Annotated in this window: 55 protein-coding genes (2 of these 55 only partly in view); 19 read left to right on the top strand and 36 right to left on the bottom strand. The window is 71.2% G+C overall.

Translation table 11 applies throughout. The features are described 5' to 3' along the window. A protein-coding gene (gene guaB / locus B118_RS0100625; protein ID WP_018810165.1) for an IMP dehydrogenase crosses the window boundary here: on the bottom strand, positions 1-157 show its 5' end (the start). Its footprint begins 1,406 nt before the window's first position; 157 of the gene's 1,563 nt are visible here — the first part of the coding sequence; its start codon is at positions 155-157; the stop codon falls past the left edge of the window. Between the two features lie 206 nt (positions 158-363). Here guaB and B118_RS0100620 point away from each other — a divergent pair, with 206 nt between their 5' ends. Next, positions 364-771, top strand: a complete 408-nt coding sequence (locus B118_RS0100620) for a DUF5319 domain-containing protein (protein ID WP_018222652.1) — start codon at positions 364-366, stop codon at positions 769-771. Positions 772-889: 118 nt separating this feature from the next. On the opposite strand, the gene B118_RS0100615 is transcribed toward B118_RS0100620, so the two are convergent. The 4 genes from B118_RS0100615 to groES form a co-directional block, all read right to left on the bottom strand. Then, on the bottom strand, positions 890-1,699 hold the full coding sequence (locus tag B118_RS0100615; protein WP_026185699.1) for a response regulator transcription factor: 810 nt from the start codon (positions 1,697-1,699) through the stop codon (positions 890-892). Positions 1,700-2,531: 832 nt separating this feature from the next. Next, positions 2,532-4,127 (bottom strand): molybdopterin-dependent oxidoreductase, encoded by a 1,596-nt coding sequence (locus B118_RS0100610; protein WP_028192258.1) that lies wholly within the window; start codon positions 4,125-4,127, stop codon positions 2,532-2,534. A gap of 127 nt (positions 4,128-4,254) precedes the next feature. Further along, positions 4,255-5,886, bottom strand: a complete 1,632-nt coding sequence (gene groL / locus B118_RS0100605) for a chaperonin GroEL (RefSeq protein WP_018810167.1) — start codon at positions 5,884-5,886, stop codon at positions 4,255-4,257. Between the two features lie 70 nt (positions 5,887-5,956). Continuing rightward, on the bottom strand, positions 5,957-6,271 hold the full coding sequence (gene groES, locus B118_RS0100600; RefSeq protein WP_018222648.1) for a co-chaperone GroES: 315 nt from the start codon (positions 6,269-6,271) through the stop codon (positions 5,957-5,959). 307 nt (positions 6,272-6,578) lie between these two features. Here groES and B118_RS0100595 point away from each other — a divergent pair, with 307 nt between their 5' ends. Both B118_RS0100595 and ybaK read left to right on the top strand, forming a co-directional pair. After that, entirely contained in the window at positions 6,579-7,808 is a 1,230-nt protein-coding gene (locus B118_RS0100595) for a THUMP-like domain-containing protein (RefSeq protein WP_028192257.1), read from the top strand. A 9-nt stretch (positions 7,809-7,817) separates the two neighbouring features. Further along, complete coding sequence (gene ybaK, locus B118_RS0100590; protein WP_018810169.1) at positions 7,818-8,300, top strand: Cys-tRNA(Pro) deacylase; 483 nt, start codon at positions 7,818-7,820, stop codon at positions 8,298-8,300. 147 nt (positions 8,301-8,447) lie between these two features. Here ybaK and B118_RS0100585 read toward each other — a convergent pair whose 3' ends face one another. Next, on the bottom strand, positions 8,448-9,185 hold the full coding sequence (locus B118_RS0100585; protein ID WP_028192256.1) for an ABC transporter permease: 738 nt from the start codon (positions 9,183-9,185) through the stop codon (positions 8,448-8,450). Further along, entirely contained in the window at positions 9,166-10,077 is a 912-nt protein-coding gene (locus B118_RS0100580; RefSeq protein WP_028192255.1) for an ABC transporter ATP-binding protein, read from the bottom strand. Before B118_RS0100580 ends, B118_RS0100585 begins: the two co-directional genes overlap by 20 nt. An 84-nt stretch (positions 10,078-10,161) precedes the next feature. On the opposite strand from B118_RS0100580, the gene B118_RS0100575 reads away from it, so the two are divergent. From B118_RS0100575 to B118_RS0100555, 5 genes are all read left to right on the top strand, one after another. After that, complete coding sequence (locus tag B118_RS0100575; protein WP_028192254.1) at positions 10,162-10,752, top strand: TetR/AcrR family transcriptional regulator; 591 nt, start codon at positions 10,162-10,164, stop codon at positions 10,750-10,752. Between the two features lie 199 nt (positions 10,753-10,951). Further along, entirely contained in the window at positions 10,952-12,040 is a 1,089-nt protein-coding gene (locus B118_RS0100570) for a sugar ABC transporter substrate-binding protein (protein ID WP_018810172.1), read from the top strand. Between the two features lie 104 nt (positions 12,041-12,144). Then, positions 12,145-12,960 (top strand): ATP-binding cassette domain-containing protein, encoded by an 816-nt coding sequence (locus tag B118_RS0100565; RefSeq protein ID WP_028192253.1) that lies wholly within the window; start codon positions 12,145-12,147, stop codon positions 12,958-12,960. Then, on the top strand, positions 12,957-14,219 hold the full coding sequence (locus tag B118_RS0100560) for a sugar ABC transporter permease (RefSeq protein WP_018222640.1): 1,263 nt from the start codon (positions 12,957-12,959) through the stop codon (positions 14,217-14,219). Before B118_RS0100565 ends, B118_RS0100560 begins: the two co-directional genes overlap by 4 nt. Before the next feature lie 63 nt (positions 14,220-14,282). Next, positions 14,283-15,464 carry an ROK family protein gene (locus B118_RS0100555; RefSeq protein ID WP_018222639.1) on the top strand — a complete coding sequence of 394 codons (1,182 nt, stop codon included), beginning with the start codon at positions 14,283-14,285 and terminating at the stop codon, positions 15,462-15,464. A gap of 34 nt (positions 15,465-15,498) precedes the next feature. Here the strand turns inward: B118_RS0100555 and B118_RS0100550 are convergent, their stop codons facing one another. The 11 genes from B118_RS0100550 to glmS all read right to left on the bottom strand — a co-directional run bounded on the left by B118_RS0100550 (position 15,499) and on the right by glmS (position 25,575). Continuing rightward, positions 15,499-15,753, bottom strand: coding sequence for a hypothetical protein (locus B118_RS0100550; protein WP_018222638.1), 255 nt, complete (start codon positions 15,751-15,753; stop codon positions 15,499-15,501). Continuing rightward, positions 15,750-16,814 carry a tRNA (adenosine(37)-N6)-threonylcarbamoyltransferase complex transferase subunit TsaD gene (gene tsaD, locus B118_RS0100545; protein ID WP_028192252.1) on the bottom strand — a complete coding sequence of 355 codons (1,065 nt, stop codon included), beginning with the start codon at positions 16,812-16,814 and terminating at the stop codon, positions 15,750-15,752. Before tsaD ends, B118_RS0100550 begins: the two co-directional genes overlap by 4 nt. After that, the gene (rimI, locus tag B118_RS0100540; RefSeq protein WP_028192251.1) at positions 16,807-17,310 is read right to left on the bottom strand and encodes a ribosomal protein S18-alanine N-acetyltransferase; all 504 of its coding nucleotides are present in this window, start codon (positions 17,308-17,310) and stop codon (positions 16,807-16,809) included. Before rimI ends, tsaD begins: the two co-directional genes overlap by 8 nt. After that, on the bottom strand, positions 17,307-17,984 hold the full coding sequence (gene tsaB, locus B118_RS0100535; RefSeq protein ID WP_026273984.1) for a tRNA (adenosine(37)-N6)-threonylcarbamoyltransferase complex dimerization subunit type 1 TsaB: 678 nt from the start codon (positions 17,982-17,984) through the stop codon (positions 17,307-17,309). Before tsaB ends, rimI begins: the two co-directional genes overlap by 4 nt. A gap of 55 nt (positions 17,985-18,039) precedes the next feature. After that, the gene (locus B118_RS0100530) at positions 18,040-18,741 is read right to left on the bottom strand and encodes a uracil-DNA glycosylase (RefSeq protein WP_028192250.1); all 702 of its coding nucleotides are present in this window, start codon (positions 18,739-18,741) and stop codon (positions 18,040-18,042) included. Positions 18,742-18,883: 142 nt separating this feature from the next. Further along, positions 18,884-19,393 carry a tRNA (adenosine(37)-N6)-threonylcarbamoyltransferase complex ATPase subunit type 1 TsaE gene (tsaE, locus tag B118_RS0100525; RefSeq protein WP_018222633.1) on the bottom strand — a complete coding sequence of 170 codons (510 nt, stop codon included), beginning with the start codon at positions 19,391-19,393 and terminating at the stop codon, positions 18,884-18,886. After that, on the bottom strand, positions 19,390-20,484 hold the full coding sequence (locus B118_RS0100520) for an alpha/beta fold hydrolase (RefSeq protein ID WP_018222632.1): 1,095 nt from the start codon (positions 20,482-20,484) through the stop codon (positions 19,390-19,392). The genes tsaE and B118_RS0100520 overlap by 4 nt, the downstream gene beginning before the upstream one ends. After that, positions 20,481-21,599: an alanine racemase gene (alr, locus tag B118_RS0100515; RefSeq protein ID WP_018810177.1), complete on the bottom strand. Its 1,119-nt coding sequence runs from the start codon at positions 21,597-21,599 to the stop codon at positions 20,481-20,483. The genes B118_RS0100520 and alr overlap by 4 nt, the downstream gene beginning before the upstream one ends. A 21-nt stretch (positions 21,600-21,620) precedes the next feature. Further along, a complete protein-coding gene (locus B118_RS0100510) occupies positions 21,621-23,126 on the bottom strand; it encodes an NAD(P)H-hydrate dehydratase (protein WP_028192249.1) in 1,506 nt (501 codons plus the stop codon). A 43-nt stretch (positions 23,127-23,169) separates the two neighbouring features. Then, positions 23,170-23,538, bottom strand: coding sequence for a holo-ACP synthase (locus tag B118_RS0100505; RefSeq protein WP_018222629.1), 369 nt, complete (start codon positions 23,536-23,538; stop codon positions 23,170-23,172). Between the two features lie 123 nt (positions 23,539-23,661). After that, on the bottom strand, positions 23,662-25,575 hold the full coding sequence (glmS, locus tag B118_RS0100500; protein WP_018810179.1) for a glutamine--fructose-6-phosphate transaminase (isomerizing): 1,914 nt from the start codon (positions 25,573-25,575) through the stop codon (positions 23,662-23,664). A gap of 163 nt (positions 25,576-25,738) precedes the next feature. On the opposite strand from glmS, the gene B118_RS0100495 reads away from it, so the two are divergent. Beyond that, positions 25,739-26,926, top strand: a complete 1,188-nt coding sequence (locus B118_RS0100495; protein ID WP_018222627.1) for a pyridoxal phosphate-dependent aminotransferase — start codon at positions 25,739-25,741, stop codon at positions 26,924-26,926. 42 nt (positions 26,927-26,968) lie between these two features. Here B118_RS0100495 and glmM read toward each other — a convergent pair whose 3' ends face one another. From glmM to B118_RS0100465, 6 genes are all read right to left on the bottom strand, one after another. Beyond that, positions 26,969-28,324, bottom strand: coding sequence for a phosphoglucosamine mutase (gene glmM / locus B118_RS0100490; RefSeq protein ID WP_026270432.1), 1,356 nt, complete (start codon positions 28,322-28,324; stop codon positions 26,969-26,971). Positions 28,325-28,438: 114 nt separating this feature from the next. Further along, the gene (gene rpsI, locus B118_RS0100485; protein ID WP_018222625.1) at positions 28,439-28,903 is read right to left on the bottom strand and encodes a 30S ribosomal protein S9; all 465 of its coding nucleotides are present in this window, start codon (positions 28,901-28,903) and stop codon (positions 28,439-28,441) included. A gap of 20 nt (positions 28,904-28,923) precedes the next feature. Next, a complete protein-coding gene (rplM, locus tag B118_RS0100480) occupies positions 28,924-29,367 on the bottom strand; it encodes a 50S ribosomal protein L13 (RefSeq protein WP_018217015.1) in 444 nt (147 codons plus the stop codon). Positions 29,368-29,609: 242 nt separating this feature from the next. Then, positions 29,610-30,977: a NarK family nitrate/nitrite MFS transporter gene (locus tag B118_RS0100475; RefSeq protein ID WP_018222624.1), complete on the bottom strand. Its 1,368-nt coding sequence runs from the start codon at positions 30,975-30,977 to the stop codon at positions 29,610-29,612. A 195-nt stretch (positions 30,978-31,172) separates the two neighbouring features. Next, positions 31,173-31,478: a type II toxin-antitoxin system PemK/MazF family toxin gene (locus B118_RS0100470; RefSeq protein ID WP_018222623.1), complete on the bottom strand. Its 306-nt coding sequence runs from the start codon at positions 31,476-31,478 to the stop codon at positions 31,173-31,175. Beyond that, on the bottom strand, positions 31,456-31,713 hold the full coding sequence (locus B118_RS0100465; protein WP_018222622.1) for a DUF6364 family protein: 258 nt from the start codon (positions 31,711-31,713) through the stop codon (positions 31,456-31,458). Before B118_RS0100465 ends, B118_RS0100470 begins: the two co-directional genes overlap by 23 nt. A gap of 121 nt (positions 31,714-31,834) precedes the next feature. Between B118_RS0100465 and B118_RS0100460 the strand changes: the two genes are divergently transcribed. Genes B118_RS0100460 through B118_RS0100440 form a run of 5 tightly spaced genes read left to right on the top strand, consistent with a single transcriptional unit; the run spans position 31,835 to position 39,355 of the window. After that, entirely contained in the window at positions 31,835-33,982 is a 2,148-nt protein-coding gene (locus B118_RS0100460; protein ID WP_050592768.1) for a molybdopterin oxidoreductase family protein, read from the top strand. Next, positions 33,979-35,415, top strand: coding sequence for an FAD-dependent oxidoreductase (locus B118_RS0100455; protein ID WP_028187539.1), 1,437 nt, complete (start codon positions 33,979-33,981; stop codon positions 35,413-35,415). Before B118_RS0100460 ends, B118_RS0100455 begins: the two co-directional genes overlap by 4 nt. Further along, complete coding sequence (gene nirB / locus B118_RS0100450; RefSeq protein ID WP_028187538.1) at positions 35,412-37,925, top strand: nitrite reductase large subunit NirB; 2,514 nt, start codon at positions 35,412-35,414, stop codon at positions 37,923-37,925. The genes B118_RS0100455 and nirB overlap by 4 nt, the downstream gene beginning before the upstream one ends. Next, a complete protein-coding gene (gene nirD, locus B118_RS0100445) occupies positions 37,922-38,266 on the top strand; it encodes a nitrite reductase small subunit NirD (protein ID WP_027657382.1) in 345 nt (114 codons plus the stop codon). Before nirB ends, nirD begins: the two co-directional genes overlap by 4 nt. Next, a complete protein-coding gene (locus B118_RS0100440; protein WP_018222617.1) occupies positions 38,267-39,355 on the top strand; it encodes a uroporphyrinogen-III synthase in 1,089 nt (362 codons plus the stop codon). A gap of 89 nt (positions 39,356-39,444) precedes the next feature. Here B118_RS0100440 and B118_RS0100435 read toward each other — a convergent pair whose 3' ends face one another. The 4 genes from B118_RS0100435 to B118_RS0100420 all read right to left on the bottom strand — a co-directional run bounded on the left by B118_RS0100435 (position 39,445) and on the right by B118_RS0100420 (position 44,123). Further along, positions 39,445-40,062, bottom strand: coding sequence for a GTP-binding protein (locus tag B118_RS0100435; protein ID WP_018222616.1), 618 nt, complete (start codon positions 40,060-40,062; stop codon positions 39,445-39,447). After that, positions 40,043-40,408, bottom strand: a complete 366-nt coding sequence (locus B118_RS0100430) for a DUF742 domain-containing protein (RefSeq protein ID WP_018222615.1) — start codon at positions 40,406-40,408, stop codon at positions 40,043-40,045. The genes B118_RS0100435 and B118_RS0100430 overlap by 20 nt, the downstream gene beginning before the upstream one ends. Before the next feature lie 86 nt (positions 40,409-40,494). Beyond that, positions 40,495-40,902: a roadblock/LC7 domain-containing protein gene (locus tag B118_RS0100425; protein WP_012015079.1), complete on the bottom strand. Its 408-nt coding sequence runs from the start codon at positions 40,900-40,902 to the stop codon at positions 40,495-40,497. Then, positions 40,902-44,123 (bottom strand): sensor histidine kinase, encoded by a 3,222-nt coding sequence (locus B118_RS0100420; protein WP_028192247.1) that lies wholly within the window; start codon positions 44,121-44,123, stop codon positions 40,902-40,904. The genes B118_RS0100425 and B118_RS0100420 overlap by 1 nt, the downstream gene beginning before the upstream one ends. A 432-nt stretch (positions 44,124-44,555) precedes the next feature. Here B118_RS0100420 and B118_RS0100415 point away from each other — a divergent pair, with 432 nt between their 5' ends. Further along, the gene (locus B118_RS0100415; RefSeq protein WP_028192246.1) at positions 44,556-45,734 is read left to right on the top strand and encodes an ABC transporter substrate-binding protein; all 1,179 of its coding nucleotides are present in this window, start codon (positions 44,556-44,558) and stop codon (positions 45,732-45,734) included. Positions 45,735-45,797: 63 nt separating this feature from the next. Here B118_RS0100415 and B118_RS0100410 read toward each other — a convergent pair whose 3' ends face one another. Together B118_RS0100410 and B118_RS0100405 are read right to left on the bottom strand one after the other, a co-directional pair. Beyond that, entirely contained in the window at positions 45,798-46,643 is an 846-nt protein-coding gene (locus tag B118_RS0100410) for an ABC transporter permease (protein ID WP_026270433.1), read from the bottom strand. Positions 46,644-46,728: 85 nt separating this feature from the next. Beyond that, positions 46,729-47,748 carry an ABC transporter substrate-binding protein gene (locus B118_RS0100405; RefSeq protein WP_026185693.1) on the bottom strand — a complete coding sequence of 340 codons (1,020 nt, stop codon included), beginning with the start codon at positions 47,746-47,748 and terminating at the stop codon, positions 46,729-46,731. Positions 47,749-48,008: 260 nt separating this feature from the next. Here B118_RS0100405 and B118_RS0100400 point away from each other — a divergent pair, with 260 nt between their 5' ends. From B118_RS0100400 to B118_RS0100385, 4 genes are all read left to right on the top strand, one after another. Beyond that, the gene (locus tag B118_RS0100400) at positions 48,009-48,785 is read left to right on the top strand and encodes an ABC transporter ATP-binding protein (protein WP_028192245.1); all 777 of its coding nucleotides are present in this window, start codon (positions 48,009-48,011) and stop codon (positions 48,783-48,785) included. Continuing rightward, positions 48,785-49,735: an LLM class F420-dependent oxidoreductase gene (locus B118_RS0100395; RefSeq protein ID WP_028192244.1), complete on the top strand. Its 951-nt coding sequence runs from the start codon at positions 48,785-48,787 to the stop codon at positions 49,733-49,735. The genes B118_RS0100400 and B118_RS0100395 overlap by 1 nt, the downstream gene beginning before the upstream one ends. Then, positions 49,732-50,034, top strand: coding sequence for a cupin domain-containing protein (locus B118_RS0100390; RefSeq protein ID WP_018222607.1), 303 nt, complete (start codon positions 49,732-49,734; stop codon positions 50,032-50,034). Before B118_RS0100395 ends, B118_RS0100390 begins: the two co-directional genes overlap by 4 nt. Before the next feature lie 80 nt (positions 50,035-50,114). Next, entirely contained in the window at positions 50,115-51,440 is a 1,326-nt protein-coding gene (locus tag B118_RS0100385; protein ID WP_026270434.1) for a hypothetical protein, read from the top strand. 95 nt (positions 51,441-51,535) lie between these two features. Here B118_RS0100385 and thiC read toward each other — a convergent pair whose 3' ends face one another. The 6 genes in view from thiC to thiO are tightly spaced (at most 17 nt apart) and all read right to left on the bottom strand, a layout consistent with a single transcriptional unit that may run on beyond the window. Next, the gene (gene thiC, locus B118_RS0100380; protein WP_018222606.1) at positions 51,536-53,128 is read right to left on the bottom strand and encodes a phosphomethylpyrimidine synthase ThiC; all 1,593 of its coding nucleotides are present in this window, start codon (positions 53,126-53,128) and stop codon (positions 51,536-51,538) included. A 17-nt stretch (positions 53,129-53,145) separates the two neighbouring features. Further along, complete coding sequence (thiD, locus tag B118_RS0100375) at positions 53,146-53,934, bottom strand: bifunctional hydroxymethylpyrimidine kinase/phosphomethylpyrimidine kinase (protein WP_028192243.1); 789 nt, start codon at positions 53,932-53,934, stop codon at positions 53,146-53,148. Further along, positions 53,931-54,539 carry a thiamine phosphate synthase gene (locus B118_RS0100370; protein WP_028192242.1) on the bottom strand — a complete coding sequence of 203 codons (609 nt, stop codon included), beginning with the start codon at positions 54,537-54,539 and terminating at the stop codon, positions 53,931-53,933. Before B118_RS0100370 ends, thiD begins: the two co-directional genes overlap by 4 nt. Beyond that, positions 54,536-55,315, bottom strand: coding sequence for a thiazole synthase (locus B118_RS0100365; protein ID WP_018222603.1), 780 nt, complete (start codon positions 55,313-55,315; stop codon positions 54,536-54,538). Before B118_RS0100365 ends, B118_RS0100370 begins: the two co-directional genes overlap by 4 nt. Continuing rightward, on the bottom strand, positions 55,312-55,512 hold the full coding sequence (gene thiS, locus B118_RS0100360; protein WP_018222602.1) for a sulfur carrier protein ThiS: 201 nt from the start codon (positions 55,510-55,512) through the stop codon (positions 55,312-55,314). Before thiS ends, B118_RS0100365 begins: the two co-directional genes overlap by 4 nt. After that, positions 55,503-56,576, bottom strand: the 3' portion of a protein-coding gene (gene thiO / locus B118_RS0100355) for a glycine oxidase ThiO (RefSeq protein ID WP_018222601.1). Its footprint extends 123 nt past the window's final position; only the last 1,074 of its 1,197 coding nucleotides appear in the window; its start codon lies off the right edge, out of view; the stop codon is at positions 55,503-55,505. The genes thiS and thiO overlap by 10 nt, the downstream gene beginning before the upstream one ends.

The raw sequence follows: 56,576 nt of genomic DNA, 5'->3' as shown, positions 1-56,576 counted from the left end.
GCACGACATCCGACTCGCCCGGCTGGAGCAGCACATCGTCGAAGGTCAGACCGAGTGGAACCACCCGCGCCGAACCGGCGGGCAGCTCCGGCAGGTGACCGCCCAGCTCACCGCTTTCGGCCTCGGTCGGTTGAACGGTGCTGGGCGAATTTTCCACGGTTGCTCTCCTGAGCTGGTCGAACGGGCTTCAGCGAGGTGGCGCGGGCGGGCACCGGCAGAAACCGGGTAGCGGCGCTTCGCCCATCGTACCCATCGACTGGCCGCACCCCTGCTGCCGGCGGGCCGGGTGGGTATACCCGGGGCCGGGCAGGTCACGCCGGCCCAGGGCGGGCGGCGAACGGGCGTTGGGTCTACGGTGAGAGGGTGCACGACGAGCCCATCGATCCCTTCAACGGAGAGCCAGCCGACTCAGTGGCGGGCCAGCCCGATTCCGGCGACGCGGAGCTCGACCCATTGAGCGACGCCGAGCGGCAGGAGGTGCTGGAGGACCTGGCCGACCTGGAGATCTACCAGGCGCTGCTGGCGCCGATCGGCGTACGCGGTCTGGTGATCAAGTGCGAGGACTGCCGGGAGCCGCACTACTTCGACTGGGATCTACTTCGCGGCAACCTGCGCCACCTACTCAGCTCCGGGCACCCCCGGGTGCACGAGCCGGCGTACGACCCCGACCCAGATCACTACGTGACCTGGGACTACGCCCGCGGGTACGCCGACGGGGTGCACGACACCCTGAGCGAGGGCACCGACGAGGAGCCGGGCTCCAACCGCTGATCCTGGCGCTCGACCAGGTCTCGGGCCTGGTCGAGACCGGTCCCGACCGGGCGACACCCGGGTCCGGGCTGATCGACTCCCGGGCCTCGGGCTGATCGACCGACACGTCAGCGACGCATCAGGCGACCAGTCCGGCGCGGAAGCCGGCGGCGACGGCGTGGGCACGGTCCCGGGCGCCAAGCTTGCGGAAGAGGCGTCGGGCGTGGGTCTTCACCGTGTCCTCGGAGACGAACAGCTCCCGGCCGATCTCGGCGTTGCTCTTGCCCTCGGCCATGCCCAGGAGCACCTGTAGCTCCCGCTCGGTCAGCCCGACCGCCGGCCGTGACTCCCGAGCCGGGCCGCCGGCGGGCACCGCGACGGGCTCACCCGCCGGGTCGGCGGGGTCGTCGCCGCGCTGCACCGGTACGACCGTGGGCCCCCCACCGGCCCCCTCGACGGCCCCGGCCGGCCAAGCCGACGGTGGGTCGACGGGAGCCCGGCCGCCGGGGGTAGCGCGGGCCGACCCGCCCACCGAAGCCGCGTCCCGGGCCGGATCGACCCGGTGGCGGTTGGCGGCCCGCCCGGGGGCGGAGAGCAGCAGCAGCGCCTTCGCCACCGAGCTGGTGAGGTCGTGGTCGGCGCCCTGAATCAGCCCCCGGGCACCCGCGCTGATTGTCGCCGCCGCCGACTCGGACTCCTCGACTCCCAGCAGCACCACCGCCGCCTGCGGTGCCCGGGCCAGGACCCGGCGAACGAACCCCGCGCTGTCTGGCCGGGTCAGCGCCGTATCAACCAGCACCACGTCGGCGGGGCGTTCGGCGAGCCGCAGCATCACCTCCGGGTCGGAGACGGCAGTCCGCACCGCTCCAGATAGCCCCAGCCGCGCCGCGGCGGAGGTCAGGTGTTGCGCCGCCAAGGGCGTCCGAACGCACACGAGAACCGTACGCACAGTGGTCTCCTCTCCGTCAACGAGCAGACCATGGCGGAGTCCGGTCGGGAGGGGGTTCCCGCCAATCCTTCGAACTTTTCCGACAGTTGGGGCATTTGCCGCGAGTTGTCCGCGGTTCCCGGTCCTGGGGGACAACCAGATGGACAGACAACACGATCAACCGGGCCACACCGAGGCACTGAGCGTCTCCAAGAGCGCGGCACCCCGACGCTCTCGCCGCGTCCTACCCAGCCACGATGCGTGGTTTGTACTCCACCGCGAACGTCCGCCCGTTTCGGGCGGCCGCCCTGCTACCAGGCGTGCTGGGAGCGTCCGGATGATCCTCTTCCTGGCTCCCGGCAAGCCTGGCTTCACCAGGGAGGCTGGCTCATCTCAACCTGGCGGACAGGGATGCGCCAAAGCGAGCGCCGTTGCTACTTCGTGGGTTGGCGGGTTCCGGGGCAGTCGCCCCGACCGCCCATCGGCGTGTGTGGTGGGCAAGAGCTGCCAGGCCTTACCCCGACGCGGGCCCCGCAGGTTGAGCACTGTGACTGAGGCGACATAACTGGGCTCCCTTCTCGGGTGAACTACCGAACCACCAAACCTTCGTTACTCCCCGGGGCGGCAGTGCGGCGGGCACAGCCAACCCGACCGGCATGCCAACCGGACCTCGACACACCCGGGCCCGGCTCCGGGGCCTCTCCACCGGCAGCTGGGCTTTCCCCCTCACGGCGGCGTCAACCCCCGCGTTCACGCCGCTGCCACGCCAGGTCAAGACCCCGCCCTGGGCGCGGTCCCGGTCGGGGCGCAGACCCAGGGGCAGGAGCAGCCGCGAGACGGCGCACCTGGCGGGTCAGCCAACGGTGACGCGCACCGTGTGCCAACCGGTCGCGCCGTCCGGAGCCACCGGTGCGCTCCGGCCGGTCTGGGTCTCACCGGTCACATCGGTGGCCCGAACCTGAAGCGTGTGCTCCCCCGGCGTCGCGTCCCACCGCCACGACCACTGCACCCAGGTATCCACCGAGACCGTCGGCGCGAGGTCCGCCTCCCGCCAGGGCCCCTCGTCCACCCGGACCTCCACCCGCCGGATGCCCCGGTGCTGCGCCCAGGCGACACCGGCGACAACCACCTCCCCCGCCACCAGCCGACTCCGCCGTCGGGGCGTGTCGATCCGCGACTGGGTCTTCACCGGGCCCTGCGCCGACCAGCCGCGCGGCACCCAGTACGCGTCGAAATCCGCGAAGCTGGTCAACTCCAGCTCGGTGACCCACTTACAGGCCGACACGTAGCCGTACAGGCCCGGCACCACCATCCGAACCGGGAAGCCGTGCTCGACCGGCAGCGGCTCACCGTTCATGCCGACCGCCAGCAACGCGTCCCGGCCGTCCCGCAGCACCGCCGTGGGGGTGCCGCAGGTCCAGCCGTCAACGGACCGCCCAACAACCTGATCCGCGCCCTCCAGCGGCTCCGCCTCGGCCAATAGATCCCGCAACGGCACCCCCAACCAGCGGGCATTGCCGATCAGGTCACCACCTACCTCATTGGACACGCAGGCCAACGTGACATACCGCTCGACCAGCGGCCGGGCCAGCAGGTCGGCGAAGCTGAGGGTGATCGGGTTGCGGACCCGGCCATGGATGCGCAACCGCCAGGTGTCCGGATCCACCTGCGGCAGCACCAGGGCGGTGTCGATCCGGTAGAAGCTGGATCTGGGCGTGACGTAGGAGGCGAGTTGGGCCAGGTCCAGGTCGGCTCCGGCCGGCACCGCGGCGGCCGGCGAGGCCGGGGCCGGCAGCACGACCGCCGCTCGGGCCGCCGACACTCCCCGCCGGCCACTCAGCCACCGGCCGCCGACGCCGGCCACCGACGCCGCCCCGAGCAGTAGCCCACTCGCGGTGAGGAAGCGTCGCCGGGACTCCGCACTCGGTCCCGCGGCCTGCCCCCGGTCAGCTGACCCGGCCACCGGCGCGCCGGAGTCGGCCGGTGGGGTGGGTGCGGACCAGCGCCATGGATCCAGCTCCAACGGGCCCCGGATGAACGCCCAGAGCACCAACCCACCGAGGCTGCCCCCGGTCAGCGCCGGCAGGGCGTCGGTGAGATCCGCATCGGCCCGGGTCAGGGCGGCGAACGCCCCCAGCGCCGTAAACGCCATGACGCCGGCCAGCCCGTACGCCAGGTGCCGCCGGGACAGTACGCCGAGCAGCGCGGCGAAGCCGGCCAACAGCAGGGCCGTACCCACCAACAGGGCGACCTTGTCGTAGCTGCCGAAGAGCGCGATGCCGAACTGTTTGAGTGGCTCCGGCACGGTGTCGACCACCAACCCGCCGACGGCTACCAGCGGAGCGGAACGGGGGCCGGTCAACACCGCGACAAGCTCCGCCGAGCCGATCGCCACCGCAGCGGCGATCACCCCGGCCGAAGCGGCGTGGCGACGGGTCGTACTGGTCACGCGGACCAGTGTTGCCAATCTCGGTCCACGGCGGTAGTCACGTCAGCGTTCCGTAAGCAGTCCGGAAGACGCGTCGGGGCGCGTCGCCACTGTGGACGACGCGCCCCGACCGAGCGTCCGGCGTGGGTCAGAAACCCGGGCCGTGCTGGTGACCGTGGCCGTGACCAGCCGCAGCCGGCTCCGGCTCCTGCGGCTTCTCCACCACGAGGCTCTCGGTGGTGAGCAGCAGGCCCGCGATCGACGCGGCGTTGGCGACCGCGTTGCGGGTCACCTTCACCGGGTCGAGGATGCCGGCCTTGGCCAGGTCGACGTACTCGCCCGTCGCTGCGTCGAGGCCGTGGCCCCAGTCCTTGTCGACGACCTTCTGCACCACGACGTAGCCGTCGTGGCCGGCGTTCTGGGCGATCCAGCGCAGCGGCTCGACCAGCGCCTTGCGCACGATCGATACGCCGACCTTCTCGTCCCCGACGAGGCCGAGGTCATCGTCGAGCGCCGGCAGGACCTGGGCCAGCGCGGCACCACCGCCGGGCACCGTGCCCTCCTCGACCGCGGCCTTGGTGGCGGCGATGGCGTCCTCGATGCGGTGCTTGCGCTCCTTCATCTCGACCTCGGTCGCCGCGCCAGCCCGGATCACGGCGACGCCACCGGAGAGCTTGGCCAGCCGCTCGGCGAGCTTCTCCCGGTCCCACTCGGAGTCCGAAGCCTCGATCTCCTTGCGGATCTGGGCGACTCGGTCGGCGGCGTCGGCGGCCTTGCCGCCGCCGTCAACGACGGTGGTGTTCTCCTTGTCGACCACCACCCGGCGGGCGGTGCCGAGCACCTCCAGCCCGACCTGGTCAAGCTTGTAGCCCAGCTCCGGGGCGACCAGCTCGGCACCGGTCAGGATCGCCATGTCCTGCAGCATCGCCTTGCGGCGGTCACCGAAGCCGGGAGCCTTCACCGCGCAGACCTTCATGGTCTTGCGGAGCGCGTTGACCACCAGCGTGGACAGCGCCTGACCCTCGACGTCCTCGGCGATGATCAGCAGCGGCTTGCTCTCCTGGAGGACCTTCTCCAGCAGCGGCAGCAGCTCCTCGATCGCCGAGATCTTCTGCGTGGTGATGAGGATGTACGGGTCCTCCAGGACCGACTCCTGCCCCTCCGTGTCAGTGACGAAGTTGGGCGAGATGAAGCCCTTGTCGAACTGGAGACCCTCGGTCACGTCCAGCTCGGTGGCGAGGGTGGAGCCCTCCTCGACGGTGATGACACCGTCGCGGCCGACCCGCTCCATCGCCTCGGCGATGAGCTCACCGATCGTGGCGTCCTGCGCGGAGACGGTCGCGACGTGCGCGATCGCCGCCTTGTCCGACACCTCGACGGCCTTGCCGAGCAGCGCCTCGGAGACCTTGGTGGCCGCCGCGTCGATGCCCCGCTTGAGGCCGGTCGGGTTGGCGCCGGCTGCCACGTTCCGCAGGCCCTCCCGGACCAGCGCCTGGGCCAGCACGGTGGCGGTGGTGGTCCCGTCGCCGGCGACGTCGTTGGTCTTGGTCGCCACCTCCTTGACCAGCTGCGCGCCGAGGTTCTCGTGCGGGTCGGTGAGCTCGATCTCCTTGGCGATGGTCACGCCGTCGTTGGTGATCGTGGGTGCGCCAAACTTCTTGTCCAGGACGACGTTGCGCCCGCGGGGGCCGAGGGTGACCTTGACCGCATCCGCGAGGGCGTTGACACCGTGCTCCAGCTGGTGCCGAGCGTCGTCCGAGAAGCTCAGGATCTTCGCCATGAATGTCCCTTCGAAGCGTCGTCGCCCCGGCCCGGCGAGCCGGACCGGGGCGACGACACTGCTCGGTTACCTACTTCTCGATGACCGCGAGGACGTCGCGGGCGGAGAGCACCAGGTACTCCTCGCCGGCGTACTTGACCTCGGTGCCGCCGTACTTCGAGTAGAGGACGGTGTCGCCGACCTTGACGTCGATCGGCACGCGGTTGCCCTTGTCGTCGATCCGGCCCGGGCCGACAGCGAGGACAGTGCCCTCCTGCGGCTTCTCCTTGGCGGTGTCGGGAATCACGATGCCCGACGCCGTGGTGGTCTCAGCCTCATTCGCCTGGACCACGATGCGGTCCTCAAGCGGCTTGATCGCAACCTTGGTCGCGGTAGTCACGGGCATACCCTCCTGGGGTACTTGGTTTCGTTACCGACCGGCAAACCGGCCAGCTCAATCTGCCACATGCCACCGGGCGGGGCCGTCGTCGCGGGTGCCGGTCCGCCTGGCGTTAACCTGCCGGGCACCAGGGCCCGGAGGTTGGCACCCTCAGGTCGAGAGTGCTAATCGCAGGTTATTCCTCGGCTAGCACTCCGTCAAGGAGAGTGCCAACGAACCGCCCAGCGCGTCGCGCGTACCACGTGCATGGGCCGGCGCAGGCCCGGCAACACCCCAACTCAGACGCTCGCGGACCAGCCGGAAGAATGGCGGGGTGGACCTCGGACAGCTGGCGCGGCTGCGTACCCCCGCGGGGTCGGCGGCGCTGACGGCGGCCACCGAGGTGGCCGGGGGTGACCCGCTGGCCGCGGCGACGGCGCTCCGCTCCGCCGGGTTCCCGGCCGACCTGGCCGCGGCGGCGCTGACCCAGGCCGAGCTACGCCGACGTGCGGTGGGCAAGTTCGGTTCGGTAGCGGCCGACATGTTCTTCACCCGGGCCGGCCTGGAGCAGGCCACCCGCCAGGTGGTGGCGCGGCGACGCGCCGAACGGCTGCGCGCCAGCGGCGTCCGCGCCCTGGCCGACCTCGGCTGCGGAATCGGCGCGGACGCGCTCGCCGCCGCCCGGGCCGGGCTCCGGGTGTACGGGGTGGAGGCCGACCCACTCACCGCCGCGACCGCCACCGCGAACGCCGAGGCGACCGGACTCGCCGAGCGCTTCACCGTCAACCAGGGGGACGCGACCACCTTCGATCTGCGCCGGGTGGACGGGGTCTTCTGTGACCCCGCCCGCCGGGCCTCCGGTCGACGGATCTTCGACCCGAACGCCTACTCCCCGCCGTGGGACTTCGTGCTCTCGCTGACCGAACGGGTGCCGCGGACGGTCGTCAAGGTGGCGCCCGGCCTGGACCACGCACTGATCCCACCCGGCGCGGAGGCGGAGTGGGTCAGCGTCAACGGCGACCTGGTCGAGGCCGCCCTGTGGTGCGGCGAGTTCGCGACGGTGGCCCGCCGCGCGACCGTGCTGCGAGAAGAGCCGCCGACCGACACCACCGGCCGGGTCGATCCCGCCGCGCACCGCACCAGGGTGCACGAGCTGACCAGTTCCCGCGTCGCCGAGGCCCCGGTCGGGCCGGTCCGCCGCTATGTCTACGACCCGGACCCGGCGGTGGTCCGCGCGCACCTCGTCGCCGAACTGGCCGGCGCCCTCGACGCCACCCTCGCCGACTCGACGATCGCCTACCTGTACGCCGACACTCCCACGCCGACCCCCTTCGCCCGCTGCCTGGAGATCACCGACGTGCTGCCGTTCTCGCTGAAGCGGCTTCGTGCCCTGCTGCGCGAGCGGCGGGTCGGCCGAGTGGAGATCCGCAAGCGGGGTTCGGCCCTCGAGCCGGAGCAACTCCGCCGCGATCTGCGGTTGACCGGCGACCAGCCGGCCAGCCTCGTGCTGACCCGGGTGGACGGCGCCCCCACGGTGCTTATCTGCCGTCCGGCCACCAGCTAGCGTGATGGGGTGGCACGACGACAGGCTACGCCGGCGACCACGCTGCTGAACAAGCGGAAAGTCAGGTACCGCACCCATCCGTACGACGTGCCGGCGGACGCCCCGAACTACGGAGCACTTGTTGCGGCGACGCTCGGCCTGCCGGCCGACCGCGTGTTCAAGTCACTGGTAGCCGTGGTCGATGGCGCGCTCACCATCGCGGTCGTCCCGGTGACCGGAGAACTCGGCCTCAAAGCCCTGTCCGCCGCCGTAGGCGCCAAACGGGCCGTGCTGGCCGACCGGGCAACGGCCGAACGTGCCACCGGGTACGTACGCGGCGGCATCAGTCCACTCGGACAGCGGCGCAACCTGCCGACCGTGCTCGACGAAAGCGCCCTTCACCACGAGACCATCTACGTCTCGGCTGGCCGCCGGGGGCTCCAGCTGGAACTGGCGCCACAGGATCTGGTCGCCCTCACCAACGCCCGAACGGCACGGATCGCCGCCACCTAGACCAGCTGGACAACCCGCGCTCTGGCCTGGTGCCCTGGCCGGATGCGGGCTGATCGCGCCACCCTCCCGAAGCGCCGGCTACGTCCGACGCGGTCTGGCGGCTTGCCGCCCAGGCCTGTCCGCGAGTGGACCGGCGACCGGCCCGGCTCAGGTTCGTCGGGTCATGATGTGCAGGGTGGCGGCGAAGCCGAGGGCGCACCACGCGGCCAGGACCGCGTACGGCGCGGCCGAGACGCCCTCCGGGCCGGCGGTGAGGGAGTCGCGAACCACCTGCGCCATGTGCTGGAACGGCAGCACCTGGTGGACCGTCTGCAGCCACTCCGGGAGCCGGTCGGCGGGGAAGTTGATCGGCGAGAACATCAACGCGATGAAGACGATGAGCTGGGTCACCATGTTCGTCACCGGTGGCGCGGCCGCGTAGGCGATCGCGAGGCCGACGGTCGTCGCGGCGAGCGCGACCAGGACCGCGGCGGGTACGGCCAGCCAGCTCACTCCAAGGGTGAGATCAAAACGCAGTACCGCGACCAGTAGCCCGAGGAGCAGTCCCGGCGCCCCGACGACCAACCAGGTGGTGACCTCCGAGAGCACAACCGCGGTCCGCGGTACGGGCAGTGTCTGGTTGTAGGTGAAGGTGCCCTCGGTCTTCGCGGTGGCGACCAGTTGCGGTGCCATCACCATGCCGATCGTGATCAGGCCCAGGGTCGGCGCCCCGGTGGCGAGGTAGCGCGCGGTGGCCGAGTCGATCTGCGGCAGCAGGAAGGCGAACCCGAGGACGATCCCCACCGAGAGGAAGATCTGGACGACCAGCACCAGCGAGAGCAGGTAGCGCAGCCGGATCGCCGACCAGCGCAGCAGGAGCAGGTAGCTACGAAACCAGGGTCGCATCAGGGTTGGTCTCCGGGTTCGCGGTCAGGGTGAGGTAGAACTCTTCGAGGCCGACGGGGTTGAGCGAGAAGCGGCCGGTTATCGACGCTGCCCAGGCCACCGCGAGCTGCGCGTGCTCCGCGGCGAGGGTGATGGTGAGCCGGTCGCCCGCCCGGCTGGTGCGCAGCGCCCAGGCCGGCACGGCCGGTGCGTCGGTCCCGCTCATCTCCAGGCGCAACTGTCGGTCCGGGGCCAGCGCGGCCGGCGGGCCGGTGGCGGTGACCCGGCCGTGGTTGAGGATCACCACCGTGTCGATCACCCGTTCGGCCTCAGCGATGTTGTGGGTGACCAGGACGACTCCGTGCCCCGCCGCGGCCAGTTCCCGAACCTGTGCCCAGAGCAGGCGCCGGCGGGCCGGGTCCACGTCGTTGGTGGGTTCGTCCAACATGACCAGCCGACCCGGCTCGACGACCGCCATGCAGAACGCGGTGAGCCGCCGCACCCCGCCGGAGAGGCGTTCGCCGGGCTGGTCCGCCCACTGCTCGATGTCCAGGGCGGCGAGCAGTTCGGTGGTCCGACGTCGCACCGCCCGGCGGTGACCACCGCGGATCCTGCCGATGCTCTCGATCGCCTGGCGGACGGTGACACCGGTGAGTGGGGCGTGGGCCTGCGGCTGGAACGAGCAGACCGAGCGCGCCCAGGCGGGCTCGGCGACCGGGTCGCGGCCGAGCAGGGTGATCGTGCCGCCGGTTGGTCGAGCCAGGCCGACGACCTGGTTCAGCAGGGTGGTCTTGCCAGCGCCGTTGTGTCCGAGCAGGCCGAGGAGTTCACCGTCGGCTACCGCCAGGCTGATGCCGTCGTTGGCGCGCACCCCACGGCGATAGACCTTGGTCAGGTTGTTGATGTACAGCATGAGACTCCGAATACCGATTAGTATCTAGATACCAGACGGTATGTAGATACTGGGTCGTATGTCAATGGGGTAGGTTCGGTACCCATGGCGGAACGACTCACCCGGGCACAGCGACAGGAACTCACTCGGGCCCGCCTCCTGGACGCCGCGGAGGCCCGGTTCGGCGACCGCGGGATTCACCAGACCTCACTGGATGAGATCGCCGCCTCCGTCGGCCTGACCAAGGGCGCCATCTACGCGAACTTCAGCAGCAAGAACGACCTCATCGCGGCGATCCTGGAGCGCAGGGTCGGCGGCCACGAAGAACCGCACCCGATCCAGTCCCTGGCCACCTGGGCGGCTCGCCTCGGCGACAGCTACGAGTCCAACGTGGACAGGGACGAGAACCGCCGCTTCGCGCTGGCGCTCATCGAGTTCTGGCTCCACGGCATGCGCAACGAACCCGCGCGAGCGCTCCTGGCCCGATGGCTCCAGACCGCCCGCGAAGCCACCGCCCAGGACGCCGCCACCCTGACCGGCGTCGATCTCCCCCTCCCCGCCGACCAGCTGGCCACCCTGCTCCTGGCGCTCGACATCGGGGTGGGCCTCCAGCGCCTACTGGACCCCGAGTCGGTGCCGGCCGAGGTCTACACCGCCGGCGTCCAGGCGATTCTGGGGCGCGAACACCCGAAGTGACCCCCGCGCCGGTGACCGCACCGGGCAGGGACACGGCAGATCGGGCCCGTCACAGTCCAGAGACCACGACGTTGCCGAATTGTTACTGCCGACAACAAACTCATGACCTCGACACTCTTGTGTCCTCCAGGGATCGCGGAATACGTTGCCGGACACAACAAACCATCCCCCAATCCCCCACCTGGAAAGGACCCTGCAGATGCGCAAGGGTTTCCTCGCCGCTGCCGCCGTCGGCCTCCTGGCCACCGGCAGCATGGCGGCCTGTGGCGACAACTCCGACGAGGAGTCGGCCGGCAAGACCCCCAAGGTCGGCGTGATCCTCCCGGACAGCAAGTCCTCCGCCCGCTGGGAGGGCGCGGACCGCAAGTTTCTGGAGGAGGCCTTCAAGGAGGCCGGCGTGGAGGCCGACATCCAGAACGCGCAGGGTGACAAGACCGAGTTCCAGACCATCGCCGACCAGATGATCACCCAGGGGGTCACCGCCCTGATGATCGTCAACCTGGACTCCGGCACCGGCAAGGCCGTCCTGGACAAAGCCAGGTCGCAGGGGGTCGCCACCATCGACTACGACCGCCTGACCCTCGGCGGCTCCGCGGAGTACTACGTCAGCTTCGACAACGAGGCCGTCGGCAGGCTCCAGGGCGAGGGCCTGATCAAGTGCCTCACCGACGGCGGCGTGCCGAACCCGTCGATCGTGTACCTGAACGGCGCGCCGACCGACAACAACGCCACCCTGTTCAAGAACGGCTACGACTCGGTCCTCAAGCCGAAGTTCGACGCCGGCGAGTACCAGCAGGTCGCGGACGACTCCGTCCCGGACTGGGACAACGCGCAGGCCGCCACCATCTTCGAGCAGCAGCTCACCAAGTCCGGCGGCAAGATCGACGGGGTGCTGGCGGCGAACGACGGGCTCGGCAACGCCGCCATCTCGGTGCTGAAGAAGAACAAACTCAACGGCAAGGTCCCGGTCACCGGCCAGGACGCCACCCCGCAGGGCCTACAGAACATCCTCGCCGGTGACCAGTGCATGACCGTCTACAAGGCGATCAAGCAGGAGGCCCAGGCCGCCGCCGAACTGGCCATCTCGCTGGCCAAGGGGGAGCGGAAGGAGACCGGCCAGACCGTCAAGGACCCGGAGAGCGGCCGGGATGTGCCCGCCGTGCTGCTCACCCCCCAGGCGATCTACCAGGAGAACGTCAAGGACGTCATCGCCGACGGCTTCGTGACCAAGGACGAGGTCTGCACCGAGGCGTACGCCGAACTCTGCGCGAGCGCCGGCATCAGCTGACCGCCGGCGTGGCCGTCGCCCGGCACGGGCCACCCCGTGCCGGGCGACGTGTCGCCGCATCCGGTGGTACGACGATCTCCCCTCACGTGCGTTAAGGAGTCCCCGTGTCCGCGACCCCCCTGCTGGAGCTGCGCGGGATCGACAAGAGCTTCGGTCCCGTCCAGGTCCTGCGTGACGTCGCTCTCTCCGCCTTTCCCGGGCAGGTGACCGCGCTGGTCGGCGACAACGGCGCCGGTAAGTCCACCCTGGTCAAGTGCATCAGCGGCATCTACCCGACCGATGCCGGCGAGTTCCTCTTCAACGGCCGCCCGGTGAGCATCCACAACCCCCGCGACGCCGCCGCGCTCGGCATCGAGGTCGTTTACCAGGACCTCGCGCTCTGCGACAACCTCGACATCGTGCAGAACATGTTCCTCGGCCGGGAGAAGCGGCGCAGCCTCGTGCTCGACGAGCCGACCATGGAGCAGATGGCTGCGGACACGCTCGCCGGGCTCTCCGTCCGCACCGTCAAGTCGCTCCGCCAGCAGGTTTCCAGCCTCTCCGGAGGCCAACGGCAGACCGTGGCGATCGCCAAGGCGGTGCTCTGGAACAGCAAGGTCGTCATCCTGGACGAGCCGACCGCGGCGCTCGGGGTCGCGCAGACCGCACAGGTGCTCGAGTTGGTTCGCCGGCTGGCCGACAACGGCCTCGCGGTCGTACTCATCTCCCACAACATGAACGATGTCTTCGCCGTCTCCGACCGGATCGCCGCGCTCTACCTGGGCCAGATGGTCGCCCAGGTGAAGACCACCGACATCACCCACGCCCAAATCGTTGAGCTGATCACCGCCGGCCGCTCCGGTGCGCTCGGGCTCAACGCGGGCAACGGATCGAACGACACCGGCGGGGAGCCCGCCGCCGCCCCGGGAGCCGCCCGATGACCAGCGCCGCCCTCCCCGACCAGGAATCCGTGGCCACCCCCGCCGCCGTGCCCACCCTCACCAGCCACGTGCGCGGCTACCTCAGCCGGGTGCGCGGTGGGGAGATCGGTGCCCTACCCGCCGTCCTCGGCCTGATCGTGCTCTGCACCGTCTTCGCGATCATGCGGCCGTCGTTCCTCACCACCGCCAACTTCGCCAACCTGTTTACGCAGGGGGCAGCGGTCACGCTGATCGCCATGGGGCTGGTCTTCGTCCTGCTGCTCGGTGAGATCGATCTCTCCGCCGGCTTCGCCAGCGGAGTCTGTGCCGCGGTACTGGCCAATGTGGTCACCGTCCTCGGCTACCCGTGGTACGTCGCGGTGCTCGCCGCGGTGCTCACCGGAGTGTTGATCGGCAGCGTGCTCGGAATGCTGGTCGCGAAGATCGGCATTCCGTCCTTCGTGGTCACCCTCGCCGGCTTCCTCGCCTTCCAGGGCATCGTGCTGCTGCTGATGGAGGAGGGCAGGAACATCTCGGTCCGCGACCCGGTGCTGGTGGCGATCGCGAACCGCAACCTGCCACCGGCTCTCGGCTGGGCCCTGGCCGGGCTCGCCGTCGCCGGCTACGCCGCGGTCCAGACGACGCGGTACCGCAGCCGTGCGGCCCGGGGCCTGGTCACCGACCCACTCACCGTGGTTCTCGCCCGGGTCGTCGGGCTGGCCACCGTGCTCGGCACGACGGTCTACCTCCTCAACCAGGAACGCAGCTTCAACGTCCTGATCAATTCCCTGAAGGGCGTACCGATCGTGGTGCCGCTGATCGCGGTACTGCTGATCGCCGGAACCTTCGTACTGCAGCGCACCAGCTACGGCCGGCACGTCTACGCGGTCGGCGGCAACAAGGAAGCAGCCCGCCGAGCCGGCATCAACGTCGACCGGATCCGCATCTCCGTCTTCGTGATCTGCTCCGCGATGGCCGCGATCGGCGGCATTGTCGCCGCCAGCCGGGCCAACTCGGTCGACCCGAACACCGGTGGCAGTAACGTACTGCTCTACGCCGTCGGCGCGGCGGTGATCGGTGGCACCAGTCTCTTCGGTGGCAAGGGTCGGGTCCTCGACGCGGTGCTCGGCGGTGCGGTCGTCGCAGTGATCGACAATGGGATGGGTCTGATGGGCTACAGCTCAGGGGTCAAGTACGTGGTAACCGGGGTGGTCCTACTCCTCGCTGCCAGCGTGGACGCGCTGTCCCGGCGCCGGGCCGCCGCCAGCGGCGGCCGCTGACCGGACCGGCCCGACCAGGCCACCGACGCCGCCCGCCACCGCACTGAGGAGCAGTACGCCGCGATGCGCGCAGGACCCAGCCAGGACGAGATCCGTCGGCAGAACCTCGGAGCGTTACTGCGGTACGTCCATATGCACGGGGCGACGTCCCGGGCCGAGCTGACCACCACGCTGGGGCTGAACCGCAGCACCATCGGCGCGCTCACCACCGACCTCGCCGCGGCCGGCCTGGTGAGCGAGGGGGCACCGAAGGAGACCGGCCGGGCCGGACGACCGTCGCTGGTCGTCCGGCCCGAGTCGGCCCGGGTGTACGCGTACGCGTACAGCATCGAGGTGGACCGGCTGCGGGCCGCGCGGATCGGTCTCGGCGGCGGGGTGCTCGACCGGCGGGAACTGGCGCGTCCGCGCGGCATCACCGCCGCCGAGGCCGCGCCGTTGCTGGCCCGGGCGGCGCGGGAGATGCGACAGTCCGTGCCCGCCGACGCGATCTGTGTCGGCGCGGGCGTCGCCGTCTGCGGCCTGGTCCGTCGGGACGACGGACTGGTCCGGCTCGGCCCGACGCTGGGCTGGGTGGACGAGCCGATCGGTGCGGCGATCGGTGCCGAGTTGGGGCCGGACGTTCCGGTCGTCGTCGGCAACGTCGCCGACATGGCGGCCTTCGCCGAACACACCCGCGGCGCCGCCACCACCTGCGACAACCTGATCTATCTGTACGGCGATGTCGGCGTCGGCGCCGGCATCATCGCCGGCGGGCGTCGGCTGACCGGGCACGGCGGCTACGGCGGCGAGGTCGGGCACATGGTGGTCCGGCGGGACGGCACCCGCTGCGAGTGTGGGTCACGCGGCTGCTGGGAGACGGAGATCGGCGAACACGGTCTGCTGCAGGCGGCCGGCCGCTCCGACACCCAGGGCCGAGAAGCGCTGCTGGCAGTCTTCGAGGCCGCCGACCGGGGCGACGCCCGAGCCCAGACCGCCGTGCGCACCGCCGGCGACTGGCTCGGCTTCGGCGTGGCCAACCTCGTCAACATCTTCAACCCGGAGTTGGTCATCTTCGGCGGTGCCATGCGGGACCTCTACCTGGCCGCCGCCGCCCAGGTACGCAGCCGGCTCAACGCCAGCGCACTGCCCGCCTGTGTGGAACACGTCCGGCTGCGCACCCCCGAACTCGGCGACGACGCCGCCCTGATCGGCGCGGCCGAACTCGCCTTCGAACGGCTCCTCGCCGACCCGCTCGACGTCCACTGAACCCAGTCCCCGAGTGGACTGGGCGGCGCTGGGGTCAGCGATCGACCGGCGTGAAGTCCCAGGAGTACGGGGGACGCGCGACCAGGGTCACCGGCGGGTCGGGCAGGGGACGGGGGTTGCCCCGCCACTTCGAGATCACCACGACCCGGTGATCGGTGGAGGAGAAGACCTCGCTGGAGACGTGCAGCGGGTCGTGTTCGAACTCCGGCAGGGCGGTCTCACACACCCAGGTGATCAGGTCGGCCATCCCGTACGGCTCGGCCCGTACCTCCCACATCCGCACGATCATGTCTGCTCCTCCCCGGTAACACTGACTGTCGTCAGTGGCATCGCCGAATCGGCGGGCAGGTCCAGGCAGCTCGGCGCGACACCGGCGGCGACCAGGTGTGAGCCGAGCGCGGCGACCATCGCGCCGTTGTCCGTACACAACTTCGGGCGGGGCGTCCGCACCCGGATGTCGTACTTCGCCGCGCGCTGCTCGGCCATCGCCCGCAGCCGCGAGTTGGCCGCCACTCCGCCCCCGATCACCAGGGTCTGCACCCCACTCGACCGGCAGGCATCCAGTGCCTTCCCGATCAGCACGTCGCACACCGCCTCCTGGAAGGAGGCGGCGACGTCGGCGACCGGGATGGGTTCGCCGGCCCGCTGCCGACGCTCCACCCAACGCGCCACCGCGGTCTTCAACCCGGAGAAGGAGAAGTCGTAGCGGTGCGCTGCCAAGTCCTTGGCCGCGGTCAGCCCCCGGGGGAACGCGATGGCCGCCGGGTCACCGGCGCGGGCCTCGCGATCGATGTACGGGCCACCGGGGAAGGGCAGCCCGAGGAGGCGGGCGACCTTGTCGAACGCCTCGCCGGCCGCGTCGTCGATCGTGGCGCCGAGCGGGGTGACACCGTGGGCCAGGTCGTCGACGAGCAGCAGCGACGAGTGCCCGCCCGAAACCAGCAGGGCGATCGCCGGCTCGGGCAGCGGCCCGTGTTCCAGGGTGTCCACGGCAACGTGCGCGGCCAGGTGGTTCACGCCGTACACCGGCTTTTCGGCGGCGACCGCGTAGCCCTTGGCCGCGGCGACCCCGACCAGCAGCGCCCCGGCCAGACCGGGGCCGGAGGTCACCGCGATGGCGTCGACGTCAGCGAGCGTCACCCCCGCCTCCGCCAACGCCCGGTTCATGGTCGGGACGATCGCCTCCAGGTGGGCCCGGCTGGCCACCTCGGGCACCACGCCGCCAAACCGGGCATGTTGCTCGACGCTGCTGGCCAAGGCGTCGGCGAGCAGGGTGTGGCCCCGGACAACACCGACCCCGGTCTCGTCGCAGGACGTCTCGATCCCCAGGACCAGGGGTTCGTCAGCCATCGATCAACTCCTCGTCCCGGCGCATGACCAACGCGTCGGTGTTGCTCGGCTGGTAGTACCCGCGCCGCACCCCGATCGCCTCGAAGCCGTGCGCCGCGTAAAGCTTCTGCGCCGGGGCGTTGTCCGCGGCCACCTCCAGCAGCGTGCCGCGCACCCGCAGTCGCGCCGCCTCGGCCAACAACGCGCGCAACAGCAACCGCCCGACCCCCCGCCGCTGCGCGGACCGGCGGACGGCGATGTTCTGCACCCATGCCTCCTCGCCGGCGATGGCGGTGAGCCCCGCGTAGCCGAGCAGGGCCTCCCCCTCGGTCACCACCAGGTAGTGGTGCCCGTTGGCGAGTTCGTTCCAGAACATGGCGGCAGACCACTGCTCGACACCGAAGAGGTCCGCCTCGATCGGCAACACCTCGGCGATGTGCCACCAACGGAACCGCTCCAGCTGGAGGCCACGCCCCCCGCCACCCGGTTCGCCGCCCCGGTTCGCTTCCCCACTCACGGCAGGACCGACTTGCGGCCCGCCGCCGCGACCGCGTCCGGGCGGCGCAGGTAGAGCGGGGTGAGCGGCTCATCGGGGGCACCGGCGGCGATCCGCGCCGCCGCGAGCCGCGCCAGGGCCACCGGCATCGGGTAGCGGGGCTCGTCGGCGACCGGCAGCTCCAGCGTCGCCGCGTACCGGTGCGCGCCGTCGCCGACCGCGGCGACAACCGCCAGGTCACGGGCGCGCGCGGCGGCGACCGCCGGAGCGGAGACCTCGGGGCCGACGACCCGTTGGCCGGCCCCGTCGTACACCGCCCAGTAGATCTCCCGGCGACGCGCGTCGGTCGCCGCCAGGACCGGCTCGCCGGCGGCGGCCGGGAAGCCGACGGCGTCCAGCGAACAGACCCCGTAGGTTGGCACGCCGAGCGCCTGCCCCATCGTGGCGGCGGTGACCAGCCCGACCCGCAGCCCGGTGAACGGGCCCGGCCCGAGGCCGGCGACGATCGCACCGAGAGCGGAGGGGCGCACACCGACGTCGGCCAGGACCGCGTCCACCTGTGGGGCGAGCAGCTCGCCGTGGGCTCGGGCGTCCACGGCACAGCGCTGCGCCCGCACCTCGACGCCGGCCGCCGTGACCTGCGCCAGCGCGGCGATCACCGCGGGAGTCGAGCTGTCCACCACGAGTACGAGCACGGTGAACCAGCCTAGCCGCCCGGCTGCCGGGACCGGCCCCACCCCGGCAGAGCGATCAGGCGGCGGCGCGTTCCCAGTCGATCGTCGGCAGACCGGCGTCGGCGAGCGCCTTGTTGGCCGCGCTGAACGGGCGGCTGCCCAGGAACCCCCGCGGGTTCATCGGGCTGGGGTGTCCCGCCTCCAGCACCACGTGGCTCGGGTTTGTCACCAACGCCGCCTTCTTCCGGGCATATCCACCCCAGAGTAAGAAGACCACCCGGTGATCCACCGCGTTCAGCGCCCGAATTGTCGCGTTGGTGAACTCCTCCCAGCCGCGGTTGGCGTGGGAGCCGGGGCTGGCCTCGCGAACCGTCAGCACCGAGTTGAGCAGCAGCACACCCTGCGCGGCCCAGCCGGCCAGATTTCCACCGGCCGGTCGCGGCACGCCCAGATCGGCGCCCAACTCCTTGAAGACGTTGCGCAGTGAGGGCGGCGTCGGCACGCCGGGGCGGACGCTGAAGCTCAGCCCGTGTGCCTGCCCGGCCCGGTGATAGGGATCCTGGCCGAGGATCACCACCCGGGTCTCCGTCGGCGGGCAGAGCCGGTAGGCCGAGAAGAGGTCCGTCATGGGCGGAAAGACGGTCTGGGTGGCGTACTCCTGCGCGACGAAACCGGCAAGCGCCGCAGTGCGGGCCGGGTCGAGCTGCGGGGCGAGCGCGGACCGCCACCCCGGTGACAGCAGGGCCAGCAGATCCAGGGTGGGTGCGTCGTCGGGCATCGGCGGCCTTTCCGGTCGGGGCGTCCCGCGCACTCTAGTCGCCGGCTCCGACACCACCGGCCACCTCCCCGCGAGGCTCCTCCGGGTCGCCACCGCAACCCCAACCAGGACGGCCCGCCCCCTACGGGACCGGTCGATGGTGTCAGCTGTCGATGAATCCGGGGGTGCCGGTCAACCGCGCGCTCCAGTCGCCACCGACCGGTTCCAGGTCGACCAGCCGGGTGTCGTCGTCCCGGCGGTCGATCCGAACCCACAGGTGCTCCGCGACGAGCTGCTCGGCGAGCCCCTCGCCCCACTCGACCACGGTCACCGCCTCGTCCACCGACGCGTCCAGATCCAGGTCGTCGAGCTCGGCACGGGGGTCGCTCGCATCACCCAGGCGGTACGCGTCGGCGTGCACGAGGGGCACCGAGCCACCCCGGACCGGATCGGGTTGGTGTACCCGCGCGATCACGAAGGTGGGGGAGGTGACCGCCCCGGCCACCCCCAGGCCGGCGCCGATGCCTTGGGTGAGGGCCGTCTTGCCGGCACCGAGGGGACCTGTCAGCAGCAGCAGGTCCCCCGCTCGGAGGAGGCCGGCCAGCCGGCGGCCGAAGGCGTGCGTGTCGGCGACGGTCGGCAGGGTGAATCGGATCGGCCTTCCGGGGTTCACAGCTCCTCCAGAAACCGGATCAACGCCGCGTTCACCTCGGCGGCGTGTTCCAACATCACCACATGCCCGCTGTCGGGGATCTTGACGAACTCGGCGTGCGGCAGCCGGCGGACGATCTCCTCCGAGTGCGCCACCGGCGTGATCATGTCTTTCTCCCCCACCAGCACCAGCACCGGCGCGCTGGCGAGCGCCGCCAGAGCCGGAAACCGGGAGTGGGTGGCGAGCGTTCGCAGGTAGCGGGTGACGGTGTCGGCGGAGGTCCGGGAATTCATCTCCTCGACGTAGGAGACCAGAGCCGGGCTGGGGTGACCGGTGCCGAAGCCATACCGGCGGGTGAGCAGCCAGGCCACGTTGGAGGTGGACCGACGCGCTCGGTCGATCACCGGGCTCCCGTAGCGGGCGGCGTTGCTCATCAGGTGCAGCACCGGCGGACCGACCCGGCCCAGCAGCGCCGGGGCGACCAGCTTGGTCTCGGCGAGCAGCCCGCCGGAGGTGGCCAGCAACACGGTGCCCACCACCCGGTCCCCAAACAGCTCCGGGAAGAGTTCCGCGAACGCCATGATGGTCATACCACCCATCGAGTGGCCGACCAGCACCAGCGGGCCCTCCGGCGCGGTCTGGTCGAGCACCGCGCGCAGCGTCCGACCGAGTGCGGTCAGGTCGTACTCGCCGGTTTCCAGCTGGCCGGAGCGCCCGTGCCCCGGCTGGTCGTACGCCACGATCCGGTGCTCACCCCGGGCGGCGAGCAGCTTGCGCTGGAAGTGGAAGGTCCCCTGGTCCAGGCAGAATCCGTGCACCAGCACGATGGTGGGGTTCCCGGTAACCGGCCGGGCCGGCTCGACCACCTCCACGTGGATGTCGGTGCCGTCCGGCATCTCCACCCGCAACGCCTCGTCGAACCGCCGCTCGCCGAAGTCCTCGCCGGCGTACCGGTCGGTGGGGTCAGCCTTCAGCCGACGGACCAGCGCGCGTTCGGTCGCGACGCCGGCGACGAGACCGGCGGCCGCGACACCGACGGCGGCCAACGCGCCGATCGCGGCCCGGGGGTGGCTGGCCCGGGGCAGCGGAACCCGGAACCGGGACGCCGTCACGAACGCTCGCCGTCATAGCAGCGGGGCACCCGGGTGCTGCCGAAACGGGTGACGATCTCGTAGTTGATCGTCCCGACCGCCTCGGCCCAGTCGTCGGCGGTGGGCTCCCCGTTCTGTCCGGTGCCGAAGAGGGTGGCCACGTCGCCCGGCGCGACCGGATCGTCGCCGCAGTCGAGCACGAACTGGTCCATGCAGACCCGGCCGGAGATGGTCCGCCGAACGCCACCGAGCTGCACCGGGCCGCAGTTGGACGCGTCCCGGGGGACGCCGTCGGCGTACCCGAGCGGAATCACGGCGAGGTTGCTCGCCCGTTCGGTGGTGTACGTGTGGCCGTAGGAGACTCCGGCCCCCGCCGGTACCTGCTTGGTGAGCATGACGCGGGCCCGGGCGGTCATCGCCGGCCGCAGGCCGAATCGCTCTCCGGCCACCGGCGAGAGCCCGTAGACGGCCAGCCCGGGACGGACCAGGTCGAAGTGGGCGTCCGGCCGGGTCAGCGTGGCCGCCGAGTTGGCCAGGTGGCGGTAGCGCGGACGCAGCCCCGCCTGCTCCACCATGCTCAACCCCTCGTGGAAGACGGCAAGCTGCCGGTCGGTGGTCGGGTGTCCGGGAGCGTCGGCGTACACGAGGTGGCTCCACACCCCCACCACCTCGACCGCGCCGTCAGCCTGCGCCTTCGCCGCGGCATCGAGCAGCTCCGGCCACTGCGAGACGGTCGCGCCACCCCGGGACAGCCCAGTGTCGATCTTGAGATGCAGCCGGGTGGGACGCCCGGCCACCCGGCCCGCCTCAACCATCTCGTCGAGCTGCGCCACGCTGGCCGCACTGAGATCAATACCGGCCAGCACCCCTTCGTGCAACGGCAGGCCCGGCGCGAGCAGCCAGGCCAGGATCGGCACGGTAAGCCCGGCCCGGCGCAGGGTGAGCGCCTCGTCGAGGGTGCAGACCCCGAGCCAGTCGGCACCACCATCCAGCGCGGCGTGGGCGGCCGGGACCATGCCGTGGCCGTACCCGTCCCCCTTGACCACCGCCATCAACTCGGCGGCGCTACCGGAGCGCAACCAACTCACGTTCTCACGGATCGCGTCAAGGTCGACGCGTACCTCGGCCTGCCACATGCCCCCAGCCTACTGAGTTGATCAGAAATTGGGCCCGGCCCAGGTCGATCCACCGATCCACCCGAGCCCGGCCAGCACCGGGCGCAGGGCGACGGCGACATCGGGCGAGGCCACCGGGCCGCCCCGCGCCGCCTCCCGGCCGGCGAGCCCGTGCAGGTAGGCCGCCGCGGCGGCGGCCCGCTCCGGCGCGAGACCCGCAGCCAGCAACGAGCCGAGCAGCCCAGACAGCACGTCGCCCGTACCGCCGGTGGCCAGGGCCGCGGTCCCGGTCTGGTTGACATAGGCCCGGCCGTCGGGCGTACCGATCACCGTCCGGTCGCCCTTGAGTAACACCACAGCGTTCATCCGGGTGGCCAGGCCCAACGCGGCAGCGACCCGGTCGTCGCCGGGAGCCTCGCCGGAGAGCCGGGCGAACTCCCGATCATGCGGGGTGACCACGACCGGGGCGTCCCGCCGCCGGAGCTGGTCGGCGAGGGAGCCCGTACCGAGCAGGGTCAACGCGTCCGCGTCGAGCACCGCCGGCACCGGTGCCGCGAGCACCGCCCGCAGCTCACCCGCCGCCTCGTCGCCGGTACCCAGCCCGGAACCGCACACCCACGCCTGCACCCGACCGGCCTCGGCGACCCGGTCGGTAGCGATCACCGACGGGTGTTGGCGCAGCACCTCCGTCCGGGCGGTGCCGGCGTAGCGGACCAGGCCGGTCGGGCCGGCCAACGCACCGGCCACCGAGAGCACCGCGGCGCCGGGGTAGCCGGCCGAGCCGGTGGCGAGACCGACCACACCCCGGCTGTACTTCTCTGTCGCCGGTCCGGGCCTGGGCCACCAGTCGGTCACATCCGCCCCCTCGGTGATCTGCAGCGCCGCGGTGCCACGCAGCCAGGGTTCCAGCCCGATGTCGACCAACTCAACCTGGCCGGCCAACGGCGCCGCCGCGCCCACCACCAGCGCGGGCTTCAGGGCACCGAAGGTCACCGTGACGTCGGCGTGGATCGCGGCCGGCTGACCAGCCGCGGTCAGCGGCACCTGCCCGGTGTCGACCGACACCCCACTCGGTACGTCCACCGCGACCACTGTCGCCCGGCCACCGGCCCGCCCGCGACACTGCGCAAGGCCCGCCGCGAGCTGCGCCGCCGGTGCCCGGAGCCCACCGCTGCCACCGATCCCGACGATGCCGTCGAGCACCAGGTCCACCCGGGCCGGTGGGCGGTCGACCAGCCGACCACCCGCGGCCCGCAGCGCCGCCAACGCCTCGGCGTGCGCCCGGCCCGGAGTCAGTAACAGCGCCGACACCGCCGCCCCGCGCCGGGCCAGCCGGGCGCCGGCGAAGAGCGTGTCACCGCCGTTGTCGCCCGAGCCGACCAGCAGCAGCACCGGGGCGCCATAGACACCACCCCGGTCGGCGAGGAGCTGCGCACAGCGGCGGGCGAGCCCCGCAGCGGCCCGCTGCATCAACGTCCCGGGCGGGAGCGTCGCCAACAGGCCCGCCTCGGCGGCGCGTACGTTCGCCACCCGCCACACCGGTCTCATCCCACTCCGTCCCCGTGCCCGGCTGGACCGGGCACGCCACCGATCAGCGTTCCGCGACCACCATGGCCGACGCGATCCCCCCGTCGTGCGACAGCGACAGGTGCCACCGGTTGGCCCCCCGCTCGACCGCCGCCGCCGCGACCGTGCCGGAGACGGTCAACCACGGCCGGCCATCCGGATCCGGCACGATCTCACAGTCGTGCCAGCTCAGCCCGCTCGGTGCACCGAGCGCCTTGGCCACCGCCTCCTTCGCCGCGAAGCGGGCGGCGAGCGACTCGGGCGAACGGGCGTTACCAGAACTGGTGTACCGCTCGGCTTCGGTGAAGAGCCGGTCGGCGAGCAGCGGTGTCCGGGTCAGCGCCCGCGCGAACCGCTCCACCAGGACCACGTCGATGCCGACCCCGACGATCATGCGCCCACCCTACCGGCGCGGTGCCCGCGCATGCTGCCGTTGCCGCCACTCGGTACACCCACCGGGCCGTGGTGCGTGGGCCCGTCGGCCGCGGGGCCACCACGTTCCCGGCGCCCTCGGTACTCACTCGACGGTTACGGACTTCGCCAGGTTGCGGGGCTGGTCTACGTCGTGGCCCCGAGCAGCGGCGATCTCCGCGGCGAAAACCTGCAACGACACGGTGGTCACCAGCGGCGCAAGCAGGGTCGGCGTACGCGGTACGTAGACCAGGTGGTCGGCGTACCGGACGACAGACTCGTCCCCCTCCTCCGCGATCACGATGGTCCGGGCGCCCCGGGCCCGCACCTCCTGAATGTTGGAGACGATCTTGTCGTGCAACATGCCGCGGCCGATCGGCGACGGCACTATGCAGATCACCGGGGTGCCCTCGTCGATGAGCGAGATCGGGCCGTGCTTCAACTCGCCCGCGGCGAAGCCCTCGGCGTGCATGTACGCCAGTTCCTTGAGCTTCAGTGCGCCCTCCAGGGCTACCGGGTAGCCGACATGCCGACCGATGAAGAGCACGGTCGACTCGGACTTCAGCTCCCGGGCCAGCTCGCGTACCGGCTCGATCCGCCCCAGCAGCTCGCGCAGCTTGCCCGGAACGTCCTGGAGCTGGGACACCACCGCGGCGACCTCGTCGGCGAACTTGATCCCGCGCACCTGGGCCAGGTGCAGGCCGATCAGGTAGCAGGCGACGAGCTGGGTCAGGAACGCCTTGGTGGAGGCGACCGCGATCTCCGGCCCACCGTGGGTGTAGAGGACCGCGTCGGACTCCCGGGGAATGGTGGAGCCGTTGGTGTTGCAGATCGCCAGGATGCGTGCCTTCTGGTCCTTGGCGTGCCGCAGCGCCATCAGGGTGTCCATCGTCTCGCCGGACTGCGAGATCACCACGATCAGGGTGGACCGGTCGAGCACCGGGTCTCGGTAGCGAAATTCGCTGGCCAGCTCCACCTCGCAGGGGATCCTTGTCCAGTGCTCGATCGCGTACTTGGCCACCATTCCGGCGTGGTACGAGGTACCGCAGGCGACGATGAAGATCTTGTCCACGTCGCGCAGGTCCTGATCGCTGAGGCGAACCTCGTCGAGCATGATCTCGCCGGTCTCGGCGAGCCGGCCCAGCAGCGTGTCGGCGACGGCCTGCGGCTGCTCCGCGATCTCCTTGAGCATGAACCAGTCGTAACCGCCCTTCTCCGCGGCGGAGGAGTCCCAGTCGATGTGGAAGTCCCTGCCGGTGGCGGGCCGGCCGGCGAAGTCGGTGATCTCGATGCTGTCGGCGGTGATCAGAACGATCTGATCCTGACCCAGCTCGATCGCTTCGCGGGTGTGCTCGATGAACGCCGCGACGTCGCTCGCCAGGTAGTTCTCGCCGTCGCCCCGGCCGACGACCAGGGGCGAGTTCCGCCGCGCGCCGACCACCGCGCCCGGAACGCCGGCGTCCACGGCGAGCAGGGTGAAGGCGCCCTCCAGGCGCTGACAGACGACCCGCATGCCGGCGGCGAGCAGCTGCGGCCCCTCCGGATGCCCGGCGGACCGCAGGTCGGCGAGGGCCGCGGCGAGCAGGTGGGCGGTGCACTCGGTGTCGGTGTCGCTGCCGAACTGGATCCCGTCGGCCTCCAACTCGGCGCGCAGCTTCGCGAAGTTCTCGATGATGCCGTTGTGGATCACCGCAACCCGTCCGTCCGGGGAGAGGTGCGGGTGGGCATTGCGGTCGGTGGGGCCGCCGTGGGTGGCCCAACGGGTGTGGCCGATTCCGGTGACCCCATCCCCGATCCCGATCGGGGATGCGGCGCAGGCCTCCGGATCCCGCGCGGACCGCTCGGCGAGGACCTTCTCCAGGTTGGCCAGCTTGCCGGCCTTCTTCTCCGCCAGTAGTTCATCCGCGCAGATGATGGCGACGCCGGCCGAGTCGTAGCCGCGGTACTCCAGCCGTCGCAGCCCATCGAGCACGATGCCGAGCGCCGGGCGCGCGCCGGCGTAACCCACGATTCCACACATGGGTGGCAGCCTAACCCAGTTTCACTCATCCGTGGTGCTCGAAAGGCGGGTAAACAAGCATCCGATTTGAGTGAATGGTGCGAGCGGCTACCGAGCGTCACGAAAGACGATCTACGACCGCGGCAGGGTTGAACGGACCCGGACAGTCCGTAGGCTGACAGACGTGACGACCGCCCATGTCGATGCCCTGGTAGCCCGAATGCGCCCCTTCGGGACGACGATCTTCGCCGAGATGTCCGCCCTCGCCGGCCGAACCGGGGCGGTCAATCTCGGCCAGGGCTTTCCGGACACCGACGGCCCACCCGAGATGTTGGCCGCCGCGGCGGAGGCGCTGCGCGGCGGGCAGAACCAGTACCCGCCCGGCCCTGGCATCCCCGCACTCCGCACCGCCGTGGCCGCGCACCAGCAACGGTTCTGGGGCCTGGAGTACGACCCCGACGGCGAGATCGTGGTGACCGCGGGCGCCACCGAGGCGATCGCAGCGGCGATCCTGGGCCTCTGTGAGCCCGGCGACGAGGTGGTCTGCTTCGAGCCCTACTACGACTCGTACGCCGCCTCGATCGCGCTCGCCGGCGCCCGTCGACGCCCCGTGACGTTGCGCCCCGGAGCAGCCGGCCGGTACGCGGTCGACCCGGACGAGCTGCGCGCCGCGTTCGGGCCGCGTACCCGGCTGGTGCTGCTGAACTCCCCGCACAACCCCACCGGCAAGGTCTTCACCCCCACCGAACTGGCCCTGGTGGCCGAGCTGTGCCACGAGTACGACGCGTACGCGGTCACCGACGAGGTCTACGAACACCTCGCCTTCACCGATGCCACCGCTGGCCACGTGCCCCTCGCCACGTTGCCCGGGATGCGGACGCGGACGCTGCGGATCTCCTCGGCCGGCAAGACCTTCTCCTGTACCGGCTGGAAAGTCGGCTGGGCGAGTGGGCCGGCGTCGCTGGTGTCGGCGGTCCTGCGGGTCAAGCAGTTCCTCACCTTCGTCAACGCCGCGCCGTTGCAACCCGCGGTCGCGGTGGCGCTGGGCCTGGCCGACAGCTACTTCACCGAGTTCCGGGCCGGGATGCAGGCCCGCCGGGACCAACTCGTCACCGGCCTCGCCGATGCCGGGTTCGGGGTCGGACCACCGGAGGGCACCTACTTCGTCACCGCCGACGTGACACCGCTCGGTGCCCAAGACGGGGTGGAGTTCTGTCGCGCGCTGCCGGAACGCTGTGGCGTGGTCGCGGTCCCGACCCAGGTCTTCTACGACGACTCGGAGGCCGGCCGGCGGCTGGTCCGGTTCGCCTTCTGCAAACGCCCGGAGGTCCTGGCCGAGGCCGTCACCCGGTTGCGGCGGCTGGCCCGGTGAACGCGCCCCGCCGGCACCCATCGCCGGCGGGGATACACCAGGTCAGCTGACCGGGCTGGCGGTACGAACCTGTTCGGCGATCCGCTCGGCCACCGCCCGCGCCGTCGTCTCGGTACCGGCCTCCACCATCACCCGGACCAGTGGCTCGGTGCCCGAGGGACGCAGCAGGACCCGGCCGGTGTCGCCCAGCTCGGCCTCAGCCCGCGCGACCTCGGCCCGTACGGTCGGAGCCGCCGCACCCACCGTACGGTCACCGACCGGCACGTTGATCAGAACCTGAGGCAGCGGAGTAACCACGGCTGCCAGCTCGGCCAGGGACTTGCCGGTCCCCGCCATCCGGGACATCAGGTGCAGGCCGGTCAGCACGCCGTCGCCGGTGGTCGCGTGGGCGGGCATCACGATGTGCCCGCTCTGCTCGCCACCGAGCGCCAGGCCGGAGGCGCGCAGCTCCGCCAACACGTACCGGTCACCGACCTTCGTCTCGACCAGCCGAATCCCCTCCCGCGACATGGCTATCCGCAGGCCGAGGTTACTCATCACGGTCGCCACCAGGGTGTCGTCGGTGAGCGTGCCGGCCTCCCGCATCGCCAGTGCGAGGATCGCCATCACCTGGTCGCCGTCCACCTCGTCACCGTCGGCGCTGACCGCCACGCAACGGTCGGCGTCGCCGTCATGGGCGATGCCCAGCTGCGCGCCGTGCTCGACGACGGCCTGCCGGAGCGCCGCCACGTGGTTGGAGCCGCACTCGTCGTTGATGTTGAGGCCGTCGGGCTCCGCGTGGATCGCGACCACCTCGGCGCCGGCCTCCCGGTACGCCGCCGGTGCCACCTCGGCGGCGGCACCGTTGGCGCAGTCCACCACGACCTTGATCCCGTCCAGCCGGTGCGGCACGGTGCCGACCAGGTGCTGCACGTAGTGGTCGGCGCCGTCGAGCAGGTCGTGGACCCGGCCGACCCCCGCCCCGACCGGACGCTCCCAGGCGGTCGTCGCGTTCGTCTCGACCGCCGTCTCGATCTTCATCTCGATCTCGTCCGGTAGCTTGTGCCCACCGGCGGCGAAGAGCTTGATGCCGTTGTCCGGCATGGGATTGTGCGAGGCGGAGAGCATCACCCCGATATCGGCCTTGGCCTCCGCGGTGAGGAACGCCACCGCCGGGGTCGGCAGGACGCCGACCCGTACGACGTTCGCGCCGGCACTGGTCAGCCCGGCCACCACCGCGGCTTCCAGCATCTCGCCGCTGGCCCGGGTGTCCCGGCCGACAACGGCCAGCGGGGGGTGGCTCCGATCCGCTTCGGCGAGGGTGTGCGCGGCGGCGACCGCTACCGCGAGCCCCAACTCGGGGGTGAGATCCGCGTTCGCCCGTCCCCGTACCCCGTCCGTGCCGAACAACCGACCCATTCCCGTCAAACCTCCGATGCGACTGCCGATGGTGAAAAACGGGAACGGCCGGGCCACCTCCATTCGCAGGAGGCGGCCCGGCCGTCCGTCAGAAGTACAACGAGCAGCTGATCGTCAGCGCTTCGAGTACTGGGGAGCCTTACGGGCCTTCTTGAGGCCGTACTTCTTGCTCTCCTTGACCCGCGCGTCCCGGGTCAGGAAGCCGGCCTTCTTGAGCGCCGGACGGTCGTCCGGCTCGCTGGCGATCAGCGCGCGGGCGATGGCCAGCCGGAGCGCACCGGCCTGACCGGTGGTGCCGCCGCCCCGCAGGTTCGCGATGACGTCGAACTCCTCCGCCTTCTCGGTGGTGACCAGCGGGTCCTTGATCAGCTGCTGGTGCACCTTGCTCGGGAAATACGCCTCAAGGTCCCGGCCGTTGCAGGTGATCTTGCCAGTGCCCGGGACGATACGGACCCGGACGATGGCCTCCTTGCGGCGACCCACGGTCTGGATCGGCCGGTCACCAAGGGGCGCGCGGACGACGGGCGCCAGCGCCTCGGCGGCCTCGGGGGCGACCTCGGTGGCGATGATGTCGGTCATGCTGCTTCCTTCGCCCGCGCTCACTGCGCGATCTGCTTGATCTCGAACGGCACTGGCTGCTGCGCGCCGTGCGGGTGCTCGGCACCGGCGTAGACCTTCAGCTTCTTAATCAGCTTCCGGCCCAGCTTGTTGTGCGGGAGCATGCCCTTCACGGCCAGCTCAACGGCCCGCTCGGGGCGCTTGGTCAGCAGCTCGTCGTAGCCGACCTGCTTGAGGCCGCCGGGGTAACCGGAGTGCCGGTAGGCGATTTTCTGCTGCCGCTTGTTACCGGTCAGCGCGACCTTGCCGGCGTTCACGATGACGACAAAGTCGCCCGTGTCGACGTGCGGCGCGAAAGTCGGCTTGTGCTTGCCGCGCAGCAGCGTGGCGGCGTGGGTGGCCAAGCGGCCCAGCACGACATCAGAGGCGTCGATAACGTGCCACTGACGCTCGATCTCACCCGGCTTCGGGCTGTACGTACGCACAGGTTTACCTTGTCTCGTCGTCGGTCTGGGGCCTGCGCGCCGGGTGACCATGACTTTCCGGCCGAGCCAGCGCGCACGAACGACCAAGCGCACCTCAGACGGCACGCCCCTAGATGTCGCACAACAGCAGGTAACGATACCCAACGTCAGGCCAGCCGGCAAAACGGGGTCCGGTCGGCCTGCCGGGCTGGGCCGGGACAGGCTGGCTTCCCACCCACGGCGCTGGTCGATGATGACCGAAATCACACCCGAGCCGAGGCCAGCCGGGCCCCCGGGCGCAGGTACACAACCCACGTCAGCACGGTCAGCAGCAGGAAGAAACCGACATAGAACCACAGCGCGGGCTGGATGCTGCCGTACGCCGACTTCGCCCACGCGTAGCAGATCGGGACCAGGAAGCCGCCGAAGGCCCCGACCGCGGAGATGATCCCGAGCGCCCCGGCCGCCTGCCGGCGCATGGCACGCATGATCTCCGGCGAACCACCAAGCTCCTCCCCCCGCACCTGGAAGATCCGAGAGATCATCCGGTACGTCGATCCGTTGCCGACCCCGGTGGCCACGAACAACAGCATGAAGGCCAGGAAGAAGAGCTCCAGCCAACGCTCCCGTACCGACCACAGCGCCAGGTACGCGCCGCCGGTCATCAACACGAAGCTGGCCACGGTGATCCGGGCGCCACCGACGGCGTCGGCGAGACGACCGCCGAAGGGTCGGCAGAGTGAGCCCACCGCCGCACCGAGGAACGCCCAGGACAACGCGATGTCGGGCCGACCGAAGACCCCGTTGAGCAGCGTCGGGAAGGCCGCCGAGTAGCCGATGAAGGAGCCGAACGTGCCGACGTACAGCAACGACATGATCCAGGTGTTCCGGTCCCGCAGCGAAGACCAGACCGGCCCCACGTCCGCCTTGGCCTCGACCAGGTTGTCCATGAACAGGTAGGCACAGACCGCCGCGATCACCGCGAGCGGGAGGTACATCAGGCCGGCTCGGGCCAGCGCGAGGCCACCGCCCAGCACGATCACCTGCGGCACCAGGAACTGCACGACGGCGACCCCGATGTTGCCGCCCGCCGCATTCAGCCCAAGCGCCCACCCCTTCTCCCGCTCCGGATAGAAGAACGAGATGTTCGCCATGCTGGAGGCGAAGTTCCCGCCGCCGAACCCGGCCGTGGCCGCGATCAGCAGCAGCGGCACGAATCCGATCTCCGGGTGCTGCACCGCCCAGGCCAACCCGGCAGCCGGAATGATCAGCAGCAGGGCGGAGATCACGGTCCAGTTCCGCCCACCGAAGACCGGCACCGCGAAGGTGTACGGCAGTCGCAACAGTGCGCCGACACCGCTGGGCACGGCGGTCAGCCAGAGCGCCTGGCTCGTGGTCAGCGTCCAGCCGACATCGTCCAACCGGACCACCACGATGCTCCAGAGCAGCCAGACGGAGAACCCGATGTGCTCGGCGAAGATCGAATAGATGAGATTGCGCCGGGCGACAGCCCGACCGACGGTCCGCCAGAAGTTCTCGTCCTCCGGATCCCAGTGGCCAATCCAGCGGCCCCGGCCGCGGTGCAGGTCGATCTCCTCCGCCGTGGTCGTCGCGGGCACGCTCGTCGTCATCAGGCGCTCCTTCCGGCCGGGCCGTCCTGGCCCGCCGGCCGCACCGGTTGGTCGGTGTCGAACGGGCCCGGCTGGAACCTAGGAAGCCGGCGTTACCGCAGCGTTCGTCGCTGGATTCGGGGAGGCAACGGTGCGCGCACCGAGCTGGACACCGACCGGTGAGGAGCGCTCGCAGCAGGGCGAGCGGCAGGTGACTCAGAGCTGTTGCAGGATGCGCAGCGCCCGGCCGACCCGACGCATGACCTCATGGTCGGCCACGTCCACGCACTCGGAGAACCACTGCTTCATCGGCGAGGAGAGCCGGTCCGGCATCACCACCCGCTCGCCCATCGACACCGCGAGGGGGGAGTCCCGCAGCAGCGCCGTCTCCACCACCTCCGCCACGATCACGATCGGCACCGCGGTGGAGTTGTAGACGTCGGAGCTGACGACCAGCCCCAGCCGCTCCCGGGCCCCCGAGATCCGCCAGACCTCGCCCCTATGCAGCACGCGGACGGCCACCGCGGAGCAGGTCGTTGACCAGCCCCACCTCGTGGGCGTCAGCGAGCGCGGGGGTTTCCCAGTCGAGACCGGCGCGGCTGACCGCGTCAGCGTGGGCGGAGAAAACCGCCCGCAGCGTCTTCTCCCGGGCGGCCTGGTCCATCCAGGCGGACAGAGAGAGCCCCTCGCGTCGGGCGAACCACCGGGCCTGCTCGATCGTCTCGTCGGCGAGCGACAGGGTCACCTTGGCAGTCATGCCGGCAGCCTACCCAGGGGTACGACCATCAGTCAGCCCGCCGAGGTGGTGCGCCCGTCTTGACCGGACCGAAACACGCGGGATCCGGGCCGGAAACCCCCTGCCGGCACGCTTCACCGGCATGACAGACGGTACGCGCCCCGCTACCGCATCCGGACAACCCGACTCCGAGGCGGCGACGCACTGCCCGTACTGCGCGCTCCAGTGCGGGATGACCCTGCGCGAGACGGCCGGCGAGGTGGCCGTCCTCCCCCGCTGGTTCCCCACCAACCAGGGCGGGCTCTGCCAGAAGGGCTGGACCGCCGCCGAGCTGCTGGACCACCCGGATCGCCTCACCACCGCGCTACTTCGCGACCCGGCCGACGGCGAGCTGCGCCCGACGAGCTGGGACGCGGCCCTGGACCGGATCGTCACCGGCATCCACGCCGTCCAGGCCAACCACGGGCCGGACGCGGTCGCCGTCTTCGGCGGGGGTGGCCTCACCAACGAGAAGGCGTACGCGCTGGGCAAGTTCGCCCGGATGGTGCTCCGAACCCGACACATCGACTACAACGGGCGTTTCTGCATGTCGTCGGCGGCTGCCGCCGGGATGCGCGCCTTCGGTGTCGACCGGGGTCTCCCCTTCCCCCTGGCCGACCTGGGCACCGCCGACACCCTGCTGCTGGTCGGCGCGAACCCGGCCGAGACGATGCCCCCACTGGTGCGCTGGCTGACCGCGCAACGCCGCCGCGGGGGGCGGCTGATCGTGGTGGATCCGCGCGTCACCGCCACCGCCCGCCAGGCCGACCTGCACCTACAACCACTACCCGGCACCGACCTGGCGGTGGCCAACGCGCTGCTGCACATCGCGCTCGCCGAGGGGTTCGTGGACCACAGCTACGTCGCCGGCCGCACCACCGGCTTCGACGAGGTTCGCCGGGCGGTGGCGGAGTGGTGGCCAGCCCGCGCCGAGGCACTGTCCGGGGTGTCGGTCGCCGACCTGGAGACGACCGCACGTGCGCTGGGCGGCGCCCGCCGGGCGATCATCCTCACCGCCCGCGGCGCCGAGCAACACGCCAAGGGCGTCGACACCGTCACCGGGTACGTGAACCTGGCGCTCGCCCTCGGCCTGCCCGGCCGCCCCGGCTCCGGTTACGGCTGCCTGACCGGGCAGGGCAACGGCCAGGGCGGCCGGGAACACGGCCAGAAGGCCGACCAGCTTCCCGGCTACCGCCGCATCGACGACCGCGCCGACCGAGAGCACGTCGCCGCCGTCTGGGGCGTGCCAGCGGAGGAGCTACCGGGGCCCGGGATGCCCGCCTACCGGCTGTTGGACTCGCTCGGCACCCCGGACGGGCCGAAGGCGCTGCTGGTGTTCGGCTCCAACCCGGTGGTCTCCGCGCCCCGGGCGGCCCGGATCGAGCGCCGCCTGCGCGACCTCGACCTGCTGGTGGTCGTCGACTTCCTGCGCTCCGAGACGGCAGCCCTCGCCGACGTGGTGCTGCCGACCGCGCAGTGGGCCGAGGAGGACGGCACCATGACCAACCTGGAGGGACGGGTCCTGCGTCGGCGGGCACTCCGCACACCACCGCCCGGCGTCCGTACCGACCTGGAGCTCCTCGCCGCCCTCGCCACGGCGCTGGAGCAGGACCCCGGACACCCGGCCGACCGGGACCGAGGGCCCGCCCTCTCCCCCGAGCCACAGGTGGTGTTCGAGGAGCTCCGAGCGGCCTCGGCCGGCGGGCTCGCCGACTACGCCGGGATCAGCTGGGAGCGAATCGACGCGCAGGAGGGCGTGTTCTGGCCCTGCCCGGAGCTCGACGGGCCGGACGCCCCCCGGCTCTTCGCCGACCGGTTCCCCACCCCCGACGGGCGTGCCCGATTCCACGCCGTGCAGCACCGACCCGCCGCGGAGCAGGTGTGCGCCGCCTACCCGCTGCACTTCACCACCGGACGGGTACTAGCCCAGTATCAGTCGGGAACGCAGACCCGCCGGGTACCCGCGCTGCGCCGGGCCGCGCCAGCGGCCTTCGTCGAACTGCACCCGGACGTGGCCGACCGACTGGGCGTGACCGATGGCGAGCCGGTCCGGGTGCGCTCCCGCCGGGGCGAGCTGGTCGCGCCGGCCCGGCTCAGCCCGACGATTCGGCCGGACACCGTCTTCGCCCCGTTCCACTGGGGTGGGACCGCCCGCGCCAACACGGTCACCAACGACGCCGTCGACCCGATCTCCGGGATGCCGGAATTCAAGATCTGTGCGGTCCGAGTGGAGAAGGTGGCGGTGACGTGACCGACCGAATCGTGATCGTCGGCAATGGAATGGCCGGCACCCGCCTCGCCGGTGAACTCTCCGCGCGCGGCGGGGACCGAAAGGTCACCGTGCTCGGGGCAGAACCACACCGGGCCTACAACCGGATCCTGCTCTCCACCCTGCTGACCGGAGCGATCGGGGAACCGGAGGTGCAGCTGACCGAGGTCGCCGGGCACGGAGTCGACCTGCGCACCGGGGTCCGCGTCACCGCGATTGACCGCGAGGACCGTACGGTCCGCACCGACCGGGGCGACCAGATCCACTACGACCACCTGGTCCTGGCCACCGGCAGCCGCTCCGTTGTCCCCCCACTGACCGGGCTGACCGGCGGAGAACTGCCGGACCGGGTGGTGTCGTTTCGCACCCTCGATGACTGCCGCCGCATCCTCGCCGTAGCTGACCGGGCCCACCGCGTGCTGGTGCTCGGCGGCGGGCTACTCGGCCTGGAGGCGGCCCGCGGGCTCGCCGGCCGCGGGCTCGAGGTGACGGTGGTGCACCCGGTGCCGTACCTGATGGAGCGGCAACTCGACCCGGCCGCGGCGGCGGTGCTCGCCGGTACGCTCGCCGGCCTCGGGGTCACCACCCAGCTGGCCGTGCCGGCCACCGCCGTGCTTGCCGGCCCCCGCGGCGTCCGCCTCGAGCTGGCCGACGGCCGGTCGCTCGACGCCGACCTGCTGGTGCTGGCCTGCGGCGTACGCCCGGACACCGCGCTCGCCACCGCCGCCGACCTGGCCGTACGGCAGGGGGTCCTGGTCGACGACCGGCTGCGCACCAACGACCAGCGCATCTCGGCCATCGGCGACTGCGCCCAGCACGGCGAGACCCTGACCGGCCTGGTGGCCCCGGCCTGGGCGCAGGCACGGGTGCTGGCACAGCTGCTCAGCGGCGCGGACCCGTCGGCCCGGTACCGGCCGAGACCGGTGGTGACCCGGCTCAAGACCGCCGGCATCGACCTGGCGGCGATGGGGGACCCCGGCGACGGCCCCGGTGAGGAGCTGACCTTCACCGACCCGGCCGCTGGCACGTACGCCCGACTGCGGATCAACCACGAACGGCTGACCGCCGCGATCCTGCTGGGTGACAACCCGTCCGTCGGTACGGTCATCCAGCTCTTCGACCGGGGACAGCCGGTGCCCAGCGACCGGCGGTCGCTGCTGCTTGGCCGGGCACCCGGCCCGGGGTCGGCGGAGCCGGCCAGCACACCGGCGCTGATGCCGGCCGCGGCGACGGTCTGCCACTGCAACAACGTCAACAAGGGAACACTGGTGGAGAGTTGGCGCCGCGGGGCGCGGACGGTCGACGAGGTGGTGGCGGCCACCCGCGCCGGTACGGGCTGCGGCTCCTGCCGGGACGCGGTCGCCGGCATCGTCGACTGGCTCTCCACAGTGGAATCGGTGGAGGTGGGGCGATGAGGAAAGGTCGACTGGTCGTCATCGGCAACGGCATGGTCGGGCAACGCTTCGTGGACGCGTTGCGCGCCCGCGACAGCGACGATCGGTGGCGGGTAACCGTGCTCGGCGAGGAGCCCCAACCCGCGTACGACCGGGTGCGACTCTCTGCCCTCTTCGACGGGGTGGGCGCCGCCGAGCTGAACCTGCACACCCCGGATCCGCGGGTACGGCTGCGGCTCGGTGCGGCGGTCACCGCGATCGACCGGACCCGACGCGTCGTGACGACGACCGCCGACGAACACCCGTACGACGCACTGGTGTTGGCCACCGGCTCGTACCCCTTCGTGCCGCCGATCGACGGCATCGGCCTGCCGGGCGTCTTCACCTACCGCACCCTGGACGACCTGGCCGCGATCCGCGCGCACGCCCGGGGCCGCCGGCGGGGCGCGGTGATCGGCGGGGGCCTGCTCGGCCTGGAGGCGGCGAACGCGCTGCGGCTACTCGGGCTCGCCACCAGCGTCGTGGAGTTCGCACCGCGGCTGATGCCGGTGCAGGTGGACACCGCCGGCGGGGCACTGCTGCGCCGCTACGTCGAGGAGCTGGGCGTCGCCTGCCGCCTCGGGGTCGCCACCAGCGCGCTGCACCCCGGCCCGGACGGCGTGGTGGCCCAGCTGGAGCTGGCGGACGGCGGTCGGGTGGACGCCGACCTGGTCGTCGTGGCGGCTGGGATCCGCCCCCGGGACGAGCTGGCCCGCGCCGCCGGCCTGCCCCTCGGCAGCCGGGGTGGGGTGCTGGTCGACCGCGCCGGCCGCACTGCCGACGAGCGGATCTGGGCGGTCGGCGAGTGCGCCGCCGTGGACGGCACCTGCCACGGTCTGGTCGCCCCCGGCTACGCGATGGCGGAGACGGTGGCCGACCGACTGGTCGGCGGGGCGGCCACCGTCCCCGACGCGGACACCGCCACCAAGCTCAAGCTGCTCGGCGTGGACGTCGCCTCCTTCGGCGACGCGCACGGCACCACCCCGGGCTGTCTCGACGTGACCTTCACCGATCCGGCCACCCGGGTGTACGCGAAGCTGGTCCTCTCCGACGATGCGCAGACGCTGCTCGGCGGCGTGCTGGTCGGCGACGCCGACGCCTACCCGACGTTGCGGGCCAGCGTCGGTCAGGCGCTGCCCGCCGCGCCGCTCGCGCTGCTCGCCCCGGCCGGTGCGGGCACCGGGGTGGCGGCGCTCCCCGGCTCCACGCAGGTCTGCTCCTGCAACGCGGTGACCCGCGCCGACCTGGACGCGGCGATCGCCGGCGGCGCGGCCGACGTGCCGGCGCTCAAGGCGGGTACCCGGGCCGGGACCAGCTGTGGCTCCTGCGTACCGATGCTCCGGCAGCTGCTCGACGCCGCCGGCGTTGGGCAGCCCCGCGGGCTCTGCGAACACTTCGAGGTGAGCCGCCAGGAGCTCTTCGACCTCATCCGGGTCCGGGGGATCCGCACCTTCTCCAGCCTGATCGCCGAGCATGGCCGAGGCGATGGCTGTGACATCTGCAAGCCGGTGGTGGCGTCGATCCTGGCCTCCCTCGGCACCGGGCACCTCCTCGACGGCGAGCAGGCGTCGCTACAGGACACCAATGACCACTTCCTGGCCAACCTGCAGCGGGACGGCAGCTACTCGGTCGTGCCCCGAATCCCTGGCGGCGAGATCACCCCGGAGAAGCTGATCGTGCTCGGCGAGGTGGCCCGGGACTTCGCGCTCTACACAAAGATCACCGGCGCGCAGCGCATCGATCTGCTCGGTGCGCGGGTGGAGCAGTTGCCGCAGATCTGGCGCCGGCTGGTCAACGCGGGCTTCGAGTCCGGCCACGCGTACGGCAAGGCGCTGCGGACGGTGAAATCGTGCGTCGGGTCCACCTGGTGCCGGTACGGGGTGCAGGACTCGGTCGGGTTGGCGATCGTGCTGGAGCTGCGCTATCGCGGGCTCCGCGCCCCCCACAAGATCAAAGCAGCCGTCTCCGGCTGTGCCCGGGAGTGCGCCGAGGCGCGCGGCAAGGACTTCGGCATCATCGCCACCGACGCTGGCTGGAACCTCTACCTCGGCGGCAACGGCGGATTCCGGCCCCGGCACGCCGACCTCTTCGCCACCGACCTGACCACCGAGGCGCTGGTACGGCTGGTTGACCGGTTCCTGATGTACTACATCCGCACCGCGGACCGGCTGCAACGTACCGCCGCCTGGATCGAGGCGATGGACGGCGGCCTGGAGCACCTCAGCGCGGTCATCGTGGACGACTCGCTGGGGCTCTGCGCCGAGCTGGACGCGGCGATGGCGCGGCACGTGGGGTCGTACTCCGACGAGTGGCGCGACGTCCTCGAGGATCCGGCCCGGCTGAGTCGGTTCACCTCCTTCGTCAATGCTCCCGAGGTACCCGACCCCTCCATCCGGTTCACCGAGGAACGTGGACAGCGAGTACCGGCGGGGACCAGGGAGACCGAGAACCGACAGCCGGTCGGGCTGGGAACGCCGCGGGTACGGCGATGACCGGCCAGCCGCGGGGGTGGACGGTGGTCTGTCCACTGACCCGCCTGGACCCGGGTCGGGGGGTGGCCGCACTCGTTGACGGTGTCCAGGTGGCGCTGTTCCGTACCGCCGCCGACCTCTTCGCCATCGACAACCGGGACCCGGTCACCGATGCGTACGTGCTCTCGCGCGGCATCGTGGGCAGCCGGGGCGGCGCGCCGACAGTCGCCTCCCCACTCCACAAACAGACATACGACCTGCGTACCGGAGACTGCCTGGACCTACCGGGCGTCGCGGTCCGGTGGCACGAGGTGCGGTGCCGGGCCGGGCTGGTCGAGGTACGGCTGCGAAAGGAGGCGTAGATGCGCGACGAACTGGCCGGCTTCACCGTCGGGGTGACCGCCGACCGGCGTCGGGAGGAACTGGCGACGCTACTCCAGCGGCATGGGGCCCGGGTGGTCTTCGCGCCGGCCCTTCGGATCGTGCCACTCGCCGACGACACCGAGCTGCGCGCGGCGACGCGGGCCTGCCTCGATCGGCCACCGGATGTCCTGATGGCCGACACCGGGATCGGGATGCGGGGCTGGCTGGAGGCGGCCGAGGGCTGGGGGCTGGCCGAGCCGCTGCGCGCGGCGCTGCGTGGAGCGTACGTGGTGGCGCGCGGTCCGAAGGCCCGCGGCGCGATCCGAGCCGCCGGCCTGCACGACCAGTGGTCGCCCGGCTCGGAGAGCTGCGCCGAGGTGGTGGAGCACCTGCGTGACCGGGGGGTGGCCGGCCAGGTGATCGCCATGCAGCTGCACGGCGGAGCGCAGCCCGAGTGTACGAGGGCGCTGATCGCAGCCGGCGCGACCGTGATCGCGGTGCCGGTCTACCGCTGGGCCCCGCCGACCGACCCGACCCCACTACATCGACTGATCGACCTGGTCGCCGACCGGATGGTGGACGCGGTGACGTTCACCTCGGCGCCGGCCGCCGAGGCGTTGCTGCACGCCGCCGGGGACCGGACCGACCGGGTTCTCGACGCGTTCCGGGGTGCGGTGCTGGCGAGCTGCGTGGGGACGGTAACCGCGGAGCCGCTGCGGCGGCGGGGGGTGCCGGTCAGCGCTCCCGAGCGAGCCCGGCTGGGTGCTCTGGTCCGAACGATCGTGGCGGAGCTACCGCGGCGCGCGGTCACCCTGAAAGCCGCCGGTCACCTACTCACCCTGCGCGGGCACGCCGCCGTGGTCGATGGTGAGCTTCGACCGCTGGCGCCGGCCCCGATGGCGGTGCTGCGGAGGCTGGCGGCGTCCCCGGGGCGGGTCCTGTCCCGAGCGGCGCTACTCCAGACGCTGCCGCGCGGGGCGGATGAACATGCGGTGGAGATGGCGGTGGCGCGGCTACGCGCCGGGTTGAGGGCCCCCGGGGTGGTACAGACAGTGGTGAAGCGCGGCTACCGCCTCCGGGTCGACTGACGCGGAGCCGCCGCAGCCCCGGCCCGCAGCTAGGTGACGGGCCGGGGCGCGCAGACCGGTGCCGGGCGTGCCGCTCCACCGGCGCCGGCTCACCCGACCGGAGTCGGGTAACCGCGATCGTGCTCCGCCTGCAGGCGGCTCATTGCGTGCTCGACGACGGTCACCAGCACCTGTTTGACCGAGTCCCGGCTGCGCGCATCGGTCAGTACGAGCGGCACGTCCGCCGGGATGGCGAGCGCCTCCCGCACCTCCGCCAACTCGTAGTCGGGGGCACCCTCGAACCGGTTGAGCGCGACCACGTACGGCAGTTTACGGTTCTCGAAATAGTCCAGCGGGGCGAAGGCATCGGTGATCCGGCGGGTGTCCACCAGGACGGCCGCGCCGACCGCACCACGGATGATCTCGTCCCACATGAACCAGAACCGAGTCTGGCCGGGCGTGCCGAACAGGTACAGGATCAGATCCTGCGCCATGGTGATCCGGCCAAAGTCCATGGCGACTGTCGTCGTCTCCTTGCCCGGCACCTTGGACGGATCGTCGATGCCGACACCGGCTGCGGTCATGACCGCCTCGGTGGTCAGTGGTGTGATCTCCGAGATCGCACCGACCAGCGTCGTCTTTCCCACACCGAAGCCGCCGGCGACGACGATCTTCGCGGAGATGATCTCCCGGCTCGCCCTGGCGGGGTCATAGTTCGCGAAGTCCACTTAGCACCCTTCCAAGCAGGTTCATCCGCTCCACAAACCCCATCGTGGGAGCGGCAGTGTGTAGCGTCAGCAAGCCCTCGGCCACCATGTCGGCCACCAGCACCCGGGTGACACCGAGGGGCATCCGGGTGTATGCGGCGATCTCCGCCAACGACTGCGCCCGGCCCTCACAAATCCTCGCGATGCGGTGCTTGTCGTGCCCCGCGAAACGTGACTCGGCAACCGCCGTAGCGCTCGCGGACAGCACCGCCTCCAGGGTGATGTCCTGCCGCGGCTCCGTCCGGCCGCGAGTAACCGCATACGGACGCACCAGCGCCCCCCGCGGTTCGGTCCGCCGGCCTTCCATCCGCTGTCACCTCCCCTCTCGCCCGACCAGCGCCCCTTCGGCGACGGATCTACTCTCCTCAGGTGGCGCTGTCCGGAGCCCGGTGATCACGAAGAAACCGCGTCCCGAGGCAGCGGCACCAGTGCGGCACCGACCCGTTCCACCAGGAGTGCCATCTCGTAACCAACCTGGCCGACATCGCAACTGCGGGCAGCGAGTACTGCCATCGACGAGCCGTCACTGATGGACATCAGGAAAAGGTAGCCGCTGTCCATCTCGATGACCGTCTGCAGCACTCCGCCGGCGCTGAACATGCGGGACGCACCGTCGGTCAGGCTCACCACGCCGGAGGTGATCGCCGCAAGCTGATCCGCACGGTCCGCGGGCAGATCCCGGGACGAGGCGAGCAGCAGCCCATCGGCAGACACCGCAACCACGTGGGCGATGCCCGCCACGCTGTCAGCGAAGTTACTGAGCAGCCAACCCATGTCCTGCATGGTTGCTGGCCTGTTCATCAGCTCGTCTCCTTGCTCGAAGTGCTGTTGGGGTCCGAGCCGGCCGCACGGCCCCGCTGCACGCCACGGTGATATGCCGACAGCAGGCCGCGGACTTCGTCCGGCGTCCGGCGGGTCCGTTCCCGGGTCTGGGGCTCGATCCCGCCGGGTACGAGTTGTGCCTTTGGCACCCGCTTCGGCAGACCGGAACGGGTGGTACCGCCGTTGGTCGGCTCGGCAGCCTGGGTGGCCCGGCTCCACCCCTCATCCGCGATGGTGCGCCACGCATCGCCACCGGAGGCACTCGGCGGCGACGCCGGCGGCGCGCTGGCCGGCGGCACGGCGGAGGCAGGAGCGGCGGGTGGCGGCCCTGCGGGTGGCGGCCCTGCGGGTGGCGGCCCGACGGGTGGCGGCCCGACGGGTGGCGGCCCGACGGGTGGCGGCCCGACGGAAGCGGCGGAGTACGACGGCACCGGGGTGGCGGGTGGCGGCCCGGCGGGAGCGGGAGCGGGAGCATACGACGGCACCGGGGTGGTGGGGAGCGGAGCCGTCGTCATTCCGGGCACCCGGGTGGGTAGCTGCGGCTCAACCGGAGAACTCGCCGCCCCAGACGGGTCCGGGGCCGCCTTGTCGAAATCCGGCCGGGTGAAGATGGCGGTTGCGTCGTTGCCGTGCGTCCGGAACCAGACCGCCTCCATCTCCCGGAAGATCGGCGCCTCCGCCGGCGCCTCCGCCGGCGGCGCGGACAAGGGCGCCGCATCGATCGAAGCGGTGGCGGCCAGATTCGCGCCGAGCCCACCGGTCAGCGTGCTGTCGGTGCCGAGCGAACCTGCGGGCGGCGGGACGACTGGCGATGGTGGGGTAGCGGCCACGGTAGGGAAGGCCGCAGTCGCAACCGACGACTCACCCGAGGGTTTCCGTTGGGGCAGTGGGTGCGACGCGGTGGGCGCTGCACCCAGCCCTCCGGCGACGCTGAGGCTGGGCTCGGTCCCGGTCACCCCGACGGTTTGGTCCGGCACCACGCCGGCGACCACCGGCGCCGGCCACGGAGCCGGCTCGGGCTGCCGCTGCTCCGGCAGGATGGTGCCGCCCCCGGCGACCACCGGCGCCGGCCACGGAGCCGGCTCGGGCTGCCGCTGCTCCGGCAGGGTGGTGCCGCTCCCGGCGACCGCCACCGGTTCACCGAAGCCGACCGGGGTGGACGGGCCCTGCTCCACCGCCAGCGGCTGACGAGGTGGGGCGAGCTGGGCTGGCCCCCGCCCAACGGGCAGCACAACCGCGGCCGTCGGCAGGGTCACCTGCGCGACGATGCCCCCCTCGACGTTGCGGCGCAGCTCGACCCGAATGCTGTGCCGCTCAGCGAGCCGCCCCACCACGGCCAGGCCCATCAGCCGGAACGCCGTGACATCGACGCCCTGCGGCTCCGCCAGCCGCTGGTTGAGCGAGTCGAGCTGCTCGTCGGAGAGGCCGAGACCACGGTCCTCGACCTGGATGAGCACGTAGTCGCGGATCCGCCGCCCGTCAGCGACCACGGTGGTGTTCGGCGGCGAGAAGCGGGTGGCGTTGTCGAGCAGTTCGGCGACGAGCCGGACCGCGTCGTTAACCACGTGGGCGGCCACCGACACGTCCGTGTCAACGGTGCCGAACTCGATCCGGTTGTAGAGCTCGACCTCGGACTGTGCCGCCCGCAGCACGTCCACCAGGAGAGCGTCCTCCCGCCGAGGTGCGGTCGAGTCGGCTCCGGCGAGGACCAGCAGGTTCTCGTCGTTGCGGCGCATTCGGGTGGCCAGGTGGTCCAGTTCGAAGAGCTGGGCCAGCCGCTTCGGGTCCTCCTCACCACGCTCGATCGCGTCCAGTTCCCCGATCATGCGGTCAACCAGCGTCTGACTCCGCCGGGCCAGGTTGAGGAACATCGCTGAGACGCTGGTCCGCAGTGCGGCCTGCTCCGCCGCCACCCGGACCGCCTCCCGGTGCACCACGTTGAAAGCGACGGCGACCTGACCGACCTCGTCCTGGTTGGTGAGCCGGATCGGATCCCGGATCCCCCGGACGATCTCGTCAACCCCGCCCTCGTCAACCGCCTCCATGCTCTGCAGGCGACGCACCGCTTCCGGCAGATCGTGGTTGGCCACGGCCAAGGCGCCCTCCCGCAGCCGGTGCAGCGAGTGGTTCAGCGAACGGGCCAGCACCACGGCGAGGGTGATGGCGATGATCAGGGTCAGCAGGACCAGTAGCAATTCGATGACAGCCTGCCGGAGGACGTCCGAACGGTCCTGCTCGGTGTCGGCGAGCAGCTCCGCCTGGAGCCGGGCCTCGGTCCACCGCATGAGGTCGTGGACGGCACCGACGGCGGCGCTGGCCTCCTCCGCGCCCACCAGGGACTGCTGCCCGACCGAGCGGCCGATGTCCACGGCGACGGTGTCCGACAGCGTGACCGCGTCGCCCGAGATGGTGTTCTCCACGAACGAGCGTTGCTGCGGCTCCGCCGCGAGGGCGAAGCGGAGTAGCGCATCCTGCTGGCTGGTCAACGTCGCCACGAAGGAGGAGTACTGCTCCTCGTCGAAGCCACCGGCGCTCAACGCGGTGTAGGCGACGGACTCTTCCTCGGCGACTGCTGCCTTGGCCCGGGCGAAGGCCGCGACCGCCCGCCGGGCCTCTGCCAGCCGCTCGTCGCCGGGGAGCTGGGCAAGGCCGTCGCCGTACGCCACCAGGTCGGTCAGGATGACGCCGTAGCGCAACGCCGACTCGGCGACCGCCATCTGCTTACGTTCCCGCACCTGCTGTCGAATCGCGTCCAGCGTCTCAAGGTGTCCGTCGATAGCCGCCACCCGGTCGCTGACAGCGGCGGGCAGCTCGTCGAAGAGCTCGCGCTCCTCCCGGTATGCCCGTACCCGCTCGTCGGTACGGCGCACCTGCAGGTTGTAGGCGTCGGCGGCTGCTTCCGCCTCTCCCGTCGATGCGATATAGACCGCAGCCGCCATTCGTTCGGTATGCAGGTCCTGGGTAAGGGCCGAGATGTCGATGGAGAGTTCGGTGAGCGCTTTGGCCCGCGTGGCGTCGTACGCACCCTCGCCGACTGTGATCAGACGAACAGTTGCCAGCGCGATGACTGCGGCGACCGGCACGACCAGGATCAGCGCCAGCTTCGAGCGGATTCGCGCATTGTGGAGCTGAGGCAGCCGGCGCCGCTTCGGCTGCGGAATGCCGCTCCTTGCGGACAGGGTCGTCGGTCCGGTGCTCACGACATCGCCTCCGTCATTTCACCCACGCCTGAACCGCCGACCCATGTCTGGTCCAGCAGAAGAGAAACCATGCGCGGCACGGCCGCGATTTCATCAGACGAGACGAGTTTTGGGAAGTCGAGCTGGAGGTGAAAGGGCCAGATGACGGCCAGCCGATGCGACAGTCCACAGATGCTACCAATTCAACACCGCCCTGAACAGGCAATGTAGACGTACATTGCTGCACCAATACGGTTTGGAATCAGGCGCAAACTTTACGTGACCCCAGCATGTGAGATTTTCGTCCCGAAACGCCTCCGCCCGGCCCGCTTGACCACGGGGGCCCGACATTGGCAAGGTTCTCCAGGCTGCGCGCACACCGTACGGGAAGTGATCGACTCCCAACGATAACGGACGATCCGCTGGCTCCCGTGCCGTACCTGGAGGACAACGTTGAGCCCCATCCGCTCCGCAACCGCGGCACTCACCTCGGCCGTCCTGGCCGCCACGCTCACCGCCTGCCAGCTCGGCACGGAGGAGCAAGATACCAGCCCGATCATCATCGCCGCCGACCTCGAATTGTCCGGGCCCGGCGCACCACTGGGCAAGACCTACCAACGGGCGCTCGAGCTCAAAGCCGAACAGCTCAACGCATCCGGCGCGCTCAACGGACGGCAGATCGAGCTCCGGGTCAGGGACAACCGCTCCGAGGCGAGCGAGTCCCTCCGCAACGTCACCGACTTCAGCGCCGACCCCCAGGTCAGCGCGATCGTCATGGGCGGTTGCAACGAATGCGCGATGGACGCGGTGGAGACCGTCAACGGGCAGCAGATGCCGACGGTGGCGCTGGCCGCCGCCGAGGCCATCACCAGCCCGGCAACGGAGCGCCGGTACGTGTTCAAGCTGGCTCCGAGCGCCCCTGACAGCGCCGAAGCCCTCGCTGTCGAGCTTCGCCGCAACAAGATCAATGAGGTGGGGGTACTGCGCAGCGACGACGCCTACGGCGAAGAGGGGCTCACCGCCCTCGAGGCCGCGCTGGACAAGGCCGACATCAAGGTCTGGGGTGTCCAGACCGTCCGCGCCACCGACACCGATGTCTCCAGCCAGATCACCGCGCTGGCTGGGGTACGACCCAGGGCACTGGTGCTCTGGACCCGCGCCGAACAGGCTGACCTCGCCGTCGTCGCCGCGCGAAAGGCCGGCTTCGAGGGCGCGCTCTACTTCGATGCCTCGGCCGCGGGCGAACTCTTCCTCGGCCCGACGGCCCAGGCCGCGGAGGACGCCACGATGGTCTTCACCCAGACCATGGTGATCGACGACGTGATCGCCACCACCCCGGCGAAGGCGGCCCGGCGACAGTGGTTCCAGGACTACACCGCCCGCTTCGGTGGATACCACGGCTCCTCCTCGTTCGCCGCCGATGCCCTCCAGCTCATCACCGATGCCGCGGTGCGGTCCGGCAACATCGGTGGGGAGCCCGACCGGGAGGGCATCCGGGACGTGCTGGAGACCACCCAGCTGGATGGTCTGTCGGGTCCGATCCGACTGACTCCGGACAACCACTCCGGCCTCATGCCGCAGGCACTGACCACACTGGTCGTGCGCAACGGCCGCTGGCATCTGGCCGGGTGACACCCCGGCCCGGCCCGGTGTGGACCGGGCTGGGCCGGGCCGGGCCGGTCCACACCGGCTGGGTCACCGAGCCGACGTGGTCGCGCGAACCCAGGGCAGGGCGAGGCGTTCGACGAGGTAGAGCAGGGAGTAGAGCCCGATGCTCATCGCGGCGATCAACACGATCGCCGCCCAGGCCGTCGCGGTCTCCCCGATTCCGTTGTACTGCAGGATCTGGTAGCCCAGGCCCGGCTGGTCCGAGTAGAACTCCCCGATCACCGCCCCGATGGCCGCCAGCGGCATCGCCACCTTGAGGCCGACGAAGACCTGCGGTAGCGCGGCCGGGAGGCGCACCTTCCGGAACGACTGCCACCAGGAGGCGTGCAGCGACCGCGCCAGTTCGGCGAGGTCCGCCGGGGTGGTCGTCAGACCAGTCGAGGTGGAGAGCACGATCGGGAAGAAGCAGAGCAGGAACACCATCGTCAGGACCGGCTTCGCACCCCAGCCGAAAGACACCACGAGTAGCGGGCCAAGCGCGATCTTCGGTACCGCGTTGACGGCGACGAGCAGCGGTGCGAACATCCGCTCCAGGTGTCGAGACGCGGCCAGGGCAATTCCGATCAGCACCCCGGCGGCCGCCGAGAGCAGGAAACCCACCACCGTCATCAGGGTGGTGATCCCGAGCGCGGGTAGGAGCACACCGCTCCGATCGGCCATCGAGGCCCCGACGGCCTGCGGTGACGGCAGGGCAGCCGGGTGCACCAGGCCGAACCCGGTGGTGACCAGCCACCAACAGGCCAGTGCGATCACCAGTCCGAGGAACGGAAGCCCGGCGGCCCCGACCGGAATCGCACGCCGTCGGCGGGCCGGCGCGGACGGGTTCCCCACCCCCGCCGACGGTCCCTCAATACGGGTCCGGGTCTCGGTCACCGCCTCCTCCTTCCTGCCGGCTGCGGGCCGGCACACGGCGGGGGTGTGGACCGGGTCCCGGTCCACACCCCCGAATGGTGGTCGATCAGGCCTTCGGGGTGAGGCTGAAGTCGATGACCTGGTCCGGCTCGAGCTCCTGCGTGAGCTGTCCCGCACCACGCAGGATGGCGATGCTCTTCGCTACCCGGGCACTGTCCAGCGTGCCCAGCGTCGCACCACTGTTGCTGGACCGAACGTAGCCGGCCATCAGCTCGAGCTCCGCCTGGGCGGACTCGACGTTCGTCGAGTCCACGTTCTTCTTCAGCAGCTCGGCCGACTCCTTCGGGTTCTCCAACGCGTACTCCAAGCCCTTCAACAGGGCCTCGCTGAACCGCTTGACCATCTCCGGCTTTTCTTCGGCGATCTTCGCGGAGGTGATCAGCACGTTGCCGTAGAGGTCCTGCATGTACTCGCTGTACGGCAGCATGAACGCCTTCTTCTTGGCGATCGCCTCGATGGTTGGCTGGCCCACGACGAACTGCCCGATGCCGTCGACCGTGCCGGCGGCGAGGGTGCCCATCAGGTCCTGCGGCTGACCGTTGACCCAGGTCACCTTGCTCGCGTCCACGCCGGCCAACTCCGCGTACGTGGGGAAGAGGTTACGGACCACCGAGGTGGGGGAGTCCGCGATCTTCTTGCCCTCGAGGTCCTTCGGCGTGGCGATGTTCGTACCCTCGACGGTGGCGATGCCGGCCATAGTGCGCTGTTGGATCGCGGCGACGACAACGAAGTCCTTGGCCTCGCCGTTGCCGAACTGGAGCAGGCTACCGGTGAGGTCGACCGGCCCGAAGTCTGCCTGGCCGGCGGAGACCGTCTGAATAGTACTCCCGGTGCCCTGTCCCGGCTTGATCTCGACGTCAAAACCCGCGTCGCGGAAGAAGCCCTTCTCCTGCGCCACCCAGGCGTAGGAGTCCCGGCCGAAGTTCCCGAAAGAAGTGAGGTAGGTGACCTTCTCCAGCGCGTCGTCACCCCCCTCAGTGGATTCCGAGTCGCTGCTACACGCCCCAACCGTCGCCAGCGCAGCGGCCATCGTAGCCGCGGCGACCGTACGGGTCAGCCTTCTCATCTGTACACCTTGTCCTTTCCGACCGGGGCCGAGCGCCACCGGAGGGTAGTCGGGTGGCGGCGGCCCGAAGGATGAAGCCAGCGCCGCCATCGTCAGGGGACTCTTCGGGGGCACAGCGTACGAGAAAACCGCCGCCGCGCCACCAGGCATATCGGGTTGCGGAACGGACACAACTAATCCCACCCCAGCCAGCATCATTGCCACCCCCGACCGGTACTCTGTCGCTTGATCACTGACCGTCAACTCAGGAAGGTCCGCGGATGATCCGGCTGTCCGGGGTATCCCGGAGCTTCAATGGCCGCTCCGGCCAGGTCGAGGCCCTGCGTGACATCGACCTTGACATCGGCGACGGCGAGTTCGTTGCCGTACTCGGCCGCTCCGGCTGCGGCAAATCCACTCTGCTCCGACTCATCGCCGGGCTACTCCCGGTTACGGTCGGGGAAGCCACCGTCGCTGGCGCGCCGGTCACCCATCCCCGGCCGGACGTCGCGATGCTGTTCCAGCGACCGGCCCTACTGCCCTGGCGCACGGTGCTCGACAACGTCCTCCTCCCGGTGGAGATCTTCGGTTGGAAGCGGGCCCAACACCGCGACCGGGCCCGGCAGCTGCTGGAGCTGACCGGCCTCGCCGGGTTCGAGAAGCGGCTGCCACACGAGCTCTCCGGCGGCATGCAACAGCGGGTCTCGCTCTGCCGCTCACTGATCGGCGAGCCCCGGGTGATGCTGATGGATGAGCCCTTCTCCGCCCTGGATGCGCTCACCCGCGAGGAGCTCTCCGGCGAGCTACAACGGGTGCACATGGAGACATCGGCGACGGTCGTCTTCGTCACCCACTCCATCGAAGAAGCGGTCCTGCTGGCTGACCGGGTGGTCGTGCTCAGCCCTCGCCCCGGCCGCATCCGCGACCTCGTTGACGTCTCCATCCCCCGCCCGCGCACGCTTGGCCGCAACGCACATCTGGCCGATGTCGCCCGGGTCAGCGCCGACCTGCACGAGCTGCTCGCGGAGCAGGAACCCGGATCGGTGGAGGCGCCCTGATGCGCGTCTCGGTATTCACCGAACCACACCGTGGCGCCAGCTACGAAGACCAGCTCCGGTTCGCCCGCCACGCGGAGCACTGCGGCTACGACGCCTTCCTCCGCGCCGACCACTACCGGGCGATGGGCGACGACCCGGCGCTGCCCGGTCCCACGGACGCCTGGCTGACGCTGGCCGCGCTGGCCCGCGAGACCAGCCGGATCCGGCTCGGCACGCTGGTCACGTCGGCCACCTTCCGGCTACCCGGCCCACTGGCCGTCATGGTGGCGCAGGTCGACCAGATGAGCGGTGGCCGGGTCGAGCTGGGTATCGGCGCCGGCTGGTACGAGCGGGAGCACACCGCCTACGGGATTCCCTTCCCCGGCGTCAGGGAACGGTTCGACCGGCTGGCCGAGCAGCTGGAGATCGTCACCGGCCTGTGGCGTACCCCTCCGGGAGCCGGGTTCAGCTACTCCGGAGAGCATTACCAACTCGTTGACGCGCCAGCACTGCCGAAGCCGGTCCAGCGCCCCGGTCCACCGGTGATCGTGGGCGGTCGCGGTGCGAAGCGTACCCCGGACCTGGCTGCCCGGTATGCCGACGAGTTCAACATGCCGTTCACCTCCGTCGCCCAGACGGCGGCGGCGTATGAGCGGGTCGGGGAGGCATGCGATGCCACTGGCCGGGCCGAGTCCGGGCGGCAACCACTGACGCTCTCGGCGGGGATTGTGGTGGCCGTCGGCCGCACCGACGCCGAGGCACGCCACCGTGCCGCTCCCCTGCACCGACCCAGCGCCCTGCCCCCGGAGGATCCGGTCGTGGGCTCGCCCGCGCGGCTCGTCGATCGCATCGGCGAGTTCGCCGCGATCGGAGCGAGCCGCGTCCACCTGCGCCTCATCGACCTCGCCGACCTCGACCACCTGGAGCTCATCGCCGCCGAGGTGCTCCCCCAACTGGATGGACCACAATGACCACAACCGACCTTGAGCTGGGCCCGGTGGGCCAGGAGATCGTTTTCGAGAACGACCGGGTACGGGTCTGGCACATCAGACTGGCACCCGGTGAGCGGCAGCCGCTGCATCGGCACGACCACCCGTATCTGGTGGTGGCGATCCAGGGTGCCAAGAACGTCGTGCAGACCATCGACGGCGACCGAATCGACGCCGATGAGCCAACCGGCGGCGTCGTCTACCGGGATCCGGGAGCGGTGCACATGCTGACCAACACGGGCGACACGACCTACCTGGCCCGGCTGGTCGAGCTCAAGTAACCCAATGCCGGGGCGGGCTACCGCACCCGGCCCGGCGTGCCAGTGGCGCCCGCCCGCGCCGGGACCGTAACCTGCCCGGCATGGCGTTTCGGACCTTGAGCAAGCTACTGCTCACGGCGCTTGGGGTAAGTCTGCTGGCCGGAGCCGGGCAGCTCGGCGTCGCATTCGGCTTCGGCATCGTGCGCTTCTCCGGCGCCTTCACCGACGCGAGCGTCAACCAGTGGCCAGCACAACTCGCCTGGGTCGCCTGGTTTGCGGCGAACGCCGCTGTCACCGGTGCCGTCTGTGCCGAACGGCTGGCGCGCCGGGGAGCCCCACTGATCAGCGTTCGTCGGCGGGCCGCCGTGGCGGGCGCCGCCGCGCTCGGTGCCATGGTCGTCGCGCCGCTGGGAATGCAGTCGGCCCGAGCTGCCGACGTGGGTGCCGTGGAACCGGTCTGGTCTGTCGCCGCTGGTGCACTCCTCGGCGCGGTGCTCGGCGGGGGTGCGGCGCTGGCCGTCCTCATACGACCCCCGCTGCTCTGGAACATGGCGATCGTCGCCGGCCTGGTCTGGTTCCTCGCCCTGGCCTCGGTTGCCCCGTCGCTGAACGACACCGGCCCACTGCGGGCAGTACGCCTCGGGGTGTGGGAACCCTCCTGGCTCGACCCCGCCGCGGCGGACCGCCTCTGCCTGCTGGGCCTTCCGGCGGCGGCGCTGCTGGCCGGAGTCGGCGCCGGCGGCCTCGCCCGTCGACGCGGGCAGGCCACATCCGTCGGCGCGCTGACCGGGCTGCCCGGGCCGATGCTGTTAGCCGGCGCGTACCTGGTGGCGGGCCCCGGGGCGGATGCGGACCAGTACCAGACCACGCCGTACTACGCCGCCCTGCTCACGGTGGTCGCCGGCGGACTCGGCTCGGCCGTCGCCGCGACGCTGCGCTGGCCACTGATCGAACGCCCGGTCGAACGAGCCACCACGTTACTGCGCTGGCCACCGAGGAAACGCCCACCGGCAGCCAAACCCGAGCCAACACCGGGCCCCGAACCGCTGCTCGCCCCCGCGCCGACGGTAGTCCCCCCGATATCTCCGGCTCCGGCCGAGGTCGACACGGCCGCGCCGACCACCGGCAGCCCCGTCCCGGCGGCCCGACCGCGTCCGGTAGCGGACGAGGCCGACCCGGGTGCCGCGGACGACCAGTTGGTGGCCGGCGCGACGCCTCCCGCCCCGCGCCGCCGAAACCTGTTCCGACGCAGTCGCTCCCGGGCCGACGAGGTGGCGGAGCCGACAGCGGAGGTCCCGCTACCAGCACAGGACGAGGAGTTCGTTGACTGGGTGACCGGTCTGAGCGAGCCGGTCCCCAACAACGAGCCCAATCGGGAAGGCGCTCGCCGCTCGTTGCGCTCTGTCGGCCGGCATCACGCCGACTGACCAGCCGCCCCCGTCTCGACGGGCCCGGTCAACGCGGTGCCCGATGACCACCGCGGCACCCCGCCTGCTGCTCGGGGTGCCGCGGTGGTCAGAGATCACGCAATCGGAAGGTAGACCCGACCGCCGGACTCAACGAATTCCTCCGACTTCTCCTTCATACCGCGTGCGGCGTACTCCTTCAGCTCCTGGGTGATCTTCATGGAGCAGAACTTTGGTCCGCACATCGAACAGAAGTGGGCCGTCTTCGCTGGCTCAGCCGGCAGGGTGGCGTCGTGGTAGGCGCGCGCGGTCTCCGGGTCCAACGCCAGGTTGAACTGGTCCTCCCAGCGGAACTCGAACCGCGCCTTGGAGAGCGCGTCGTCCCACTCCTGGGCCCCCGGGTGACCCTTGGCCAGATCGGCGGCGTGCGCGGCGATCTTGTAAGCGATCACGCCGGCCTTCACATCGTCCCGGTCCGGCAACCCGAGGTGCTCCTTCGGGGTGACATAGCAGAGCATCGCGGTACCGAACCAGGAGCTCATCGCCGCGCCGATAGCGGAGGTGATGTGGTCGTACGCGGGCGCGATGTCCGTGGCCAGTGGGCCAAGCGTGTAGAACGGCGCCTCGTGACACCACTCCTGCTGCAGGTCCACATTCTCCTTGATCTTGTGCATCGGCACGTGCCCCGGACCCTCGATCATCACCTGGACGTCGTATTCCCAGGCGATTTTTGTCAGCTCACCGAGGGTACGCAGCTCGGCGAACTGTGCCTCGTCGTTGGCGTCCGCGATGGAGCCGGGGCGCAGCCCGTCGCCAAGCGAGAAGGTCACGTCGTAGCGGGCCAGAATCTCGCAGAGCTCCCGGTAGTTGGTGTAGATGAAGTTCTCCTCGTGGTGGGCGAGGCACCACGCTGCCATGATCGAACCACCGCGGGAGACGATCCCGGTCACCCGCTCCACGGCGAGCGGCACGTAGGCCAGCAGCACCCCGGCGTGCACGGTCATGTAGTCGACGCCCTGCTCGGCCTGCTCGATGACCGTCTCCCGGAACACCTCCCAGCTCAACTTCGCTGGATCGCCGCCCACCTTCTCCAGGGCCTGGTAGACCGGCACGGTGCCGATCGGCACCGGAGAGTTCCGGACAACCGCCTCCCGGGTTTCGTGGATCCGTTTACCGGTCGACAGATCCATCACCGCGTCCGCGCCCCACCGGGTCGCCCAGGTCAGCTTCTCCACCTCATCGGCGATCGAGGAGGTGACCGCCGAGGTGCCGATATTCGCATTGATCTTCACCAGGAAGGCCTTGCCGATGATCGCCGGCTCGCACTCCGGGTGGTTGACGTTCAGCGGCAGCACGGCCCGCCCGGACGCGATCTCCTCCCGCACCAGCTCCGGCGCCACCCCCTCACGGATCGCCACGAACTCCATCTCCGGCGTCACCACCCCGGCCCGGGCGTACGCGAGTTGGGTCGGCCGCTGGCCGTCCACCCCCGCCAACGGGGTACCGGCGCCGCGAACCGGGGCGACATCCCCCCGGGACGCGATCCACCTGCCGCGCATCGGCGGTAGCCCCGCCTCCGGGTCGGAGCCCGGTCCCGAGGTGTCGTAGAGCCGCACCGGCGGGTTGTCTCCGGCGAGGTCGACCTCGGCGAAGGGCACCTGGATGTCCGGCCGCGACCCCTCGACGTAGACCTTGCGACGTTTCTGCATGACAGCCTCCCTATAGGTCAGACGGACCAGCTGAAGTGATCGAGTGGTCCGCGTCCCGCGCCCAACTCCCAGCCCCGAGCGCCGATCAGCGCCCGGGTCACATATTCCTTGGCCGCCGCGACGGCTACCGGCACCGAATCACCGAGCGCCAGCCGGGCGGCGATGGCCGCCGAGAACGAGCACCCAGTGCCGTGGTTGTGCCGGGTCGATACCCGGGCCGCCCGGAGCTGGGTGGTGACGTCCTCGCCGTGGAGCACGTCCACCGCCGCTTCATCACCGTCGGTGTCCCCGCCGGTGACCACGACATACTCCGGTCCGCCGGCGGCCAGTGCCTTCGCCGCGACGATCATCTCCTCGACCGTCTCGACCCGCGCGCCGGTGAGGGCCGCGGCCTCCGCCCGATTCGGCGTCGCCACCCGGGCGAACGGCAGCAACCGCTCCACCGCCGCGACCGTGCCCAGCCGGCGCCCACTGGTCGCCACCAGCACCGGGTCGACGACGAGATGCGGCAGTCGATCCTCCCCCGCCGCAACAGCGACCGCGTCGGCGATCGCCGGGCTGCCGAGCGTACCGGTCTTCACCGCCCGCACCGTGAAGTCGGTGAGCACGCTCTCCAGTTGGTCGGTGACGGTCTGCGGGGGCAACGACAGCACGGCGTCAACACCGCAGGTGTTCTGCGCGGTGACGGAGGTGATGACGCTGGTGCCGTACGCCCCCAGCGCCGCGAAGACCTTCAGGTCGGCCTGGATGCCGGCGCCCCCGCCGGAGTCCGAGCCAGCGATGGTGAGGACGGTGTGGGGCGTCATCGCACACCTGCGCTGGAGACGGTGTCGAAGGCTCCCTGAAGGGCGGCGGCCACGGCGCCCGGGTCCTCGGCCCGCATGATCGCACCCAGGACCGCCACCCCGGCGGCTCCCGCCCGCACACAGTCGCGCACCTGCCCGGACGTCTCGATCCCGCCCAGCGCCACCACCGGGACCGGACTGGCCTTGAGCAAGCTTGCCAGCCCGGACGGAAGCAACGGTGGGCCGTAGCCGGGCTTCGTCGGCGTCGGATATACGGGGGAGAGAGTGGCGTAGTCCTCAACCGTGAGCCGGCCCAGTTCCGCCTCGTTGTGGCAGGAACGGCCGATCAGCCCGAGTCGCGGCGGCGGGTACGGACCAGCCGCCGACAGGTGCACCGCGTCGCCGCCGAGCGGGTCCGGGCCGGCAACGACCAACGTGCCACCGACCGGGGTGAGGACCTGACGCAGCTCATCGGCGAGGGCGGCTCGCTCAGCCCGGGGAAGATCTCGCTCCCGCAGCACCACCCAGCGCGTACCGCCGGCCACGGCCGCGGCGACAACCTCGACAAGCGGTCGCCGCGCCATCCGGCGATCGGTGAGTACCACCAGGCCGGTCGGCCCGGTCACAGCTCTGGCCGCCCGTCGTCCGGAGTCGAGGCGAGGGCGTGGAAACGGCGCGGTATCCGGCCGGCCTGGTACGCGAGCCGGCCGGCATCGACCGCGTACCGCATCGCCGTCGCCATCGCCACCGGATCGGCGGCCCGAGTCACCGCGCTGGCCAGCAGCACCGCGTCGCAGCCCAATTCCATGGCGAGCGCCGCATCGGAGGCGGTGCCGATCCCCGCATCCAAGATCACCGGCACCGCCACGCTCTGCCGGATGAGCCGGATGTGGTGCGGGTTCGACACCCCGAGCCCCGACCCAATCGGGGAACCCGCCGGCATCACCGCCGCGCAGCCGACATCGGCGAGCCGACGCGCCAGGATCGGGTCGTCCGAGGTGTACGGCAGCACGGTGAAACCGTCGGCGACCAACTCCTCCGCGGCCCGCAACAGCTCCACGCCGTCGGGCAGCAGGGTGCGCTCGTCGCCGATCACCTCAAGCTTCACCCAGTCGGTCTCGAACGCCTCCCGGGCCAGCTGGGCCACCTTGACCGCCTCACCCGCCGTGTAGCAGCCGGCGGTGTTGGGTAGCAGCCGGACCCCGCAACGGTCGACCAGGTCCAGTAGGCCACCCGAAGGGCCCCCGGTGGTGTCCACCCGGCGCAGCGCCACGGTGACCAGGCCGGTGCCGGAGGCTCGGATCGCCTCTTCCAGGACGGTGAGGTTGGCGGCCCCGCCGGTGCCGAGGACCAGGCGCGACGGGATCGGTACTCCACCCAGTTCGAAAGTCACCCCGCTCACCCGCCCTGCGCGGCGCTGAGCACCTCGACCCGGTCGCCCTCGCACAGCAGGGTGACCGGCCAGCCACCCCGCGGTACGACCTCGCCGTTGACGGCGACCGCCAGACCACGCTCCTGTTCGGTCACCGCCCGGACCAGGTCCGCGAGGGTGGAGCCGGTGGGCAGGCTGCGCCCAAGGCCGTTCACCATCAGTTCCACGACTCCTCCAGTGGGGTCGGCCGGGGCACGGCGGATCCGCATGCCGGGTCGGCGGTGGCGGGTGGACGGGAGCGCCCCGGACCGAGGCGCTCCGGGGTGAAGGCGGCGAGTAGCGGATCCGGCGTACCGGTGCTGATCAGGTCGGCGATCAGGTCGGCGGTGACCGGGGTGAGCACGACCCCGTGCCGGTGGTGCCCGGTCGCGGCGAGCACCGCCGGCCGCCCGGGCAACGGACCGAGGATCGGCGCGTTGTCGGGGCTACCCGGACGGAGCCCGGCGACCGCCTCGACCAGCTCGTACTCAGCCACCTCGGGTACCAGGTCGGTGGCGGCCCGGAGTAGCCGCAACACCGCACCGCTGGTCACCATGGTGTCGGTGCGCTCCTCCGAGGTCGCCCCGACCACCACCTCCCCGTCCGGCCGCGGGACGAGATAGACCTGTTCCCCGTCGGCGAAACCCCGGATCACGTGCTGGAAGCCCGGCGCACCGGGAGCACGGAGCCGAAGCACCTGGCCCTTGACCGGGCGGACGGGCAGCCCGGTCAGGGCAGCGGAGCCACAGCCGGCCGCGACGACCGTGGTCCCCGCTGTCACCTCGGTCAACTGCTGGACCGGCGTCGGCACCAGCACTCCCCCGGCCCGCTCGGTGGCGGTGCGCAACGCCGACACCAACCGCCGCGGGTCCACCTGGTGGTCGGTGCCGGCGTAGGCGCCACCCCGCATCCGGGGTGACAGCGCCGGCTCCCGGTCTCGAAGCTCGGAGGGGCGCAGTGGGGTGACCGGCAGCCCCAGCCCCTGCTGGTACGCCCAGAGCCGACGGGCCACCGCAAGATCGTCGGTGGTGAGCCCGACCATCAGGGTGCCCTCGCTGCGGTAGCCGACGTCGGTACCGGAGGCGGCGGCCAGCTCGGCGGCGAACGCCGGCCAGCGCGCCGCCGACTCGGTGAGCAGGCCAGTCAGCTCGTGCTCCCCGAAGTACGCCTCGGCGACCGGCGCGAGCATCCCCGCCGCGGCGTGCACCGCACCCGAGCCGGGATCCGGGTCGTGTACGACGACCCGCAGCCC

Origin of the sequence: Salinispora pacifica CNR114 (assembly GCF_000514775.1) — a bacterium.
GTDB lineage: Bacteria > Actinomycetota > Actinomycetes > Mycobacteriales > Micromonosporaceae > Micromonospora > Micromonospora pacifica.
Note: the sequence above shows the minus strand (reverse complement) of the source record. Positions and strands in the feature narration are given on the sequence as shown.

What these genes read in the sequence shown, in the direction of transcription:
- tsaD (WP_028192252.1), bottom strand. Translation starts at nt 16,814, where the DNA reads ATGGCTGACGAACCCCTGGTCCTGGGGATCGAGACGTCCTGCGACGAG.
- B118_RS0100555 (WP_018222639.1), top strand. Translation starts at nt 14,283, where the DNA reads ATGCGCGCAGGACCCAGCCAGGACGAGATCCGTCGGCAGAACCTCGGA.
- B118_RS0100430 (WP_018222615.1), bottom strand. Translation starts at nt 40,408, where the DNA reads ATGGAAGGCCGGCGGACCGAACCGCGGGGGGCGCTGGTGCGTCCGTAT.
- B118_RS0100460 (WP_050592768.1), top strand. Translation starts at nt 31,835, where the DNA reads ATGACAGACGGTACGCGCCCCGCTACCGCATCCGGACAACCCGACTCC.
- B118_RS0100400 (WP_028192245.1), top strand. Translation starts at nt 48,009, where the DNA reads ATGATCCGGCTGTCCGGGGTATCCCGGAGCTTCAATGGCCGCTCCGGC.
- groES (WP_018222648.1), bottom strand. Translation starts at nt 6,271, where the DNA reads ATGCCCGTGACTACCGCGACCAAGGTTGCGATCAAGCCGCTTGAGGAC.
- B118_RS0100585 (WP_028192256.1), bottom strand. Translation starts at nt 9,185, where the DNA reads ATGCGACCCTGGTTTCGTAGCTACCTGCTCCTGCTGCGCTGGTCGGCG.
- B118_RS0100580 (WP_028192255.1), bottom strand. Translation starts at nt 10,077, where the DNA reads ATGCTGTACATCAACAACCTGACCAAGGTCTATCGCCGTGGGGTGCGC.
- B118_RS0100385 (WP_026270434.1), top strand. Translation starts at nt 50,115, where the DNA reads ATGGCGTTTCGGACCTTGAGCAAGCTACTGCTCACGGCGCTTGGGGTA.
- B118_RS0100560 (WP_018222640.1), top strand. Translation starts at nt 12,957, where the DNA reads ATGACCAGCGCCGCCCTCCCCGACCAGGAATCCGTGGCCACCCCCGCC.
- B118_RS0100395 (WP_028192244.1), top strand. Translation starts at nt 48,785, where the DNA reads ATGCGCGTCTCGGTATTCACCGAACCACACCGTGGCGCCAGCTACGAA.
- nirB (WP_028187538.1), top strand. Translation starts at nt 35,412, where the DNA reads ATGAGGAAAGGTCGACTGGTCGTCATCGGCAACGGCATGGTCGGGCAA.
- B118_RS0100390 (WP_018222607.1), top strand. Translation starts at nt 49,732, where the DNA reads ATGACCACAACCGACCTTGAGCTGGGCCCGGTGGGCCAGGAGATCGTT.
- B118_RS0100465 (WP_018222622.1), bottom strand. Translation starts at nt 31,713, where the DNA reads ATGACTGCCAAGGTGACCCTGTCGCTCGCCGACGAGACGATCGAGCAG.
- rpsI (WP_018222625.1), bottom strand. Translation starts at nt 28,903, where the DNA reads ATGACCGACATCATCGCCACCGAGGTCGCCCCCGAGGCCGCCGAGGCG.
- groL (WP_018810167.1), bottom strand. Translation starts at nt 5,886, where the DNA reads ATGGCGAAGATCCTGAGCTTCTCGGACGACGCTCGGCACCAGCTGGAG.
- glmS (WP_018810179.1), bottom strand. Translation starts at nt 25,575, where the DNA reads ATGTGTGGAATCGTGGGTTACGCCGGCGCGCGCCCGGCGCTCGGCATC.
- B118_RS0100575 (WP_028192254.1), top strand. Translation starts at nt 10,162, where the DNA reads ATGGCGGAACGACTCACCCGGGCACAGCGACAGGAACTCACTCGGGCC.
- B118_RS0100570 (WP_018810172.1), top strand. Translation starts at nt 10,952, where the DNA reads ATGCGCAAGGGTTTCCTCGCCGCTGCCGCCGTCGGCCTCCTGGCCACC.
- B118_RS0100440 (WP_018222617.1), top strand. Translation starts at nt 38,267, where the DNA reads ATGCGCGACGAACTGGCCGGCTTCACCGTCGGGGTGACCGCCGACCGG.
- glmM (WP_026270432.1), bottom strand. Translation starts at nt 28,324, where the DNA reads ATGGGTCGGTTGTTCGGCACGGACGGGGTACGGGGACGGGCGAACGCG.
- B118_RS0100505 (WP_018222629.1), bottom strand. Translation starts at nt 23,538, where the DNA reads ATGATCGTCGGGGTCGGCATCGACGTGGTCCTGGTGGAGCGGTTCGCG.
- thiC (WP_018222606.1), bottom strand. Translation starts at nt 53,128, where the DNA reads ATGCAGAAACGTCGCAAGGTCTACGTCGAGGGGTCGCGGCCGGACATC.
- B118_RS0100475 (WP_018222624.1), bottom strand. Translation starts at nt 30,977, where the DNA reads ATGACGACGAGCGTGCCCGCGACGACCACGGCGGAGGAGATCGACCTG.
- B118_RS0100510 (WP_028192249.1), bottom strand. Translation starts at nt 23,126, where the DNA reads ATGAGACCGGTGTGGCGGGTGGCGAACGTACGCGCCGCCGAGGCGGGC.
- thiD (WP_028192243.1), bottom strand. Translation starts at nt 53,934, where the DNA reads ATGACGCCCCACACCGTCCTCACCATCGCTGGCTCGGACTCCGGCGGG.
- B118_RS0100405 (WP_026185693.1), bottom strand. Translation starts at nt 47,748, where the DNA reads ATGAGAAGGCTGACCCGTACGGTCGCCGCGGCTACGATGGCCGCTGCG.
- B118_RS0100550 (WP_018222638.1), bottom strand. Translation starts at nt 15,753, where the DNA reads ATGATCGTGCGGATGTGGGAGGTACGGGCCGAGCCGTACGGGATGGCC.
- nirD (WP_027657382.1), top strand. Translation starts at nt 37,922, where the DNA reads ATGACCGGCCAGCCGCGGGGGTGGACGGTGGTCTGTCCACTGACCCGC.
- B118_RS0100530 (WP_028192250.1), bottom strand. Translation starts at nt 18,741, where the DNA reads ATGCCCGACGACGCACCCACCCTGGATCTGCTGGCCCTGCTGTCACCG.
- B118_RS0100425 (WP_012015079.1), bottom strand. Translation starts at nt 40,902, where the DNA reads ATGAACAGGCCAGCAACCATGCAGGACATGGGTTGGCTGCTCAGTAAC.
- alr (WP_018810177.1), bottom strand. Translation starts at nt 21,599, where the DNA reads ATGTGGCAGGCCGAGGTACGCGTCGACCTTGACGCGATCCGTGAGAAC.